The 56,191-nt window shown below is 71.2% G+C and carries 54 protein-coding genes (2 of these 54 only partly in view); 35 read left to right on the forward strand and 19 right to left on the reverse strand.

Annotated features, from left to right (window positions below):
* From MM440_RS13930 to MM440_RS13955, 6 genes are all read left to right on the forward strand, one after another.
* Positions 1-575: the end of a sodium-translocating pyrophosphatase gene (locus tag MM440_RS13930; protein ID WP_241444984.1), read on the forward strand. Its footprint begins 1,729 nt before the window's first position; only the last 575 of its 2,304 coding nucleotides appear in the window; the start codon falls outside the window, past its left edge; the stop codon is at positions 573-575.
* An 84-nt stretch (positions 576-659) separates the two neighbouring features.
* Complete coding sequence (locus tag MM440_RS13935) at positions 660-1,943, forward strand: acyltransferase family protein (protein WP_241444985.1); 1,284 nt, start codon at positions 660-662, stop codon at positions 1,941-1,943.
* Between the two features lie 65 nt (positions 1,944-2,008).
* A complete protein-coding gene (locus tag MM440_RS13940; protein WP_241444986.1) occupies positions 2,009-2,449 on the forward strand; it encodes a pyrimidine dimer DNA glycosylase/endonuclease V in 441 nt (146 codons plus the stop codon).
* Positions 2,450-2,597: 148 nt separating this feature from the next.
* The gene (gene hflX, locus MM440_RS13945; RefSeq protein WP_241444987.1) at positions 2,598-4,163 is read left to right on the forward strand and encodes a GTPase HflX; all 1,566 of its coding nucleotides are present in this window, start codon (positions 2,598-2,600) and stop codon (positions 4,161-4,163) included.
* 11 nt (positions 4,164-4,174) lie between these two features.
* Positions 4,175-5,077 (forward strand): EamA family transporter RarD, encoded by a 903-nt coding sequence (gene rarD / locus MM440_RS13950; RefSeq protein ID WP_241444988.1) that lies wholly within the window; start codon positions 4,175-4,177, stop codon positions 5,075-5,077.
* Positions 5,078-5,086: 9 nt separating this feature from the next.
* A complete protein-coding gene (locus MM440_RS13955; protein ID WP_241444990.1) occupies positions 5,087-7,330 on the forward strand; it encodes an ATP-dependent DNA helicase in 2,244 nt (747 codons plus the stop codon).
* 26 nt (positions 7,331-7,356) lie between these two features.
* Here the strand turns inward: MM440_RS13955 and MM440_RS13960 are convergent, their stop codons facing one another.
* Positions 7,357-8,067, reverse strand: a complete 711-nt coding sequence (locus MM440_RS13960; protein WP_241444992.1) for a winged helix-turn-helix transcriptional regulator — start codon at positions 8,065-8,067, stop codon at positions 7,357-7,359.
* Between MM440_RS13960 and MM440_RS13965 the strand changes: the two genes are divergently transcribed.
* From MM440_RS13965 to holA, 4 genes are all read left to right on the forward strand, one after another.
* Positions 8,066-8,452 (forward strand): nuclear transport factor 2-like protein, encoded by a 387-nt coding sequence (locus MM440_RS13965; RefSeq protein ID WP_241444994.1) that lies wholly within the window; start codon positions 8,066-8,068, stop codon positions 8,450-8,452. The genes MM440_RS13960 and MM440_RS13965 overlap by 2 nt on opposite strands.
* A gap of 68 nt (positions 8,453-8,520) precedes the next feature.
* The gene (locus MM440_RS13970) at positions 8,521-8,781 is read left to right on the forward strand and encodes a TfoX/Sxy family protein (protein ID WP_277626714.1); all 261 of its coding nucleotides are present in this window, start codon (positions 8,521-8,523) and stop codon (positions 8,779-8,781) included.
* 62 nt (positions 8,782-8,843) lie between these two features.
* On the forward strand, positions 8,844-9,830 hold the full coding sequence (locus MM440_RS13975) for an IS481 family transposase (RefSeq protein WP_241444996.1): 987 nt from the start codon (positions 8,844-8,846) through the stop codon (positions 9,828-9,830).
* Positions 9,831-9,867: 37 nt separating this feature from the next.
* Positions 9,868-10,836 carry a DNA polymerase III subunit delta gene (gene holA, locus MM440_RS13980; protein WP_241444998.1) on the forward strand — a complete coding sequence of 323 codons (969 nt, stop codon included), beginning with the start codon at positions 9,868-9,870 and terminating at the stop codon, positions 10,834-10,836.
* Here holA and MM440_RS13985 read toward each other — a convergent pair.
* Entirely contained in the window at positions 10,833-11,411 is a 579-nt protein-coding gene (locus tag MM440_RS13985) for a dienelactone hydrolase family protein (RefSeq protein ID WP_241444999.1), read from the reverse strand. The genes holA and MM440_RS13985 overlap by 4 nt on opposite strands.
* 210 nt (positions 11,412-11,621) lie before the next feature.
* Here MM440_RS13985 and rpsT point away from each other — a divergent pair, with 210 nt between their 5' ends.
* Positions 11,622-11,888, forward strand: a complete 267-nt coding sequence (rpsT, locus tag MM440_RS13990) for a 30S ribosomal protein S20 (RefSeq protein ID WP_241445000.1) — start codon at positions 11,622-11,624, stop codon at positions 11,886-11,888.
* 116 nt (positions 11,889-12,004) lie between these two features.
* Here the strand turns inward: rpsT and MM440_RS13995 are convergent, their stop codons facing one another.
* The 7 genes from MM440_RS13995 to paaA form a co-directional block, all read right to left on the reverse strand.
* The gene (locus MM440_RS13995) at positions 12,005-12,778 is read right to left on the reverse strand and encodes a B3/B4 domain-containing protein (RefSeq protein ID WP_241445001.1); all 774 of its coding nucleotides are present in this window, start codon (positions 12,776-12,778) and stop codon (positions 12,005-12,007) included.
* Positions 12,775-13,200 (reverse strand): type II toxin-antitoxin system PemK/MazF family toxin, encoded by a 426-nt coding sequence (locus MM440_RS14000; RefSeq protein ID WP_241445002.1) that lies wholly within the window; start codon positions 13,198-13,200, stop codon positions 12,775-12,777. The genes MM440_RS13995 and MM440_RS14000 overlap by 4 nt, the downstream gene beginning before the upstream one ends.
* A gap of 90 nt (positions 13,201-13,290) precedes the next feature.
* Positions 13,291-14,463, reverse strand: a complete 1,173-nt coding sequence (gene paaE / locus MM440_RS14005; RefSeq protein WP_241445003.1) for a 1,2-phenylacetyl-CoA epoxidase subunit PaaE — start codon at positions 14,461-14,463, stop codon at positions 13,291-13,293.
* Positions 14,463-14,990, reverse strand: a complete 528-nt coding sequence (gene paaD, locus MM440_RS14010; protein WP_241445004.1) for a 1,2-phenylacetyl-CoA epoxidase subunit PaaD — start codon at positions 14,988-14,990, stop codon at positions 14,463-14,465. Before paaD ends, paaE begins: the two co-directional genes overlap by 1 nt.
* 5 nt (positions 14,991-14,995) lie before the next feature.
* Complete coding sequence (paaC, locus tag MM440_RS14015) at positions 14,996-15,823, reverse strand: 1,2-phenylacetyl-CoA epoxidase subunit PaaC (RefSeq protein WP_241445005.1); 828 nt, start codon at positions 15,821-15,823, stop codon at positions 14,996-14,998.
* Entirely contained in the window at positions 15,820-16,152 is a 333-nt protein-coding gene (gene paaB, locus MM440_RS14020; RefSeq protein WP_241445006.1) for a 1,2-phenylacetyl-CoA epoxidase subunit PaaB, read from the reverse strand. The genes paaC and paaB overlap by 4 nt, the downstream gene beginning before the upstream one ends.
* A gap of 123 nt (positions 16,153-16,275) precedes the next feature.
* A complete protein-coding gene (gene paaA, locus MM440_RS14025; RefSeq protein WP_284284543.1) occupies positions 16,276-17,283 on the reverse strand; it encodes a 1,2-phenylacetyl-CoA epoxidase subunit PaaA in 1,008 nt (335 codons plus the stop codon).
* 274 nt (positions 17,284-17,557) lie between these two features.
* Here paaA and MM440_RS14030 point away from each other — a divergent pair, with 274 nt between their 5' ends.
* The 4 genes from MM440_RS14030 to MM440_RS17080 all read left to right on the forward strand — a co-directional run bounded on the left by MM440_RS14030 (position 17,558) and on the right by MM440_RS17080 (position 22,227).
* The gene (locus MM440_RS14030; protein ID WP_241445007.1) at positions 17,558-17,995 is read left to right on the forward strand and encodes a hotdog fold thioesterase; all 438 of its coding nucleotides are present in this window, start codon (positions 17,558-17,560) and stop codon (positions 17,993-17,995) included.
* A gap of 27 nt (positions 17,996-18,022) precedes the next feature.
* Positions 18,023-19,372: an AMP-binding protein gene (locus tag MM440_RS14035; protein WP_241445008.1), complete on the forward strand. Its 1,350-nt coding sequence runs from the start codon at positions 18,023-18,025 to the stop codon at positions 19,370-19,372.
* 4 nt (positions 19,373-19,376) lie between these two features.
* Positions 19,377-20,012 carry a TetR/AcrR family transcriptional regulator gene (locus MM440_RS14040; RefSeq protein ID WP_241445009.1) on the forward strand — a complete coding sequence of 212 codons (636 nt, stop codon included), beginning with the start codon at positions 19,377-19,379 and terminating at the stop codon, positions 20,010-20,012.
* Positions 20,013-20,649: 637 nt separating this feature from the next.
* On the forward strand, positions 20,650-22,227 hold the full coding sequence (locus MM440_RS17080; RefSeq protein WP_277626715.1) for an HNH endonuclease signature motif containing protein: 1,578 nt from the start codon (positions 20,650-20,652) through the stop codon (positions 22,225-22,227).
* A gap of 74 nt (positions 22,228-22,301) precedes the next feature.
* Here MM440_RS17080 and paaZ read toward each other — a convergent pair whose 3' ends face one another.
* The 3 genes from paaZ to MM440_RS14060 are packed head-to-tail and all read right to left on the reverse strand — an operon-like array spanning position 22,302 to position 26,478.
* The gene (paaZ, locus tag MM440_RS14050) at positions 22,302-24,377 is read right to left on the reverse strand and encodes a phenylacetic acid degradation bifunctional protein PaaZ (RefSeq protein ID WP_241445010.1); all 2,076 of its coding nucleotides are present in this window, start codon (positions 24,375-24,377) and stop codon (positions 22,302-22,304) included.
* Complete coding sequence (locus MM440_RS14055; RefSeq protein WP_241445011.1) at positions 24,374-25,267, reverse strand: 3-hydroxyacyl-CoA dehydrogenase family protein; 894 nt, start codon at positions 25,265-25,267, stop codon at positions 24,374-24,376. Before MM440_RS14055 ends, paaZ begins: the two co-directional genes overlap by 4 nt.
* Positions 25,267-26,478, reverse strand: a complete 1,212-nt coding sequence (locus MM440_RS14060; protein WP_241445012.1) for a thiolase family protein — start codon at positions 26,476-26,478, stop codon at positions 25,267-25,269. Before MM440_RS14060 ends, MM440_RS14055 begins: the two co-directional genes overlap by 1 nt.
* 245 nt (positions 26,479-26,723) lie before the next feature.
* On the opposite strand from MM440_RS14060, the gene MM440_RS14065 reads away from it, so the two are divergent.
* Positions 26,724-27,863 (forward strand): MFS transporter, encoded by a 1,140-nt coding sequence (locus MM440_RS14065; RefSeq protein ID WP_277626733.1) that lies wholly within the window; start codon positions 26,724-26,726, stop codon positions 27,861-27,863.
* Positions 27,864-27,930: 67 nt separating this feature from the next.
* Here the strand turns inward: MM440_RS14065 and acs are convergent, their stop codons facing one another.
* Positions 27,931-29,853, reverse strand: a complete 1,923-nt coding sequence (acs, locus tag MM440_RS14070; protein WP_241445013.1) for an acetate--CoA ligase — start codon at positions 29,851-29,853, stop codon at positions 27,931-27,933.
* A 280-nt stretch (positions 29,854-30,133) separates the two neighbouring features.
* Between acs and lepA the strand changes: the two genes are divergently transcribed.
* Together lepA and trmB are read left to right on the forward strand one after the other, a co-directional pair.
* Positions 30,134-31,996 (forward strand): translation elongation factor 4, encoded by a 1,863-nt coding sequence (lepA, locus tag MM440_RS14075; protein WP_241445014.1) that lies wholly within the window; start codon positions 30,134-30,136, stop codon positions 31,994-31,996.
* Positions 31,997-32,036: 40 nt separating this feature from the next.
* Positions 32,037-32,849 (forward strand): tRNA (guanosine(46)-N7)-methyltransferase TrmB, encoded by an 813-nt coding sequence (trmB, locus tag MM440_RS14080; protein WP_241445016.1) that lies wholly within the window; start codon positions 32,037-32,039, stop codon positions 32,847-32,849.
* Between the two features lie 9 nt (positions 32,850-32,858).
* Here the strand turns inward: trmB and MM440_RS14085 are convergent, their stop codons facing one another.
* Entirely contained in the window at positions 32,859-33,716 is an 858-nt protein-coding gene (locus MM440_RS14085; protein ID WP_241445018.1) for a GNAT family N-acetyltransferase, read from the reverse strand.
* Positions 33,717-33,772: 56 nt separating this feature from the next.
* Positions 33,773-34,753: a YeiH family protein gene (locus MM440_RS14090; protein ID WP_241445019.1), complete on the reverse strand. Its 981-nt coding sequence runs from the start codon at positions 34,751-34,753 to the stop codon at positions 33,773-33,775.
* Positions 34,754-34,841: 88 nt separating this feature from the next.
* On the opposite strand from MM440_RS14090, the gene MM440_RS14095 reads away from it, so the two are divergent.
* From MM440_RS14095 to MM440_RS14110, 4 genes are all read left to right on the forward strand, one after another.
* Entirely contained in the window at positions 34,842-35,783 is a 942-nt protein-coding gene (locus MM440_RS14095; protein WP_241445020.1) for a LysR family transcriptional regulator, read from the forward strand.
* A gap of 35 nt (positions 35,784-35,818) precedes the next feature.
* Positions 35,819-36,040 (forward strand): hypothetical protein, encoded by a 222-nt coding sequence (locus MM440_RS14100; protein ID WP_241445021.1) that lies wholly within the window; start codon positions 35,819-35,821, stop codon positions 36,038-36,040.
* A gap of 35 nt (positions 36,041-36,075) precedes the next feature.
* Entirely contained in the window at positions 36,076-37,302 is a 1,227-nt protein-coding gene (gene hemW, locus MM440_RS14105) for a radical SAM family heme chaperone HemW (protein WP_241445022.1), read from the forward strand.
* A gap of 159 nt (positions 37,303-37,461) precedes the next feature.
* Entirely contained in the window at positions 37,462-37,920 is a 459-nt protein-coding gene (locus MM440_RS14110) for a DUF4870 domain-containing protein (protein ID WP_241445023.1), read from the forward strand.
* Between the two features lie 46 nt (positions 37,921-37,966).
* On the opposite strand, the gene MM440_RS14115 is transcribed toward MM440_RS14110, so the two are convergent.
* The gene (locus MM440_RS14115; RefSeq protein ID WP_241445024.1) at positions 37,967-38,848 is read right to left on the reverse strand and encodes a DUF3097 domain-containing protein; all 882 of its coding nucleotides are present in this window, start codon (positions 38,846-38,848) and stop codon (positions 37,967-37,969) included.
* Between the two features lie 164 nt (positions 38,849-39,012).
* Here MM440_RS14115 and hrcA point away from each other — a divergent pair, with 164 nt between their 5' ends.
* From hrcA to MM440_RS14135, 4 genes are all read left to right on the forward strand, one after another.
* On the forward strand, positions 39,013-40,104 hold the full coding sequence (gene hrcA / locus MM440_RS14120; protein WP_241445026.1) for a heat-inducible transcriptional repressor HrcA: 1,092 nt from the start codon (positions 39,013-39,015) through the stop codon (positions 40,102-40,104).
* A 122-nt stretch (positions 40,105-40,226) separates the two neighbouring features.
* Positions 40,227-41,351 carry a molecular chaperone DnaJ gene (gene dnaJ / locus MM440_RS14125; RefSeq protein ID WP_241445028.1) on the forward strand — a complete coding sequence of 375 codons (1,125 nt, stop codon included), beginning with the start codon at positions 40,227-40,229 and terminating at the stop codon, positions 41,349-41,351.
* Positions 41,352-41,380: 29 nt separating this feature from the next.
* On the forward strand, positions 41,381-42,121 hold the full coding sequence (locus MM440_RS14130) for a 16S rRNA (uracil(1498)-N(3))-methyltransferase (protein WP_241445030.1): 741 nt from the start codon (positions 41,381-41,383) through the stop codon (positions 42,119-42,121).
* Positions 42,122-42,196: 75 nt separating this feature from the next.
* On the forward strand, positions 42,197-43,462 hold the full coding sequence (locus tag MM440_RS14135) for an AI-2E family transporter (RefSeq protein WP_241445032.1): 1,266 nt from the start codon (positions 42,197-42,199) through the stop codon (positions 43,460-43,462).
* Here the strand turns inward: MM440_RS14135 and MM440_RS14140 are convergent.
* Positions 43,449-44,498: a Gmad2 immunoglobulin-like domain-containing protein gene (locus MM440_RS14140; RefSeq protein ID WP_241445034.1), complete on the reverse strand. Its 1,050-nt coding sequence runs from the start codon at positions 44,496-44,498 to the stop codon at positions 43,449-43,451. The genes MM440_RS14135 and MM440_RS14140 overlap by 14 nt on opposite strands.
* Positions 44,499-44,657: 159 nt before the next feature.
* Between MM440_RS14140 and MM440_RS14145 the strand changes: the two genes are divergently transcribed.
* From MM440_RS14145 to era, 5 genes are read left to right on the forward strand one after another with little or no spacing between them, the layout of a single operon-like run.
* Positions 44,658-45,014: a histidine triad nucleotide-binding protein gene (locus tag MM440_RS14145; RefSeq protein WP_241445036.1), complete on the forward strand. Its 357-nt coding sequence runs from the start codon at positions 44,658-44,660 to the stop codon at positions 45,012-45,014.
* A gap of 30 nt (positions 45,015-45,044) precedes the next feature.
* A complete protein-coding gene (locus tag MM440_RS14150) occupies positions 45,045-46,082 on the forward strand; it encodes a PhoH family protein (protein WP_241445038.1) in 1,038 nt (345 codons plus the stop codon).
* 7 nt (positions 46,083-46,089) lie between these two features.
* A complete protein-coding gene (ybeY, locus tag MM440_RS14155) occupies positions 46,090-46,542 on the forward strand; it encodes an rRNA maturation RNase YbeY (RefSeq protein WP_241445040.1) in 453 nt (150 codons plus the stop codon).
* Positions 46,539-48,035 carry a hemolysin family protein gene (locus tag MM440_RS14160; RefSeq protein ID WP_338155663.1) on the forward strand — a complete coding sequence of 499 codons (1,497 nt, stop codon included), beginning with the start codon at positions 46,539-46,541 and terminating at the stop codon, positions 48,033-48,035. The genes ybeY and MM440_RS14160 overlap by 4 nt, the downstream gene beginning before the upstream one ends.
* Positions 48,032-48,994, forward strand: coding sequence for a GTPase Era (era, locus tag MM440_RS14165; protein WP_241445042.1), 963 nt, complete (start codon positions 48,032-48,034; stop codon positions 48,992-48,994). Before MM440_RS14160 ends, era begins: the two co-directional genes overlap by 4 nt.
* Positions 48,995-49,010: 16 nt before the next feature.
* On the opposite strand, the gene MM440_RS14170 is transcribed toward era, so the two are convergent.
* On the reverse strand, positions 49,011-50,219 hold the full coding sequence (locus tag MM440_RS14170) for a M4 family metallopeptidase (RefSeq protein ID WP_241445044.1): 1,209 nt from the start codon (positions 50,217-50,219) through the stop codon (positions 49,011-49,013).
* Positions 50,220-50,460: 241 nt separating this feature from the next.
* On the opposite strand from MM440_RS14170, the gene leuA reads away from it, so the two are divergent.
* Positions 50,461-52,197, forward strand: coding sequence for a 2-isopropylmalate synthase (gene leuA, locus MM440_RS14175; protein WP_241445046.1), 1,737 nt, complete (start codon positions 50,461-50,463; stop codon positions 52,195-52,197).
* Positions 52,198-52,439: 242 nt separating this feature from the next.
* The gene (locus tag MM440_RS14180) at positions 52,440-53,393 is read left to right on the forward strand and encodes an aldo/keto reductase (protein ID WP_241445048.1); all 954 of its coding nucleotides are present in this window, start codon (positions 52,440-52,442) and stop codon (positions 53,391-53,393) included.
* A 40-nt stretch (positions 53,394-53,433) separates the two neighbouring features.
* Here the strand turns inward: MM440_RS14180 and MM440_RS14185 are convergent, their stop codons facing one another.
* A complete protein-coding gene (locus MM440_RS14185) occupies positions 53,434-54,060 on the reverse strand; it encodes an alpha-ketoglutarate-dependent dioxygenase AlkB (protein WP_241445050.1) in 627 nt (208 codons plus the stop codon).
* Positions 54,061-54,164: 104 nt separating this feature from the next.
* On the opposite strand from MM440_RS14185, the gene MM440_RS14190 reads away from it, so the two are divergent.
* A complete protein-coding gene (locus tag MM440_RS14190) occupies positions 54,165-55,865 on the forward strand; it encodes an NAD(P)/FAD-dependent oxidoreductase (protein ID WP_241445052.1) in 1,701 nt (566 codons plus the stop codon).
* A 2-nt stretch (positions 55,866-55,867) separates the two neighbouring features.
* On the forward strand, positions 55,868-56,191 hold the 5' portion of the coding sequence (gene recO, locus MM440_RS14195; protein ID WP_241445054.1) for a DNA repair protein RecO. The gene runs 405 nt beyond the window's last position; the window shows 324 of its 729 coding nt (coding positions 1-324); its start codon is at positions 55,868-55,870; the stop codon falls past the right edge of the window.

Genomic DNA, 56,191 nt, shown 5'->3' on the forward strand with positions numbered 1-56,191 from the left:
TGGACGGCACCGAGAAGCCGGAGTACGGCCGGGTGGTCGACATCTGCACCCGCGACTCGCTGCGCGAGCTGGTCACGCCGGGCACGCTGGCGGCCATGGCGCCGATCGCCATCGGCTTCGGGCTCGGCTTCGAGGCGCTTGCCGGCTTCCTCGCCGGGGCCATCGGCACCGGTGTGCTCATGGCCGTCTTCCTCGCCAACGCCGGCGGCACGTGGGACAACGCCAAGAAGCTCGTCGAGGAGGGATCGCACGGCGGCAAGGGGTCCCCGGCCCACGAGGCCACCATCATCGGCGACACGATCGGTGACCCGTTCAAGGACACCGCCGGGCCGGCGATCAACCCGCTGCTCAAGGTGATGAACCTGGTCGCGGTCCTCATCGCGCCCGCCATCGTCATGCTCTCGGTCGGCCCGCAGGCCAACACCTGGATCCGGCTCGGCATAGCCGCCATCGCGGTCATCGCGATCGTCGTGTCGGTCGAGCGCAGCCGCAACCGGGCCACCAAGCTGCTGCCGAGCGTGGAGCACGAGGTCGACGGCAACGACATGGGCCCGGCCCACCGTCAGGTTCCGTAAGGGCGTCGTCACCCTACGTGTCAGTAGGTCGCTCGTCCGCCTAACGATCCCACGCGCAGCCGGGGCAACCCGCAGACTGGGTGCATGGGGGACTCCACCAACGACCTGACCGCCGCACGCCCGTTCGAGGGTCCGGCCGATCGCGCAGCTGACGGATCGGCCGGGTCCTCGGGCTCTCGCCCGCCGACCCTCGAGCGCTCGACCGAGGCGTCCCGACGGGCCGAGCGCGCCTTCCTGCCCGAGATCCAGGCCCTGCGCATGTGGGCCGTGGGTCTGGTGGTCGTCTTTCACCTGTGGCCGTTCCGGTACTTCACCGGTGGCTACATCGGTGTCGACGCGTTCTTCGTCATCTCGGGCTTCCTGATCACCGGCCACCTCGTGCGCGAGGTGGAGCGCACCGGGCGCGTCCGTCTTGGGGCGTTCTACGCCCGCCGCGTGCGGCGGCTGCTCCCGATGAGCCTGTCCCTGCTGCTCCTGCTGGTCCCCGTGTCGATGGCCATCTTGCCGCGCGAGGTCTGGGACGACGTCGCGCGCGAGATCGTCGCCAGCACGTTCTACGTCCAGAACATCTGGCTGGCCCACCTGGTGACCAGCCCGGACAACGTCGGTGACACGCTGGTCCAGCACTACTGGTCGCTCTCGACCGAGGAGCAGTTCTACCTCGTCTGGCCGGCGCTGGTCCTGCTCGGCGTAGCCCTCGCGAGCCGGCTGCGTCCCTTCCGCCCCGTGCGCACGATCGGGTTCGTGCTGCTCACGGTCACCGTGCTGTCCTTCGCGTTCTCGCTCTACGCGCAGGTGCGCTTCCCGGCCGAGCAGTACTTCCTCACGCCCACCCGTGCCTGGGAGTTCGCGAGCGGCGGCCTGCTGGTCCTCGGGCTGCGCCGGTTCGCCCCCGGTCCGCGGCTCTCGCTCGTGCTGCGCTGGGGCGGCCTGGCCCTGCTGCTCGTCGGCTCGTGGGTCCTCGTCCAGGGCGACCCGTTCCCCGGCTGGCGCGCGCTGGTGCCGGTCGTCGCGACGGGCGCCGTCATCGCCGCCGGCGACTGCCACGGCCGCGATCGGCTGGGCTACGCGTTCACCGCGCCGGTGGTGCAGTGGCTGGGCCGGATCTCGTACTCCATCTACCTGTGGCACTGGCCGATCATCTTCTTGCTGCCGTTCGTGCTCGGTCACGACCTGACCCTCGCGTGGAAGGCGATCTGCGTCGTGCTGATCCTCGTCCTCGCGCACCTGTCGCAGAAGTACGTGGAGGACGCCACCCGGTTCGTCCCGCGGCTGCGCGCCAGCACCCGGCTGACCCTGCTCTCGGCCCTCGGCGCGATGCTGGTCGTCTCCGCGGCGGCCGCCGTCGAGTTCCTGCTCGCCACCTGAGCCTCGCCACCTGAGCCTCGGCGGCCTGAGCCTCGGCGCCGCGCCGGCGCCGTAGGCTGCGCCCTATGCGTCTGTGGAGCATCGACCCCGCCCAGCTGGACCGCGCGGCGCTGATCGCCGGATGGCGGGAGGGGCTGCTCGCCCAGAAGGTGCTGCGGGGGGCCACCCGGGGCTACCGGAACCACCCGCAGCTGACCCGCTTCCGTGAGCTGGACGACCCGGTGCTCGGGGTCGCGACCTGGCTGCACGGACTCGCCGACGACGCCGATCGTCGCGGCTACCGGTTCGACCGCACCCGACTGGTCCGCACCGCCGAGGAGGCCAGCGCGGGCGGGCTGCGCCTCCCGGTGACCGACGGCCAGCTCGGCCACGAGTGGACCCACCTGCTGGCCAAGTGCGAGGCGCGCTCGCCGGACTGGCACGCCGCGCTGGTGCCGCAACGCCCGCGCGCCCACCCCATGCTCGACGTCGTCGCGGGCCCCGTCGCGGATTGGGAGCGTGCATAGGCGTCGGCACCATGTGTCGGCACGTTCTCGGCACCCTGCTTGTCCACCCTGCGGTCGCTGCACCGCCGGGGGAGTAGACCGGGCCGGTGAGACGTTGTGCCTAAAGGGTTCGCGACGGCGACAGGCGCCGTGGGATCCTAGAGGAGATATGACTTCACGAAACCACCACGTCTTCGACCAGCGCGCCGCCGCGCTCGCCGACGACGATCACGAGATCTACCTCGACGACTTCGACGACCTGGATGACCTCACCGACCTCGATGGCGAGGGGTCTGGCGACCGCCCGTCCTACGGCTCGCTCTACGCCGACGGGGAGCAGCTCGACCGTGAGGAGCGCGCCGCGCTCCGCCGCGTGGCGGGCCTGTCGACCGAGCTCGAGGACGTCACCGAGGTCGAGTACCGCCAGCTGCGCCTGGAGCGCGTCGTCCTCGCGTCGGTGTGGACCGAAGGCAGCCTGACCGACGCCGAGAACGGCCTGCGCGAGCTCGCCGCCCTCGCCGAGACCGCCGGGTCCACCGTGCTCGACGGGGTCCTGCAGCGGCGCCAGAAGCCCGACCCCGGCACCTTCCTCGGGCGCGGCAAGGCCCAGGAGCTCGCCGACATCGTCGCCGCCGAGGGCGCCGACACCGTCATCTGCGACGGCGAGCTGGCCCCCGGTCAGCGCCGTGCGCTGGAGGACATCGTCAAGGTCAAGGTCATCGACCGGACCGCGCTGATCCTCGACATCTTCGCCCAGCACGCCAAGTCTCGTGAGGGCAAGGCGCAGGTCGAGCTCGCTCAGCTGCAGTACCTCCTGCCGCGTCTGCGCGGCTGGGGCGAGTCGATGAGCCGCCAGGCCGGTGGCCGCGTCGCGGGCGGTGAGGGCATCGGCTCCCGTGGCCCCGGTGAGACCAAGATCGAGCTCGACCGGCGCCGCATCAACACCAAGATCGCCAAGCTCAAGCGCGAGATCAAGGAGATGAAGACCGGCCGCGACACCATGCGCGCCCACCGGCGTGCCGGTGACGTGCCGAGCGTCGCCATCGCCGGCTACACCAACGCCGGCAAGTCCTCGATCCTCAACCGGCTGACCGGCGCCGGCGTGCTGGTGCAGAACCAGCTGTTCGCCACCCTGGACCCCACGGTCCGCCGCGCCGAGACGCTCAGCGGTCGGATCTACACCCTCTCCGACACGGTCGGGTTCGTGCGCTCGCTGCCCCACCAGCTGGTCGAGGCGTTCCGCTCGACGCTGGAGGAGGTCGCCGGCAGCGACCTGTTGCTGCACGTCGTCGACGGCTCGCACCCCGACCCCGAGGGCCAGATCAGTGCGGTGCGCGAGGTCTTCGCCGAGGTCGGTGGCGACGCGATCAAGGAGATCATCGTCGTCAACAAGGCCGACGCGGCCGACCCCGAGGTCCTGGACCGGCTGCGCCGCCACGAGAAGCACTGCATCGTCGTCTCCGCCCGCACCGGTGCCGGCATCGACGAGCTGCGCGCCCTGGTGGAGGCCGAGCTGCCCCAGCCGGAGCAGCCCGTGACCGTGCTGCTGCCCTACGACCGGGGCGACCTGGTCAGCCGGCTGCACCGCGACGGCGAGGTCGTCTCCGAGGAACACACCGGCACGGGCACGCTCATCCACGCGCTCGTGCACCCCGCCCTGCAGGGCGAGCTGCAGGAGTTCGCGGTGCCGGCCGAGACCGCCGCGGCAACCGCGGCCACCTCGGCGCGAGCCTGACCGGCGCGGAGGTGACCAGCCCCGACGAGGACCGGCGCACCGGTGCGGTGCACGCCGTCGCGGCCTACGGGCTGTGGGGGATGCTCCCGCTCTACTTCGTCACGCTGGCGCCCGCCGGTTCGCTGGAGATCCTCGGCTGCCGCATCCTCTTCTCCGTCGTCGTCGCCGCCATCCTGATCCGGTGGCAGCACGGTTGGGGCCGGATGCGGACCGCTCTGCGCGACCGTCGCGTCATGCTCACGCTGGCCGCGGCGGCCGCGCTGATCTTCGTCAACTGGCTGACCTACATCACCGCGGCGACCAGTGGGCACGTCGTCGAGACCTCCCTCGGCTACTTCATCAACCCGATCGTCACGGTGCTGCTCGGCGTCGTGGTGCTGCGCGAGCGGCTGCGACCGCTGCAGTGGGCGGCGATCGGCGTCAGCGCCCTCGCCATCGTCGTGCTCGTGGTGGCCTACGGGCAGGTGCCGGTCATCGCCCTCACGCTGGCGTTCAGCTTCGGGCTCTACGGACTGCTCAAGCGGCAGGTGAGCGGGCGCGTGGACGGTCTCTCGGGCCTGGCCATCGAGACCATCCTGCTCATCCCCGCCGCCGGTCTGCTGATCGCGGTGGTGTCGAGCTGGGGCCAGCTCACCCTGCTCGACCACGGTCCGGTGCACTTCGCGCTGCTGGCGTTCTCCGGCATCGCCACCCTGGTGCCGCTGCTGTTCTTCGCCGGCGCGGCGAAGCGGTTGCCGCTGGCCCACCTCGGGCTGTTCCAGTACCTCGCGCCCATCCTGCAGCTGCTCACCGGCGTCCTGATCCTGCACGAGCCGATGCCCGCCACCCGCTGGATCGGCTTCGCCATCGTGTGGCTCGCCGTCTTCATGCTGGTTGCGGACGTGCTGATCGTCGGGCGCCGCGGGCGGGCATAAGGTTGACGCGTGCCCGATCTTGATGCCCTGCTCGATGCTGCCGTCGGTGGCATCGGCGGCTCGGCGCGCCCCGGCCAGGTGTCGATGGCGCAGGCCGTCAGCAAGGCCATCAGCAACCACACCCACCTGCTCGTCCAGGCCGGCACCGGCACCGGCAAGTCGCTCGCCTACCTCGTGCCGGCGCTTCAGCACGCCGTCGACTCCGACAAGCCGGTCATCATCGCCACCGCGACCCTCGCGCTGCAGGCGCAGATCGTCGACCGCGACCTGCCCCGGCTGGCCGAGTCGGTGCGCGCACTCCTCGGCCGCAAGCCGACCTACGCCCTGGTCAAGGGGCGGCGGAACTACGTGTGCCTGCACAAGATCGACGGCGGCTTCCCTGACGACGACGAGGACTCGCTGATGTCGGTCGGCACCGTCGACTCCGGTCTGGGTCGGCTCGGGGCCGAGGTCGTGCGGCTGCGCGCGTGGGCCGAGCACACCGTCTCCGGTGACCGCGACGAGCTCGTCCCGGGCGTGAGCGAGCGGGCCTGGCGCCAGGTCAGCGTGAGCGCGCACGAGTGCCTGGGCTCCAAGTGCCCCCAGGTCAACGACTGCTTCGTAGAGCGCTCGCGGGCCGCCGCCGGCGACGTCGACATCGTCGTCACGAACCACTCGTTCATGGCGATCGACAGCTTCGAGGGCCGCCAGATGCTGCCCGAGCACGACGTCCTGGTCGTCGACGAGGCGCACGAGCTGGTCGACCGGGTCACCTCGACGGTCACCGACGAGCTGTCCGCCGGCATGATCTCGGCCGCGGCCAAGCGCTCGGCCCGACTCGCGGACTCCGGGGCGCTGGGGGAGTCCGGCGACATCCTCGCCGAGGTCCTGGAGAACGCCCCCGAGGGGCGCATCACCGCGTTGCCCGAGATGCTCGTCCTCGCGCTCACGCGCGTGCGCGACGCCGCCCGCGCCGTCCAGTCCGAGCTCAAGCCCGAAAAGGGCGCCCAGGAGGGCGGCGACGCCGGCCCCCGCCAGGTCGCCCGCGCCGCGGTCGACGAAGTCTTCGACAACGCCGAGCGGATGCTCGAGGGGCGCGAGCTCGACGTGATCTGGCTGAGCCAGGACCCGCGCCGCGGCCCCGTGCTACGCGTGGCGCCGATGTCGGTGGCGATGCTGCTGCGCGACAAGATCTTCAACCAGCGCACCGTCGTGCTCACCTCCGCGACGCTCGAGCTCGGGGGGTCGTTCAACGCGGTCGCGGGAACCATCGGCCTGCGCGGCGACGGCGCCCCGGCCTGGGAGGGGCTCGACGTCGGCAGCCCCTTCGACTACCCGAAGCAGGCCATCGCCTACGTCGCGAACCACCTGCCGCCGCCCGGCCGCGACGGCATGGCCGACGCGACGCTCGACGAGATCGAGGCGCTGGTGCGGGCCAGCGGGGGTCGGGCGCTCGGCCTGTTCTCCTCCCGCCGGGCCGCCGAGGCGGCGACCGAGGCGTTGCGCGAGCGGTTCGCGGCCGACGGCACCGACATCGAGGTGCTCTGCCAGGGTGAGGACCAGATCACCACGCTGGTGCGGCAGTTCGCCCGCAGTCCCAAGGTGGCGCTCTTCGGCACCCTCACCCTCTGGCAGGGCGTGGACGTGCCCGGCTCGGCCTGCCAGCTCGTCATCATCGACCGCATCCCGTTCCCGCGCCCCGACGACCCGCTCGCCAGCGCCCGCACCCAGGCGATCTCGCGGATGGGCGGCAACGGCTTCATGGCGGTGTCCGCCACGCACGCCGCGCTCCGCCTGGCCCAGGGTGCAGGACGGCTCATCCGCCGCGCGGACGACCGTGGCGTGGTGGCCTTCCTGGACTCGCGGATGATGAGCGCGCGCTACGCGCCGTTCCTGCAGAGCTCGCTGCCGCCCTTCTGGCCGACGACCGACCGCGCCCTGGTGCTGCAGGCGCTCGAGCGGCTCGACGAGAACGCCGAGCCCATCACGCCCGTCCACGAGCCCGCGCTGCGCGGACTCACCGGTGCGGCCACCGAGACGACCGACGACGAGGGCGACCCTGTGCCCGCACCGCCGCAACCGGTCTCGTCCAGATCCGCTGTGACCCAAGGACATTCGTGGACCGCCGAGGATGACACCGAGCTGCGCGAAGGCGTCGACTCCGGCCTGGACCTCGACGAGCTGGCTGACCACTTCGAGCTCGACCCCGAGGTCGTCCAGGCCCGGCTCACCGCCCTCAAGATCACCCTGCTCGACCAGACGCCGCTGCCCTAGCTGTACTGACCGGGGACGTTGATTGATCAGCGCGTGGGTGGCAGGACTCGGTCAAGTGCACTGGCGTCTCCTTCGACGCGAACACCATTTGCGACGGCGAGAGCTAGGGGCATGGCTCCCTGCAGCAGCGCGACCAGGACAGGTCCTGGACCCGTGACGCTGGCGCTGGGGCTCGCGTCGAGCTTGCAGGGCTGGACTGCCACGACTCCCCTCGCTGCGGTGAGGTCGAAGCCGTCATCGAGGGTGCCGAAGCGGATGACGACGGCCGGCTCGGTCGGCCGGTGGTCCTGGAGCAGGAAGCGCGCTGGCTGGCTGAGCCAGTGCATCTGGAAGATCGCGTCGCGCGGCGCGTCTGGAACCGTGGGCGCGCCCCACTTCAAGAGCTCACGCAACACTCCGTCCAGGGCCGTGCCACGGTCGGTGAGCCGGTATGTCGGGACGCCCGTCGCTCCGGGGGATGACTCGCGGGTGACGACCCCGTTCGCCTCGAGGTCGCGCAAGCGCTGGGTGAGCAGGTTTGTCGCGATGCCGGGCAGGCCGCGTTGCACTTCCCCGAACCGCGACGGCCCCTGGATCAGGAGCTCGCGCACGATCAGAAGAGTCCAGCGGTCGCCGACCGCATCTAGGGCGCGGGCGATCGAGCACAGCTGTCCGTAGGACTTCACCCAACACTCCTTGACTTTCTCAAGTGCCTGCTTGAAAGTGTCAAGCATCATTCTCACACCAAGGAGAGCCATGCCCGCCACCCTGTCCTCCACTGCCCCGCAGGTCCTCAAGGACTACTACCGGATCCTCGAGTCCGGCTCCGACAACTACGAGGACGGGGCCGCCCTGCGGCCCCTGCTCGGCGACCATCTCGACTTCACCGGGCCCCTCGCCGGCCACCGCCCCGATGCCACTGAGGGCTTCCTGCGAGGCGTCTCAGGCTTCATCGCGACGGTCAAGCAGATCGAGATCATCCACGACGTGACCGGCCCCACCGGCTCGGCCGTGCTGTACACGGCGACCATGCCCGGCGGCCCCATGACCTTTGCCGAGTTCTTCACCCTCGACGGCGACCTCATCACGTCCCTGAACCTGCACTACAACGGCCCCGAGTACATCGAGAAGGGCGGCCGATGACGGCCCAGCGGAGCCTCGTTGAACGCGTTCGCCACGCACTGCGGGACAGTAGCCCCCGCGAGGTACCGATGTTCGGGGGCGTGTCCTTCATGGTGGAGGGCCGCATGGTCGTCGCCGCGCGCCGCGAAGGGGCGCTCCTGCTGCGCATCGACCCCAGCACGGCGGCGGAACTGCTCGCCCGCCCGGGCGCCCGCCCCGCGCTCATGGGGACAGACCGACCCATGGGTGACGGCTGGATCAGCGTCGAGCCGGCCGCGCTCGAAGGGACCGGACTCGACAGCTGGCTCGCGCCCGCGCTGTCCTTCCACGCAGCGCAGGGCACCAAGTAGAACGTCGCCCACGGTGGCCGGTCGCTGACGCAGTCGGCCACCGACCCATGTCAGGAGGAGTTTTGAGCCACCCCAACGCCGCACTGACCCCGCGCTATCGCCTGAAAGTCGCTCGCCTCGTCGTCGAGGACGGGTGGCCTATCAGCGAGATCGCCGCCCGGTTCCAGGTCTCCTGGCCGACCGTGAAGCGGTGGGTCGACCGCTACCTCGCCGGCGAGCCGATGCAGGATCGTTCGTCGCGCCCGAGGACGTCGCCCAAGAAGACGTCGAAGTCGGTGACAAAGCGCTGCGTCAGCCTGCGAATGCGGTTGCGGGAAGGGCCAGTTCAGCTCGCCGCCCGGCTCGGCATCGCCCCGTCGACAGTCCACCGCATCCTCACGACGGCCCGCCTCAACCGGCTGTCGTACGTCGACCGGGCCACCGGTGAGCTGATCCGCCGGTACGAGCACCCCCACCCCGGGTCCTTGGTGCACGTGGACGTGAAGAAGCTCGGGAACATCCCCGACGGCGGCGGGTGGCGCTTTGTCGGACGGCCGCAGGGAGAACGGAACCGCGCGGCGACCCCTGGGAAACCAAAGAGCAAGTGGCACAACCCGAAGCTCGGGTACGCGTTCGTGCACACCGTCATCGACGACTACTCCCGCGTCGCATACACCGAGGTCCACGACGACGAAACCGCCGCCACAGCAGTTGCCGTCCTGCACCGCGCCGTGGAGTGGTACGCGGACCGCGGCGTCACCATCGAACGTGTCCTGTCGGACAACGGCGGCGCGTACCGGTCGCACCTGTGGAGCGACACCTGCGAAGCCCTGTCGATCACTCCGAAGCGGACACGTCCGTACCGGCCGCAGACCAACGGGAAGGTGGAGCGCTTCCATCGCACCATGGCCGACGGGTGGGCCTACGCCCGCTGCTACACCAGCGAGCAAGAACGACGCGACGCCCTGGGTGCTTGGCTGCATCAGTACAACCACCACAGGCCCCACACCGCGTGCGGCAACCAGCCGCCCTTCTCACGATTGATCAACGTGTCCGGTCAGTACACCTAGCGGGGGTGTGTCGGTCCCGCCCACTACGGTGTAGACCGTGAGCTCACCATCCGTGCCGCCGCTCGTCCTCGTCTCCGGACCCGAGGGCGTCCTCGCCGAGCGCGCCGTGACCGCGACCCTGGACGACGTCCGGGTGAGCCGGCCCGACCTGGAGGTGGTGCGCCTCTACGCAGCGGGCTATGAGTCAGGCACGCTCGGGGTGCACACGAGCCCCAGCCTGTTCGGCAACGCGACGGCCGTCGTCGTGCACGACCTGGACGAGGCCCCGGACGACCTGCAGGCCGAGCTGCTGGCCTACCTCGCCTCGCCGGCCGACGACGTCTGGCTCGTGGTCCTGCACAAGAGCGGCAACCGCGGCAAAAAGGTGCTGGACACGCTCAAGAAGGCCAAGGCCAGAGTGATCGAGTGCCCCGCCATCAAGTCCGACGGCGACAAGGCGGCGTTCGTCCAGCAGGAGTTCCGCAAGGCAGGCCGACGGGTGGCCCCGGACGGCGTGCGGGCGCTCGTCGAGGCGGTCGGCAAGGACATCCGCGAGCTCGCCGCGGCGTGCGCGCAGCTGGTCGCCGACACGACCGGCGTCGTCGACGAGCAGGTCGTCGCGACCTACTACTCGGGCAAGGTCGAGGCCACCGGCTTCCGGGTCGCCGACGCCGCCATCGCCGGGCACCCCGACGAGGCGCTGCGGCTCTACCGGCACGCGATCGCGGGGGGCGAGAGCCCCGTGCCCATGGTCGCCGTCCTCGCCCTCAAGCTGCGCCAGCTGGTCCGGGTGGGCAACGCCGGTCGTGGGCCCTCCACCACCGTCGCCAAGGCGCTCGGGATGGCGCCCTGGCAGGTCGACCGGGCCCGCAAGGACCTCGTCGGTTGGGAGCCCGAGGCGCTCGCCCGGTGCATCCAGTCGGTCGCGCAGGCCGACTTCGACATCAAGGGCGGCTCACGGGACGCCGACTTCGCGATGGAGCGCACCCTGCTCACGCTGGCCCGCGAGCGTCGCGGCGATCGCTAGTCGATCGTCTCCACGAACTCGAGCACGCGGCTCATCATCTCGTCGGTGGCCTGGCGGTCGTAGTCCTGGGGCAGGGTGCGGTCGAAGAACAGGTGCCCGCCGCCGGAGTAGTGGAAGACCTCGGCGGGGGAACCGGCCGAGCGGATGGCGACGGCCTCACGTTCTACGGCGCTCGGGTCGACGTAGGGGTCGTCGGCCATCAGGTGGTACTGCACCGGGGTGTCGGCCGGCCAGTCCTTGCCGAACTCGCTCAGCTGCCCTCCGCCGACGACGGCGATCATGCCGCGGACCGGGCGGCTGAGCGCCAGCCCCTGGGCGGCACCGACGCCGGACGAGAAGCCTGCGGGGATGAAGCCGTCGGGGATGTCCTTGGCCAGCTCGCGGGCCCGAGCCATCAAGGTGGCGGCACCCACCTCGTCGCGGTGGGCGCGCGCCGTCTCGATCGAGTCGAACGTCTGGCCGTCCAGGTAGTCGACGAAGCGCACGTCGTGGCCGGCCGAGCGGATCCGATCGGCGAAGTCGAGCACGCCGGTGCGCATGCCGAGCAGGGACGGGAGGACCGTGATGATGGCCATGCTCCGAGGTTAGTCCGCCCTCACCGCGTGCGCCGCGAATTGGTCTGTGCGAAGTGCACCCGGTATCGTGGTGTGTTGCGTGCGCGCCTAGGTCGTGCGCGCACGAGAGCTTGACCCAGACCGTCTCAACCACGGGTGCCCCACGCCCGGTCCCGAGGCGGCCTGCCGCCCTCAAACGGCAATCACCGACCTGACACCAGAAGGAAGAACGTGGCGAACATCAAGTCCCAGATCAAGCGGATCAAGACCAACGAGAAGCGCACCGAGCGCAACAAGGCGGTCAAGTCCGAGCTGAAGACCTACGTCCGTCGGTTCCGCGAGGCTACGGCCGCCGGGGACGCCGAGAAGGCTGGCGACGCGCTCAAGGCGGCGTCGCGCAAGCTCGACAAGGCTGTCTCCAAGGGCGTCATCCACAAGAACCAGGCTGCCAACAAGAAGTCGGCCATGGCGAAGGCTGCGGCGTCGCTCGCCAAGTGAGTCGCTGACTGATCTGTAGAACGGGCCGTCACCCTCCGGGGTGGCGGCCCGTTCTGCGTGCCGGTCGTCACGTCGGCGTCGGGACCTATTCGAGCCACGGTCAACCGAGCCGCGGCCTACCGAGCCACCGCGGAGTCGGCGCGCAGCACCCGGCTCTGCAGGCGCACGCCGGGGCTCACCTGCCGCAGGGCGTCGACAAGGGCGGCCAGCACCTCGCTCGCGCGGGCGTCGGAGTCACCGGGCGCGACTTCCAGGACGTCGGCGATGAAGACCGCGTCGGTCGTCTCGTCGGTGAGGCGGGTGCGGTGGCACTGGCGCCAGTTCCAGCGCCGGCAGGTGACGCCGGCGTCGTCGCGCCACACGACCTCGCCGGGCTCGGGGTGCTCTACGGCCTCGGCGCCGGACGCCAGGGTCGGGAAGTCCTCGGTGCCGTCCGCGCGCACCAGCTGCAGCGGGCCGACGTAGGCCGTGACGTCCTCGCCGCCGAGCGGGGTCGCGGTGGCGATGGAGACCGCGTTGTAGGCATCGGCGAGCCGGTTGATCCGTGGCAGCCCGTCGGGCACCCGTCGAAGCAGGGCCTCCGCGGAGCTGCGCGTGCGCTGAGGCTTGGCACCGAATGCCCGGAACGCCTCGCGCCAGCTCTGCAGGTGCGGCAGCTCCTCGGCGGGGCGGCCGTCCAGCTGCTCGCGAGCGGACTGCTCGGCCTGCGCCAGCAGTCGCTCGCTGGTCTCGTCGGACGGCCCGGGCGTGAGCCCCTCCGCGACCACCAGCACGCATCGGTAGTCCGGTCTCAGCGCTGCCACGGCCGGGTCGATGCGCGCGCCGGCGAGCCAGTCGGCATGACGGGTGCGGTCCTGCGCCGCCGCATCGGCGGAGCTCTCCGCCGTCATCGCCGGTGCTCCCGCACGGCCGCCACCACCAGCTCGAACCGCTCCCGCCCGATGGCACCGCCCTCGCGCCGCACGCGGGAGGGGTCGAGCTGCAGGATCCGGTCGACACGCGCCTCGCTCGGTCGCCCCTTGCGGTCCCAGGGTCCCGAGCCGACGTCGACCCAGTAGCGTCCCTCGGCCTCCTCCTGCTCCTTGTCCCGGTCGTGGTCCTTGCTGGTCAACGGCACCGCGAGCAGGTAGACCGTGACGCGGCCGATCACGAGCACGGGCCGGTCCTTGCCCTGGCTGGGGTCCTCCTCGTAGGGCACCCAGGTCCACACCACCTCGCCGGGGTCGGGGAGGCCGTCCGCCACGGCGGCATAGTCTAGGCTGGGCAGCTCGCCGGCGAAATCACCGGGGACCCGGGCGATCGATGTGGCCATGGCCAGAGCCTAGGTCACACCCTGCGGCGATGCGGCGACTTCGTCGCGGCCGGCTCACCCTCTCCGCCCTCGAGGTCCGGCCCCTGCCGGTCACGCGTCGAAGTCGACGCTGACCGTGTCGGTGGTGGGGTGCGACTGGCAGGTGAGCACGTAGCCGCGCTCCAGCTCGTCGGGCTCGAGGGCGTAGTTCTCGTCCATCGTGACCTCGCCGTCGGTGACCTTCGCCCGGCAGGTGCCGCACACGCCACCCGCGCAGGCGAAGGGGACGTCGCTGCGGACCCGCAGGGCCGCGTTGAGGATGGACTCGCGCGCGCTCTTGGGGCTGAGCACCTGACCCTCGAGGCCGTCGAGGTTGAAGGTGATCTCCCAGTTCTCGCCCGCCGGGTCCGCGACGACCGGGCGGCCGGCGTTGCCGTCGCTCGGGCTCTCGGGCCGACCGGTCGTGAACAGCTCGTAGCGCACCCGGTCGGCCGGCACGTCACGCGCCGCCAGCTCGTCGCGGATCAGCTGCACCATCTCGAACGGCCCGCAGAGGAACCACTCGTCGACGACCTCGGGCCGAAACACGTTGCCGAGCAACGACTTCAGCTTGTCGGCATCGAGGCGACCGGTGTGGGTGGGGGAGAGGCGCTGCTCGCGGGAGAGCAGGTGGTGGATCGCCAGCCTGGTCGGGTAGCGGTCCTTGAGGTCGGCCAGCTCCTCCACGAACATCACGTCCATCGCGGCGCGGTTGCTGTAGACCAGGTTGAGGTAGGCGTGCGGGTTGCGCGCGAGCAGCGCCTTGGCGATCGCGAGGACCGGGGTGATGCCCGAGCCGGCGGCGAACGCGACGTAGCGCGACAGGCCGGAGTCGATCGACTCCTGCGCCATGGCCTCGGGGTCGTTGAGGGCGGTCATGGCGTGCTGGGAGATGAACGCGCCGGTCGGGCTCATCACGTCGATGACGTGCCCGGCCTGCAGGTTGTCGTTGGCCCAGTTGGAGAACAGACCACCCACGTCGCGCTTGATCGCGATGCGCAGCTCACCGGGGGTGGGCTCGGCGCAGATCGAGTAGGACCGGCGAACTTCCTTGCCCTCCAGCTCGGTTCGCAGCGCGACGTACTGCCCGGACACGTAGTTGAAGTCGTCGGTCAGCTCGTCCGGGATCGCGAAGGTCACCTCGACGGCGTTGTCGGTGAGCGGCCGCACCTCGCGGATCGTCAGCGGGCGGAAGGACGCGCGGCGACGCGGCGACGTTGCCGCCTCGGTCGTGGTGGTCGTCATCAGTGCACCTTGAAGTAGTCGAAGGGTTCGAGGCAGTCGGCACAGGTGTAGAGCGCCTTGCAGGCGGTGGAGCCGAAGCGGGACAGCTCGCTCGTGCGCAGCGACCCGCACTGCGGGCAGCGCACCGACAGCTGCAGGCGGACCGGGCCGCTCTGGGCGCCGACCCGCGCCGTGCCGGTCGGCGGCGCGATGCCGTAGTCCTCAAGCTTGGCCTTGCCGGCCTCCGTCATCCAGTCGGTCGTCCAGGCAGGGGAGAGCACAAGCACGACCTCGGCGTCGGCGTAGCCGGCGGCCAGCAGCGCCGCGGTGACCTCGTCGCGCAGCACGCCCATCGCCGGGCACCCGGAGTAGGTCGGGGTCAGCGTCACGACGGCCTTGTCACCCTCGCGGCGCGCGGACCGCAGGATGCCGAGGTCCTCGATCGTCAGCACGGGCACCTCCGGGTCGCACACGGTGGCGGCGATCGCCCACACGCGCTCGTCGTGGTCGGTGTCGTGCTTGGTGCCGTGCTGCACGTCGTCGAGCATGGCGGTCACCACGATGCGCCCGGGTGCATGCGGGCGAGCGACTGCATCTCGGCCAGCACGAAGCCGAGGCTCTCGCGGTGCTCGCCGCGGCGTCCGCCGGTGCGGGCCTGGGGCACCGACGGGAGCTCGAGGGTGGACTCGGCGAGGACTCTACGGATGGCGTCGTCGAAGGCCGGTCGCAGCGAGCTGGGTTGCACCGCAACGCCCTTCAGCCGGTCGGTGAGATCGTCGTCCTCGAACAGCTCGTCGACGAACGGCCACACCTGGTCGAGCCCCGCCTGCATCCGGCGGTGCGACTCCTCGGTGCCGTCGCCGAGCCGCATGGCCCACTGCCAGGCGTGGTCGACGTGGTACTCGACCTCCTTGACGGCCTTCTGCGCGATCGCCGCGAGCGTGGGGTCATCCGAGTGCGACAGCGCGGTGTAGAGCTCGTAGGCATAGAGGCTGTAGACCAGCTGGCGGGCGATCGTGTGCCCGAAGTCGCCCGGGTCGAGCTGGACGAGGTGCACGCAGGTGAAGTCGTCCTCGTCGCGGAAGTAGGCGAGGTCGTCCTCGGTCTTGCCCCCCGCGGTGCCGGCGTAGGTGAGCAGCGAGCGCGCGTGGCCGAGGAGGTCCAGCGCGATGTTGCCGAGGGCGATGTCCTCCTCGAGCTCCGGCGCCCGGGAGATCCACCAGCTGAGCCGCTGCGACAGGATCAGGGCGTCGTCGCCGAGCCGGGTGGCGTAGCGCGCGACGTCCTCGTCGGCGTGCAGGCCGGCGGCCGCGATGTCCTCGGCGGTGAGCGCCTGACCGACGCTGATGCGGGTGGCACTGTCGAATCCTCCTGCGGTCACAGGTGCTTCACCCCTTCGCTCTTGGTGTAGTAGGTCGCGTGACGATAGGTCTTGCCCTTCGGCGACTCGAAGAAGGCGCCCTTGGCGTCGGGGTCCGACGTGGTGATGGCGTCGGCGGGGACCACCCACACCGAGACTCCCTCGTTGCGGCGGGTGTAGAGGTCGCGCGCGTTGCGGACGGCCATCGTGGCGTCCGGGGCGTGCAGGGACCCGGCGTGGACGTGGGACAGGCCGCGCGAGGCGCGGACGAAGACCTCCCACAGGGGCCACAGCTCCTGAGGGGCATCGCCCTGCTGGGGCGACGGTGCTGCCGGCGTGGTGTCGGTCATCGAATGGCTCCTTGGGTCAACGGAACTCGCGACGCACGGGGTGCGGTCGAAGCAGGTGGGGTGCAGGGGTGCGGGTGAGGGCTGCAGGAGTGCAGGGCTGCGCGAGCGGCAGATGCGCAGCGGTCACGCGTGCCGCAGCAGCGTGGACTCCTTCGTCTCGACGTCGGCCTGCTTGCGCGCGTGCGCAGCGGCGGCCTCGCGCACCCAGGCGCCCTCCTCGTGCGCACGGATGCGGTGGGCCATCCGCTGGGCGTTGCACGGGCCGTTGCCGGACAGCACGGCCTTGAACTCGTCCCAGTCCAGGTCGCCGTAGTCGTAGTGCCCACGCTCCTCGTTCCAGCGCAGGTCGGGGTCGGGCAGGGTGAGCCCGAGCGCCTCGGCCTGCGGGACGATCATGTCGACGAAGCGCTGGCGCAGCTCGTCGTTGGAGAAGCGCTTGATCTTCCACTGCATCGACTGCTGGCTGTTGGGGGAGTCGCCGTCCGGCGGGCCGAACATCTGCAGCGCCGGGCCGTAGAACCGGTTGACGGCGTCCTGGGCCATCTGCTTCTGCGCGGGCGTGCCGTTGGCGAGCGAGTGGAGGATCTCCCAGCCCTGGCGCTGGTGGAACGACTCCTCCTTGCACACCCGCACCATGGCCCGCCCGTAGGGACCGTAGGAGCAGCGGCAGAGGGGCACCTGGTTCTGGATCGCGGCGCCGTCGACCAGCCAGCCGATGGCGCCCACGTCGGCCCAGGACCGGGCCGGGTAGTTGAAGATCGACGAGTACTTCGCCTTGCCGGTGAGCAGCTGGTCGTTGAGGACGCTGCGCGGCGTGCCGAGGGTCTCGGCGGCCGAATAGAGGTAGAGCCCGTGGCCGGCCTCGTCCTGCACCTTGGCGATCAGGATGGCCTTGCGCTTGAGGCTCGGGGCGCGCGAGATCCAGTTGCCCTCGGGCTGCATGCCGATGATCTCGGAGTGCGCGTGCTGGCTGATCTGGCGGGTCAGCGCCTTGCGGTAGGCGTCCGGCATCCAGTCGCGCGGCTCGATGCGGGAGTCCTGCTCGATGATCCGGTCGAACTGCTCCTGCTCGGGCGAGCTGGTCGCGGTCGTGCCGGGGTCGGTCGAAGCCTGCGGGGAGCTGTCAGCCACGTGGGGTCACCTCGTCGTGTCGGGTCTGGCAGGACGGTCGGGATCGCCGGGCCTCTCGCGGGGGGCTCGACAAATACTGACCGCTCGGTCAGTATTGATCCAGGGCGCCGCTGCTGTCAAGGGTGGCGACCCCGTCTCGGGCGGTCGCCAACCGTCGCTGACTGCTGCTGACTGTGGCTGCTGACTGTTGCTGAGTGCCGCTGACCGAGGCTGACTGATGCCGACCCGATGCTGACCCGATGCTGACGACGACGATGTCGAAGGAGCCCACCGCGTGAACCCCTCCGTCACCCATCCGCTGCTGCGCGACGATCACACCTCTGCCTGGCTCGGCCTCGAGGTCGTGCGGGCCGACTACGGCGACGTCGTCGTGCGGGCCGAGCTGCGGGAGGAGATGCTCAACGGCCACGGCATCGCTCACGGCGGCATGCTCTTCGCGATCGCCGACAGCGCCTTCGCGCTCGCGTGCAACGACCCGGCCGGCGACGGTTCCACCCTCACCGTCGCCTCGGGGGTCGACGTCAACTTCCTGCGGCCGGCCCATCGTGGGGAGGTGATCGAGGCGAGCGCCCGCGCGGTCTCCGTGGGCCGCAGCGGGGTCTACGACGTGACGGTGACGGCGCAGGGCGCGGACGATCCCGAGCCCGTCGTCGTCGCCCTGTTCCGCGGCCGCAGCCGCACCATCCCCGCCAAGGCCCCCGCGGCCTCCTGACCTGCACCCACCTCGAGAGGCATCCCGATGACGACCACCACCCCGGCCGTGCCCCGCCTCGACCACAGCGTCGCCGAGGACCGCTCGGCCCCGGACCGTGAAGAGCTGATGAGCCGTGACGAGGTCGAGGCGCTGCAGCTGGAGCGGCTGCAGTGGACGCTGCGGCACGCCTACGAGAACGTCCCGATGTACACCCGCAAGTTCGACGAGGCGGGCGTGCACCCGGACGACCTCAAGGAGCTGGACGACCTCGCGAAGTTCCCCTACACCGACAAGTCCGACCTGCGTGACAACTACCCGTTCGACACGTTCGCCGTGCCGATGTCGCAGGTGCGTCGCGTGCACGCCTCGTCCGGCACGACCGGCAAGCCGACCGTGGTGGGCTACACGGAGGGCGACCTCGCGAGCTGGGCGACGCTCGTGGCCCGGTGCCTGCGCCTGTCCGGCGTGCGCCCGGGAGACCTGCTGCAGAACTCTTACGGCTACGGCCTGTTCACCGGCGGGCTGGGCGCGCACTACGGCGCGGAGCGGCTCGGCTGCACGGTGGTGCCGATGTCCGGCGGCCAGACGGAGACGCAGATCCAGCTGATCCACGACTTCGAGCCCGCCGCCATCCTCTGCACCCCGACCTACCTGCTGGCGATCATGGACGCGATGCGGGGTCTCGGCATCGACCCGCGTGGCACCTCGCTGCGCACCGCGGTGCTGGGTGCGGAGCCGTGGACCTACAAGATGCGGCAGGAGCTCGAGGACGGCATGGGCGTGAACGCCCTTGACATCTATGGTCTTTCGGAGGTGATGGGGCCGGGCGTCGCGGGGGAGTCGTGCGAGACCAAGGATGGCAGCCACATCTGGGAGGACCACTTCCGGCCTGAGATCATCGACCCGCTGGAGCCCACCCGGACCCGTGCGGACGGGGAGGACGGCGAGCTCGTCTTCACCTCGCTGACCAAGGTGGCGATGCCGGTCATCCGCTACCGGACGCACGACCTCACGCACCTCATGCCGGGCACCGCGCGGCCGGGTCACCGCCGCATGGGCGCGCTCACCGTGCGCAACGACGACATGATCATCCTGCGCGGGGTCAACCTCTTCCCGACGCAGATCGAGGAGATCGCGCTGACCGTCCCGGGTCTGTCCCCGCACTTCCAGCTCGAGCTGACGCGCCCGGGCCGGATGGACGAGCTGACGGTCAAGATCGAGCGCCGGCAGGACGCGACCGCCGAGGACGGCGCGGCGGCAGCTCGGTTGCTGCAGAAGGAGATCAAGACCAAGATCGGCTCCTCGGTCCGGGTCGACGTGCTCGAGCCGCACGCTCTGCCGCGGTCCGTCGGCAAGCTGCGTCGGATCTACGACAACCGCCAGGTGCGAGACTGATCCGGTGACCACGAGCACATCCGCCGCCAGCGCGACCACCCGTCGAGGACGGCCTGGCTACGACCAGCAGGCCGTCCTGCGGGCCGCGGTCGAGGTCTTCAACCGGCACGGCTACGACTCCACCTCGATGGGGATGCTGGCGAGCGAGCTCGGCCTGACGAAGTCGGCCATCTACCACCACGTCGAGAGCAAGGAAGAGCTGTTGAGCCTGGCGCTCGACGAGGCCCTCACCGCTCTCGAGGAGGTGCTCGACCAGTCCGCTGCGCGCGGTGGCGAGCCGATGGACCGGCTGGAGCGGGGGATTCGCGCGACCGTCCTGGTCCTCACCGACAAGCTGCCGTTCGTCACCTTGCTGCTGCGGCTGCGCGGGAACTCACCCGTCGAGGTGGCCGCCCTGGAGCGGCGTCGAATCTTCGACCAGCGCATGGTCGAGCGCATCGTGGCCGCTCGCGAGGCGGGTGGCCTGCGCGCCGACATCGACCCGGCCACGTCGGCCCGGCTGATCTTCGGCACCATCAACTCGATCGTCGAGTGGTGGCAGCCCGGCGGCCGGCTCTCGCCCGACGAGCTCGCCGACGACGTGGTCAAGATGGTCTTCCAGGGTCTGGCCGCCGGCCCGGGTCACCCTGGCGTGCGGTAGCTTCGGGCGCTTCGTAGGCCCTCTCGTGGCACGACTCCTCACCCATGTCGTGGCTCTGCTCCGGGCTGGCCGCTTCACCGCCACCAGGAACACCATGGCGAGGGTGCCGAACGACTCGTAGCCCTCGTCGCGGCCAGGGGGTCTGTCAGACCCTCCCGGCACACTGCAGCTCAGAAGGTGGCAACGACGCCGCCGCAGAGCTCGGAGGTCACTGACATGACTGTCGTGCAACGTAGTTCGAACCGTCGTCGAGGATTCACCACGGCGGTCACGCAGGGCCACAGTCGGCTGTGCGAGGAGATCAGGCAGCCCCTGACCGTGCTCGCTGCTGGTGTGCAGGCCGTGAGCCAGGCGCCGGGTTGACCCTCGCTCGGCCACTGGGCTGGTGGGCCACGTGACGTGCTGCCACAGAGGTGGCCCGGTAGAGACGGGATGCTGCAGATGCGCTGTGGCACAAACCGATCCGTTCGCCGGTAGCGATCACCACCGGCGGACAGGGCTGATGACTCACCCTCCCAGGCATGCCACGACAACAACGAACAAGTGTTCGATTAGGGTTCGAATCCCGTTCACCGGCAACGTGATTCACCCGAATGCACGATAACGACAGAAGCACCCGAAACGGTAGGATCTGGACATGGGACGACTCGAGGTGACCGACGCAGCGACCACTGTCGCGGCCGTCATCGACGCCGTCTGCGTGCTGCGTGAGGGGCTGGACTTCCTCGGCGACGACGAGCTCGCCGCGCTGACCTGTGACCTCGCCGTCGCTGCCACCACCGCGGGTGGTGCGCTGATCGCGTGTGCCCAGCAGGCGGTGACCCGGGGACTGCCCGCAGCGTCCGGGTCCGGTGGGTTGACCAGCTGGCTGGTCGAGACCACGAACCCCGACCCCACCCCGCAGGTCGACCACGTCGACTCCACCACGGGTGCGCGCACCGGCGCGGCCTGCGTCGGCGACCGCGACTGGGGCGCCTGGCCCGCCCTCCCCGACACCAACCACCCCGACCCGAACGCCGCCGACACGAACAACCCCGAGGCCGGCCACCGCAACACCAGGACCGGCACCGGGGACGACGGTGACGCCGATGGCAACGGTGGCACCGACGGCAGCCCGGGCGACGGCAGCGGCGGGTCTGAGGGTCCGGAGGGTCCGGATGCGTGGTGGGGCCGGCTCGGTGACCGGCCGGTGGGGTTGACGATCCCGGACGCGGCCGCGGTAGCCAAGCTGGTGCTGCGCTGCCCCGCCATCCCGCTGAAACCGTTGGTGCGCGACGCGATCGTCGGGGCGATCACCGTCAAGGACGCGCTGACCTGCCGGGACGTGTTCTACCGCGTCGACGGCGCGCTTCCCGTGGACGAGCACGACGCTGTCGTGACCGGGCTGCGGCACCTGGCCCGCGGCAAGCTGTCCAAACCCGTGCTCAAAGCGTTCGAGCAAGCCATGCTGCTACGCGCCGGCAGCCCCGGACCCGACCTGGAAGACCGCCAGCACACCACCCGACGGAGCCTGACCAAGGCCCACCAGCGCGCCGACGGCATGTGGGAGTCCACCCTGCTGCTCGACCCCGAGAGCCACGCCACCCTCGAAGCCGCCATCGACGCCCTGTCCGCCCCCGCACCCGCCGCCGGGGACAGTGGCCAGCGTGACGAGCGCACCCCCGCCCAACGCCGCGCCGACGCCCTGGTCACCCTGGCCCGCCTCGCCGCCGACGCCGACACCCGCGGCCCGATGGGCGCCAGCTGCCGGGTCGTGGTCACCATCGACTGGGACACCCTCAAGACCGCCCTCGGTGGCCACGGCCAAGCCCACGACGGCACCATCCTCACCCCCAGCCAAGCCCGCCGGATGGCCTGCGACGCCGAGCTGCTCCCCACCGTCCTCGGCGGACAGTCCGTGCCCCTGGACGTCGGCCGCAGACGCCTCGCCACCGCCGTTCAACGCGCCGCGCTGGCCATGCGCGACAAAGGCTGCTCCTTCCCACGGTGCACCGCCCCACCGGGCTGGACGCGGGCCCACCACGTCACCCACTGGGCCAACGGCGGCCCCACCAGCCTGGACAACCTCGCCCTGCTCTGCGACCACCACCACCGCCTGGTCCACCAACGCGGCATCACCGCCACCATCACCCCCGACGGTGTCACCTGGCACACCACCCGCACCCTGACCGGCTGGCAACCCACCACACCCCCCACCACCACGACAGCCGCATGACCCCGCCCCGAGACGGCCAGACCCCGCCAGCGCGCGACGCGCGTGGTGAGGCAGCAAGCGACATAGGCAGCGACCTACGAGGACTGCTCCTTGTCGACCAAGGTGAGCACGTCGTAGGTCGCCACGACCTCGCCGTGCTGGTTGTGGATGACGGCGTCCCAGCACACCTCGCCGTACTCGTCGGTGACGCGCGGCGTGATCCGCTTTGCGGTGAGCGTGACCCGGATGGAGTCGCCGGCGGGCACCGGGGTGATGAACCGGAGGTTCTCGAGGCCGTAGTTGGCGAGGACCGGTCCGGGGTCGGGCGAGACGAACAGGCCTGCGGCCCAGGACACCAACAGATAACCGTGGGCCACGCGCCCGGGGAAGAACGGGTTGGCTGCAGCGGCCTCCTCGTCCATGTGCGCGTAGAACGTGTCGCCCGTCTCGTGCGCGAACGCCTCGATGTCGCCGAGGGTCACCATCCGCAACGGCGACGCGTAGCCGTCACCGATCCGCAGCTCTGCCAACGACTTTCGGAACGGGTGGAGCTCGTGCGGGGAGCCGCCGAACTCAGGGTCACCCGCGAGCCGCTGCGGGGCACCGGTGTGCCACACGCCCGTGACGGCGGTGACCATGCCGGGGGAGCCCTGCAGGGCGGTGCGCTGCATGTGGTGCTTGATCGAGCGCACACCGCCGAGCTCCTCGCTGCCGCCGGCGCGGCCGGGGCCGCCGTGGATCAGCTGGGGCATGGGGGAGCCGTGGCCGGTGGAGGTGCGGGCGTCGTCGCGGTTAAGGACCAGCACGCGGCCGTGATGCGCGCCGATGCCCTGCACCAGGGTGGCCGCGACCTCGGGGTCGTTGGTGCAGACCGTGGCGACCAGCGAGCCAAGTCCCTTGGCGGCCAGGCGGATCGCGTCGTCCAGGTCGCGGTAGGGGAGGATGGACGCGACCGGGCCGAAGGCCTCTACGGTGTGCACGGCCTCGGTGTCGGCGTCGTCGAAGCGCAGCAGCACCGGGTCCATCAGCGCGCCGCTGCGCTCGTCCTGAGCGGAGCCGATGACGATCTCGCCACCGGCGTCGATGAGCCGCTGGACGGCGTCGTGCACGGCCTGCTTCTGCTCGACGGACACGAGCGCACCCATCGTGACGCCCTCGTCGCGCGGGTCGCCGACGACGGTGCGAGACTCGAGCCGCTCGGCGATGGCCGCGATGACCTCGTCGATCTGGTTCTCGGGCACCAGAACTCGCCGAATGGACGTGCACTTCTGCCCGGCCTTGGTGGTCATCTCGGTGACGACCGAGCGCACGAACGCATCGCGCTCGGGCGTGCCGGCGACGGCGTCGGGACCGAGGATCGCCGCGTTGAGCGAGTCGGCCTCGGAGGCGAAGCGGACGCCGCCGTGCACGACGTTGGGGTGCTGGCGCAGCGTGTTGGCGGTGCGCGCCGAGCCGGTGAAGGCGACCAGGTCGCGGTAGTCGAGGTGGTCGAGCAGCCCGTGTCCGTGCCCGGACACCAGCTGGATGGATCCCGTTGGCAGCAGACCGGACTCGGTCATCAGGCGCACGCACTCGGCGGCGACGTAGCCCGTCTGCGGTGCCGGCTTGACCAGGGTCGGGACACCGGCGACGAAGGCGGGCGCGAACTTCTCGAGCATCCCCCAGACGGGGAAGTTGAAGGCGTTGATCTGCACTGCGACACCGGGCAGCCGGGTGTAGACGTGGGTGCCGATGAACGAGCCGTCCTTGGACATCACCTCGGTCGGGCCGTCCAGCACCACCTGGGAGTTCGGAAGCTCGCGGCGACCCTTGGACGACATCGTGAAGAGCACCCCGATGCCACCCTCGATGTCGACCCACGAGTCGGCCTTGGTGGCGCCGGTGGCGTAGGAGATGGCGTAGAGCTCGTCCTTGCGCTCCATGAGGTACTGCGCGAGCTGCTTGAGCAGCAGCGCCCGCTCGTGGATCGTCAGCCTGCCGAGCTCGCGCTGACCAACAGTGCGGGCGAAGTCCACGGCGCCGGCCACGTCGACGCCGTCGGAGCTGGTGCGTGCGACGACCTCACCGGTGCACGCGTCGAGGACGTCCGCCAGCTCGGCGTCGTCGGACGGGGGCCACCACTCGTCGTGGACATAGCTGGGGACGAGGAGCGGGAGCGGTGCGGTGGTCATGATCCGTCCTTCCAGTCGTAGAACCCTCGGCCGGTCTTGCGGCCGTGGTCACCGCGAGCGACCTTGTCGCGCAAGATCTTTGGCGGGGCGAAGCGTGGACCGAGCGTGGACTCGAGATACTCGGCGATGCCGAGACGGACGTCCAGCCCGACGATGTCGGTGGTCTTCAGCGGGCCGGAGGGGTGCTTGTAGCCGAGCTCCATGGCGAGGTCGATGTCCTGCGCTGAGGCGACCCCCTCCTCGACCATCCGCATGGCCTCGAGCGCGATGGCCACCCCGAGGCGCGAGGACGCGAAGCCGGGGGAGTCGACGACGCTGATCCCGGTCTTGCCGAGCGCTTCGACCCACCCGAGGGCCTGCGCGGTCAGCTCGGAGGAGGTCGTGGCGGCGCTGACGATCTCGACGAGCGTCGAGGCCGGCACCGGGTTGAAGAAGTGCATCCCGATGAACTCGCTCGGCCGCTCGAGCTGCGCGGCGATGGTGTCCAGGGACAGGGAGGAGGTGTTGGACGCGAGGGCGGACCCGGGGGCGAGGACCTGCTCCGCGGAGCGCAGCGCCGCGACCTTGAGGTCCAGGTCCTCCGGCACGGCCTCGACGACCAGGCCGCACCCGGCGAACGAGCCGACGTCGGTGCTGAAGGTGCACCGGGCCAGCACCGACTCCGCGTCGGGCACGAGGCCGCGCGAGACCGACTGGTGCACAGCCTTCTCCACGCGCTGGCGAGCGCCGTCGATCGACGGGTCGTCCCGGTCGACGACGACCACCGACGAGCCGTTGACGGCGAAGGCGTGGGCGATGCCGGCCCCCATGCGGCCCCCGCCGAGTACCCCGACCTGGGACGGCAGCGTGCTGGTGCTCCTGCTGCTGCTGTCGCTGGGTGCAGTGGTCATCAGACCTTCTCCGCCAGCAGGGCGGCACCCTGACCGACGCCGATGCACATCGTGGCGAGGCCACGCTCGACGCCCTCGGCCTCCATGCGGCGCAGCAGCGTCACCACGAGGCGGGAGCCGGAGGAGCCGAGCGGGTGGCCGAGGGCGATCGCCCCGCCGTCGTTGTTGACGATCTCGGGGTCGAGGTGGAGGCGACGCAGGCAGGCCAGGGCCTGCGGCGCGAAGGCTTCGTTGAGCTCTACGGCACCAAGGTCGTCGACCGACCAACCGGCGCGAGCGAGCGCCTTCTCGGTGGCGGGGACGGGACCGATGCCCATGATCTCGGGCGGGACCCCCGCCGAGGCGCCCTCGACGATCCGGGCGCGCGGGGTGAGGCCGAGCCGCTCGACGGCTGCGTCGGACGCGACCACGACGGCGGAGGCGCCGTCGTTGAGCGAGGAGGAGTTGCCGGCCGTGATGACGCCGTCGGGGCGCACGATCGAGCGCAACCGGGCCAGCACCTCGAGCGTCGTCCCCTCGCGGGGGCCCTCATCGGTGTCGACCACAGTGTCGCCCTTGCGACCCGGGACGGTGACCGGCACGATCTCCTCGGCCAGCCGGCCGGCGGCGATCGCGGCGAGGGCCCGCTCGTGCGAGCGCACGGCGAAGGCGTCGGAGTCCTCGCGGCTGACCCCGTCGACCCGCGCGAGCTCCTCGGCGGTCTCGGGCATCGAGTAGGTCATCTTGCCGTCGCGCGCGAGGTCGCCGGTCGCGAACCGCTCGTTGACGAACCGCCAGCCGATGGAGGTGTCGAACGCCTCGCCCGGCTTGGCAAAAGCCTTGTCCGGCTTGGCCATCACCCAGGGCGCGCGCGACATCGACTCGACCCCGCCGGCTACGACCACGTCCGCCGCGCCGGCCTTGATCATGTGCGAGGCCATCGTGATCGCCGAGAGGCCGGAGGCGCAGAGCCGGTTGACGGTGATGCCGGGCACCTCGACGGGGTAGCCCGCGAGCAGCCACGCCATCCGGGCGACGTTGCGGTTCTCCTCGCCGGCGCCGTTGGCGTTGCCGAGGATCACCTCGTCGACGGCGGCCGGGTCCAGCCCGGCCCGCTGGACCGCCTCCCGCACCACGAGGGCTGCGAGGTCGTCGGGTCGCACCGCGGACAGCGCCCCTGCGTAGCGTCCGACCGGCGTCCGGACGCCCCCTACGAGCAGCGCCTCAGGCATGGCGGTCCCTTCGTCGTTCTTCGTCGTTGAATTACTGACCGATCGGTCATTAATTCTGTCACGGGCGGGGAGAGGGGTCAAGCCTCGCCTCTAGAGTTCAGGGTGTGCCTGACGCCTCACGCCCGCCCTCGTCCACACCCTCGTCGACGCCCTCGGCCACGCCCGCTCCTCGAGCTGCTGACCGGACCGCGCACCCCGGCGACCCGGCCTCGCCTTCGCCTGCGGCCGGCCGCGCCATCTTCGCCCTGGGGGTAGGTGGATTCGCCATCGGGACAACGGAGTTCGTCACGATGGGGTTGCTGCCCGAGATCGCCGATGGCGTCGGTGTCGACATCCCGACGGCGGGTCACATCGTCTCGGCCTACGCCCTCGGCGTGGTGGTCGGGGCGCCGACGCTCGCGGTCCTCGGGGCGCGGCTGCCGCGCAAGGGCCTGCTGGTAGCCCTCATGACCCTCTTCGCGGTGGCGCACGTCGCGCTGATGTTCATGCACACCTACGGCGGGGTGATGGCGCTGCGCTTCGTCTGCGGGCTGCCGCACGGCGCGTTCTTCGGCATCGCCTCGCTGGTCGCCGCCTCGCTCGTGGCGCCCCAGCGGCGCACCCAGGCGGTCGCCAACGTCCTGCTCGGCCTCACGGTCTCCAACATCGTCGGCGTGCCGGTCGCCACCATGCTCGGCCAGCGGTTCGGGTGGCAGGCGGCCTACGTCGTGACCGGCGTGATCGGGGTGCTCTGCGTGCTGGCCATGCTGGCCTGGGTGCCGGTCCAGCGCGCCAGCACCGACGGTTCGGTGCTGCGCGAGTTCTCGGCGCTGCGTCGGCCCCAGGTGTGGCTGGCCCTCGGCATCGGCACGGTGGGCTTCGGCGGGATGTTCTCGACGTACTCCTACATCAGCCCGACGATGCAGACGCTCGGTGGCTGGAGCGCCGCGGCCATCCCGTTCATCCTCTCGCTCTACGGCACCGGCTCCACCGTCGGTGCCCTGCTGGCGGGGCGGGTGGCGTCCCGGGGCGTCCTGCGCGGCATCTTCGTGCTGCTCGGCGCCATCGCCGTGGCCCTCGCGCTGTTCGGGCCGGCCGCGCACTCCAAGCCGCTCGGGCTGGTGATGACCTTCGTCATCGGAGCCCTGCCCAGCATGCTCGTCCCGATGCTGCAGACCCGGCTGATGGACGTCGCCCACGAGGGCCAGTCCCTCGCGGCGGCGCTCAACCACTCGACGCTCAACCTCGCGAACGCGCTGGGCGCCTGGCTCGGCTCGCTCGTGCTCGCGGCCGGGCTGGGCTACGAGTGGCCGTCGCGCATCGGCGTCGTCCTCGCGCTCCTCGGCATGGGCGTGGCCGCCTGGTCGGCCGCCCTGGGGCGGCGCCAGACGGCCACGGCGCACTAGTGCGCGAGACGAGCAGGGCGCACTAGTGCGCGAGACGAGCAGGACGCACTAACGCTGCGCGAACGCGCTACTGGCTCATGCCCTTCGAGATGGTGCTCATCACGGTGGAGTCGGCGAGCGTGGTGACGTCGCCGACCTCGCGGCCCTCGGCGATGTCCTTGAGCAGGCGCCGCATGATCTTGCCGGAGCGCGTCTTGGGCAGCTCGGTGACGACCATGATGGAGCGCGGCTTGGCGATCGGGCCGATCTCCTTGCCGACGTGGTTGCGCAGCTCGTTGACGATGTCGGAGTCGTCCACCTCGCCCTCGGCCTCGCGCAGGATGACGAACGCGCACACGGCCTGACCCGTCGTCTCGTCCGCCGCACCCACGACCGCGGCCTCGGCGACCCGGTCGTGCGAGACCAGCGCCGACTCGATCTCGGCGGTGGAGAGGCGGTGGCCCGAGACGTTCATGACGTCGTCCACCCGGCCGAGCAGCCAGATGTTGCCCCGCTCGTCGTACTTCGCGCCGTCGCCGGCGAAGTAGTACTTGTCGCCGAACCGGCTCCAGTAGGTCTCCTGGTAGCGCTGCGGGTCGCCCCAGATGCCCCGCAGCATCGCCGGCCACGGCTTGGTGAGCACGAGGTAGCCCACCTTCTCGGGCTCGGTGAACGGCTCGCCCATGTCGTCGAGGATCTCGGCGCTGATGCCGGGGATGGGCTTCTGGGCCGAGCCGGGCTCGAGGGCCGTGACGCCGGGCAGCGGGCTGATCATGATGGCGCCCGTCTCGGTCTGCCACCAGGTGTCGACGATCGGGGCGGAGCCGCCGCCGATGTGCTCGCGGTACCAGCGCCACGCCTCGGGGTTGATCGGCTCGCCGACCGAGCCGAGGATGCGGATCGAGGACAGGTCGAACTTCGCCGGGATGTCGGCGCCCCACTTCATGCAGGTGCGGATCGCCGTCGGCGCCGTGTAGAAGATCGAGACCTTGTAGTCCTGGATGATCTCCCACCAGCGGCCCTGGTGCGGGGTGTCCGGCGTGCCCTCGTAGACCACCTGGGTGGCTCCGTTGGCCAGCGGGCCGTAGACCATGTAGGAGTGCCCGGTGACCCAGCCGATGTCGGCCGTGCACCAGTAGACGTCGGTCTCGGGGTGCACGTCGTGGACGATCGCGTTGGTGTAGGCGGCCTGGGTGAGGTAGCCGCCGGAGGTGTGCAGGATGCCCTTGGGCTTCCCGGTGGTGCCCGAGGTGTAGAGGATGAACAGCGGGTGCTCGGCGTCCATCGGCTCGGGCGTGTGGTCGGGGGAGGCCCTGGCCATCAGCTCGTCCCACCAGACGTCCTTGTCGGTCCACTCGACGTCGCCGCCGGTGCGCTTGACGACCACGACGTGCTCGACGGGGGAGTCCGCGCCCTTCACGGCCTCGTCGACAGCGGGCTTGAGCGCCATCGGCTTGCCGCGGCGGTTCTGCCCGTCGGCGGTGATCACCACACGGGCCTCGGCGTCGGCGATGCGGCTGCGCAACGCGTCGGCCGAGAAGCCGCCGAAGACGACCGAGTGGGGGGCGCCGAGGCGCGCGCAGGCGAGCATGGCGACGATCGCCTCGGGGATCATCGGCAGGTAGATCGCGACCCGGTCGCCCTTGCCGACGCCCAGGTCGGCGAGCATGCTGGCCGCCTTGCTGACCTCGGTCTGCAGGTCGGCGTAGGTCAGGTCGCGGGTGTCGCCGCCCTCACCCACGAAGTGGATCGCGACGCGGTCGCCGTTGCCCGCCTCGACGTGCCGGTCCACGCAGTTGTAGGCGACGTTGAGCTCCCCGCCGACGAACCACTTGGCGACGGGGGCGCCGCTCCAGTCCAGGACCTGGTCGAAGTCCTTGCTCCAGGTGACGTACTGGCGGGCCTGGTCGGCCCAGAAGCCCTCGAAGTCGGCGTCGGCCGCGTCGAAGAGCTCGGCCTTGCCGTTGGCCTCGGCGGTCAGCTCCGCCGAGGGGGTGTAGTCGCTGGTCATGTGCCGCTCCTTTGCCGCAAGAATCAGTGGGTCGCACCCAACCTCGGTCCTACTCAACAAGGATTCCTCGTCCAGGGCAACGCGGCACCCGGGTGCTGAGCCGGACGGGCACCCCGGCGCGCTGGGCGGCGGGGCGGGAGAGGCGCGGGCGGCGGGGCGGGAGCGGAGTGGGCGGCGGGGCGACGTGTGGGACACTGGGGGACTGAGATCACCGCCCGACAGAGCGCCCGACGTCACCAAGACAGCACCCGACAGATGAGGTTTGCCCGACGTGTCACCCATGGCCCGCACCGCACTGCAGCCCCACGCGACGCCGCCGCACCTCATCCGCAACTTCTGCATCATCGCGCACATCGACCACGGCAAGTCCACCCTCGCCGACCGGATGCTGCAGAAGACCGGCGTCGTCGAGGAGCGGCAGATGCGCGCGCAGTACCTCGACCGCATGGACATCGAGCGCGAGCGCGGCATCACCATCAAGTCCCAGGCCGTGCGCATGCCGTGGGAGGCGCCGGACGCCGAGGGTGACCCAGAGGTCTACTGCCTCAACATGATCGACACCCCGGGGCACGTCGACTTCACCTACGAGGTCTCGCGCAGCCTCGCCGCGTGCGAGGGAGCCGTCCTGCTCGTCGACGCGGCGCAGGGCATCGAGGCGCAGACCCTCGCGAACCTCTACCTGGCGATGGAGAACGACCTCACGATCATCCCGGTCCTCAACAAGATCGACCTGCCCGCGGCGCAGCCGGAGAAGTACGCCGAGGAGCTCGCCCGGCTGATCGGCTGCGAGCCCGAGGACTGCCTGCGCGTCTCCGGCAAGACCGGCGAGGGCGTCGAGGAGCTGCTCGACCAGATCGTCGCCCAGATCCCGCCGCCCGTGGGCGATGCCGACGCACCGGCCCGCGCGATGATCTTCGACTCGGTCTACGACACCTACCGCGGGGTGGTCACCTACGTGCGGGTGATCGACGGCAACCTCAACCCCCGCGAGCGCATCGTCATGATGTCGACCAAGGCCCAGCACGAGCTGCTCGAGATCGGCGTCATCTCGCCGGAGCCGACACCGGGCAAGGGGCTCGGCGTGGGCGAGGTGGGCTACCTCATCACCGGTGTGAAGGACGTGCGCCAGTCGCGGGTCGGCGACACCGTGACCAACGCGGGCAAGCCGGCGAGCGAGGCGCTGGGCGGCTACCGCGACCCGCGCCCGATGGTCTTCTCCGGGCTCTACCCGATCGACGGCTCGGACTACCCCGACCTGCGCGACGCCCTCGACAAGCTCAAGCTCAACGACGCGGCCCTGGTCTACGAGCCGGAGACGTCCGCGGCGCTCGGGTTCGGCTTCCGCGTCGGCTTCCTCGGCATGCTGCACCTCGAGATCGTCCGCGAGCGGCTGGAGCGCGAGTTCGGCCTGGACCTCATCTCGACGATGCCCAACGTCGAGTACGAAGTGGTCATGGACGACAAGAAGGTCGTCGAGGTCACCAACCCCAGCGAGTTCCCCGGCGGCAAGATCTCCCAGGTCAGCGAGCCCGTCGTGCGCGCCACGATCCTCGCGCCGAGCGAGTACGTCGGCGCGATCATGGAGCTGTGCCAGCAGCGCCGCGGCTCGCTGCGCGGCATGGACTACCTGTCCGAGGACCGCGTCGAGATGCGCTACACGCTGCCGCTCGCCGAGATCGTCTTCGACTTCTTCGACCAGCTGAAGTCCCGGACCCGCGGCTACGCCTCCCTCGACTACGAGCCCGACGGCGAGCAGACCGCCGACCTGGTCAAGGTCGACATCCTGCTGCAGGGCGAGCAGGTCGACGCGTTCAGCGCGATCGTGCACAAGGACAAGGCCTACGCCTACGGCGTGCAGATGGCCTCCAAGCTGCGCGAGCTCATCCCGCGCCAGCAGTTCGAGGTGCCGATCCAGGCCGCCATCGGCTCGAGAGTCATTGCGCGAGAGACGATCCGGGCGATCCGCAAGGACGTCCTCGCCAAGTGCTACGGCGGCGACATCAGCCGCAAGCGCAAGCTGCTCGAGAAGCAGAAGGAGGGCAAGAAGCGGATGAAGATGGTCGGCCGCGTCGAGGTCCCCCAAGAGGCCTTCATCGCCGCGTTGTCCAACGAGGCCGGGTTCTCCGACAAGGCCAAGAAGTGAAGGGTCGTGCGAGCGAGGGCCGAGCAGTGAGGGCCGAGCAGTGACCGAGCCCGGCGGGCGCTCGGTGGGGTTGGACGCGCAGGAGCGCTCGGTGGGCGTGGCCGAGCCGCTGCCGGGTGGTCGCGGCCGGCGGATCGTGTCGTTCGCGCGCACCGATGCTCGGTTGCAGCCCAAGGACGCGCGCGCCATCGAGCGCTACGGCTCCGCCCACCTGCTCGACGTAGACCGTGCCGAGGCCCGCACCTCCGTCGCCCCGTCGGCGCGGCTCGACGCGGGTGCCGTCTTCGGCCGCGTGGCGCCGCTGGTGGTCGAGATCGGTTGCGGCAGTGGGGATGCCGTGGTGGCGGCCGCCGAGGCGCACCCCGACTGGAACGTCCTCGGCGTCGAGGTCTATCGCCCGGGGCTGTGGGACATGCTGCGCAAGGTCGGCAGTCGCGGCCTCGACAACGTGCGCCTGCTCGAGGCCGACGCGGTGCCGGTGTGTGAGACCTGGCTGCCCGAGGGATCGGTGCGCGAGCTGTGGACCTTCTTCCCCGACCCGTGGCCCAAGAAGCGGCACCACAAGCGCCGGCTCGTGTCACCGGCGTTCGCGCGCCTGGCGGCTCGGGTGATCGAGCCCGGCGGGCTCTGGCGACTCGCCACCGACTGGTCGGACTACGGCGAGCAGATGCGCGAGGTCCTCGACGGCAGCAGCGAGTTCGTGAACGTGCACGGTGGCTCTGGCGGCTCCGGCTATGACGCTGTGGGCGCTGGGGCTGCGCCGCGCTTCGAGGGGCGCCCGCTCACCCGGTTCGAGCGGCGCGGCATCGCCGAGGGCCGCGAGATCCTCGACCTGACCTATCGGCGCGTCTAGCGCGGCGGCTCAGGGGACCATCCGCAGCACCGCGGAGTCGGCGAGGCGGCGATAGCCGATGCGCTGGTAGAGCTTGGTGGAGGGCGTGTTGTCGAGGTCGGTGTAGAGCAGGCAGCGACGGCCGGCGTGCCGCTGGATGGCGCTCACTCCAGCCACGCACGCCGACGCAAACCCGTTGCCGCGCAGCGAGTCCGGCGTGTAGACCCACGAGAGCCGGCTGACCCCGCCGTGTGGCCTGGACGCGTAGGTCATGGTGGCCGGCTCGCCGTCGGCCTCCCAGACGTACAACCCACCCTTGGCCAGCCACCGGCGCATGGGGTCGGGCCCTGGCGTGGGCTCGCGCTGCTCCCGGGCGTAGCCGACCGCCCAGTGGTTGAGCAGCTCCAGGTCGTCGTCGTGCGCCGGTCGGAGGTGGCCACGAACTCCCTTGGGCTTCTCGGGCATTCCCGGCAGATCGTGCATGCCCTCCCGCTTGTCGACGGTGATGGAGCCGTGCCCCCTCAGGTCGGTCCAGGTCTCGGCGAAGGCCAGAGCGCCCTTGACGACCCCGCTGACGGCGTCGAGCTCGACGTCCTGACGGTGCAGCCGGAACGCGAACTGGCGCGCGAGGAAGGGGTCGGCCGTCGCCAGGTGGAACGGCCGCGGCGGCGTGTGCATCGCCAGGGCGAGCCAGTTGCGATCACCGCGGGTCGCCCAGTACCACCGCGCGCCGGCGTATGCGCGAGGCGTCTCGATGGCGTGGTCCAAGGTGGTCGCGAGGACGCTGTGGGGGATGGGCTGGCGCATGACGAGGCGCGCTGCGCCGTCCCGGAAGGACTCGGCGCTGACGGTGCTCCGCACACCGATCGACAGATCGCTCACCCGCATGGGTCCGACTGTGCCACGAAGGGGCTGAGCGCGGCCAGCAGTGGCGGCCACACGGTCTACAGCAGGCCGGAGACCTTCTGCAGGACAAGGCTGCTCACCGCGACCAGCACCCAGAGACTCCCGCCGAGGGCGAGCGGGCGTATGCCCGCCCGGCGGATCTCCTGCAGCGGGGTGGCGAGGCCGATCGCGCCCATGGCGAGGGTGGTGCACAGGAGCGCGGCCGACTTCAGCTCGCCGGTGACGGCGTGCGGCACCACGCCGATCGTGCCGAGGCCGGCGGCGACCAGGAAGAGCACGAGGAACGGCGGCACCAGGCGCGTCGGGCGGATGGCTCCCCGCTGCCGCAGGACCGCCTGGCCGATGGCGACGGGGACGATCATCACGGTGCGGGTGAGCTTGACGATGACGGCGTACGAGGCGGCGGCCGCGCCGTAGGTGGTGCCGGCGGCCACGACCGAGGAGGTGTCGTTGATCGCCGTGCCGGCCCACAGACCGAACGACTGCGGCGAGAGCGCCAGCAGGTGTCCCACGAGCGGAAACGTCAGTGCCGCAAGGATGTTGAAGACGAAGATGACGGTGACGGAGTAGGCGACGGCGGCCCGCTTCGCCCCGATGACCGCGCTGATCGTCGCGATGGCGGACGCCCCGCAGATCGCCGTCCCGCAGGTGATCAGCGTCCGGATGTCGGGGTCGATGCCGAGCCGCCGACCGAGCAGCGATCCGGCGAGCAGGCAGACGACCAGGGTGCCGAGCAGGACGGGCAGCGAGCTCAGCCCGGTGCGCCACACCTCACCGAGGGACAGCGTCGCGCCGAGCAGCACGACGGCTGCCTGCAGCACGGTCTGGCTGGTGAAGCGGATGACCGGCGCCCATCCCGGCCGCGACCCGGCCAGGCGGCGGACCACCAGACCGAGGAGGATGCCGAGGACCGGCCCGCCGATGACGGGGACCGCGAGGCCACCGAGGGTGGCGACGATCCCGATCGCGAGCACCACGAGGCCGCCCGTCCAGAGGCGGGGGGCGGGGGTCGAGGACATCAGCACCCGTCCAGCATGCTCCGGGCGCCCGGCACCCGACAGACCTCAACGCGGCATCCCGGCCATATCGATCTGATATGCATGGGGCATGCACGATCAACCTGACCTGCCGGCGCTCGAGCTGCTGGTGGCCGTCGAGGACGAGGGGTCGCTCGGTGCCGCCGCCCGTCGCGTGGGCCTGGCCCAGCCCAACGCGTCGCGCACCCTCGCTCGACTCGAGCGACGCTGTGGGGTGCCGCTGGTCGTGCGACGCAGCGGGGGGTCTACCCTCACCGCCGAAGGCGCGCTCGTCGCGGGCTGGGCCCGGCCGGTCCTCGCGGAGGCCGCCCGGCTGACCACCGCGCTGGCATCCCTGCGCACCGGCGACGTCCAGCCGCTGCGGATCGCGGCCTCGCAGACCGTGGCCGAGCACCTGGCTCCCGCATGGCTCGTCGAGCTGCGCAGTCGGCTGCCCGACCAGCCGGTCGCGATGGCGGTCATCAACTCCACCGCCGTCGTAGACCAGGTGCGGGCGGGCGCGGTGGCGCTGGGCTTCGTGGAGGGGCCCGTCGTGCCGGGGGACCTGCACCAGGTGGTGGTCGGCTCCGACGAGCTGGTGGTGGTCGTCGGACGGGAGCACCCGTGGGCCCGGCGGACCGACCCGCTGACCGCGCGCGAGCTGTCGATGGTGCCGCTGATCACGAGGGAGCGGGGGAGCGGCACGCGCGAGGCCCTCGAGGTCGCGCTGCGCCCGCACCGCTCCACCGATGCAGCGTTGGCGCTGTCGAGCAACGCCGCCGTGCGAGCCGGTGCCGAGGCCGGCGCAGCTCCCGCCGTGCTCGGGCACCTCGCCGTCGCCGAGGCGCTCGCCGCCGGGCGGCTCGTGGCCGTGCCGACCACCGGCATGACCCTCGGGCGCCCGCTGCGTGCCGTCTGGTCCGGCCCGCGCCGCCTCGACGGTGCGGCCGGCGAGCTGGTCCGGGTGGCCCGAGCCGGCACCGCGTCGGTCGGGTCGCCCGCTGCGGTGTCGCCGCGTGGCAGGGAGTTGTAGCGTGGCTGATGACCACGTGAGCAAGGAGGCAAGACATGTCCCAGAACGACCAGAGCCCTGACGCCACGAAGGACGTCCAGAATGACGACGTCAAGAACAACGCCACCGACCCGGACGCCGACGCCGGCACCTGGGACGCGGCGGACAGCGTCTCTGGCGAGCTGCACGAGTCCAGCGACATCCCGGAGCAGGGCGTCGCCGGGTCCTTCGACGAGGGCGTGGCGGTCGATCCGGTCGACGAGGTCGGCCAGGGCTGACGACCCAGCCCCGCCGGGGTGACACAATCGGCGCCATGCCGAGCGCCCTTCCTGACGGAGCCCCTGCACCCACGGACGGGTCGTTGCCCGAGTCGGCGCTGCGACACCTCGGTCTCGACACGTTCGGTGTCTACGTGCACGTGCCGTTCTGCCGGGTGCGGTGCGGCTACTGCGACTTCAACACCTACACGCTGACCGAGCTCGGCGTGCCGGGAGCGAGCCTGCGGGAGTACTCCGACACCGCCCTGCGCGAGCTCGACCTCGCGGTCGAGGTCCTCGGGGAGGACGCGCCCGCCGTCGACACCATCTTCTTCGGCGGTGGCACGCCGACGATGCTCGACCCCAAGGACCTGGGACGCATCGTGCAGGGGATCGGCGAACGCTTCGGTCTCGCAGGGGATCTCGAGATCACCACCGAGGCCAACCCCGACTCCGTCTCGGCCAAGGACCTGGAGGTGCTGTCCGAATCCGGTTTCACGAGAGTCAGCTTCGGCATGCAGTCGGCGGTTCCGCACGTGCTCCGCACGCTGGAACGCACCCACGACCCGGCCCGGCTCCCCGACGTGACACGCGCCGCGCGAGCGGTAGACCTCGACTACAGTCTCGACCTGATCTACGGCACGCCGGGGGAGAGCCTGGAGGACTGGAAGGTCAGCCTCGAGACCGCGATCTCCCTTGAGCCACAACACCTCTCGGCCTACGCGCTGACCGTTGAGGAGGGCACCAAGCTCGCCGCTCAGGTCCGCCGCGGAGAGGTCCCGTCGCCCGAGGACGACGACGAGGCCGCCAAGTACGAGCTGGCCGACGCGACCCTGCACGCCGCCGGCTACGACTGGTACGAGATCTCGAACTGGGCGACCAGCGACACCAAGCGCTGCCGCCACAACGAGGGCTACTGGCGCGAGGGCGACTGGTGGGGCGTCGGCCCCGGTGCGCACAGCCACGTCGGTGGTGTGCGCTGGTGGAACGTCAAGCACCCGAGCGCGTACGCATCACGCATCAACGGTGGTCTGTCGCCGGCAGCCGCGCGCGAGGTGCTGACGGCCGAGCAGCGCTACGACGAGCGGGTGATGCTGGGCATCCGGCTCGTCGACGGCCTGCCGATCGACGAGCTCGACGACGCCGGGGGCCGCGCCGTCGCCCAGCTGATCGCCGACGGGCTCGTCGAGGGCGACAGGGCGCTGCTGGAGGAGCACCTGGTCCTCACCCTGCGCGGCCGTCTGCTCGCCGACACCGTGGTGGCCCGGCTCCTCGGGCTCTGAGCGGTCGGGGTCGGTGAGGGTCCGCCCAGGGGCGTCCCTCATGGCCACAGCGGAACCGGCGCCTGCAGACTGGAGTCAGACCGACGGCACGGTGACAGCCCGCCACCCCACCCCGGACGCATCCGGTGGACCCGCCCAGGAGCACGTCAAGGAGACGCCATGAGCGACCAGCAGCAGCCCTACCAGCAGGCGCCGCAACAGCCCTACCAGCAGCAGCCCTACAAGCAGTCGCCGCAACAGCAGCAGAACCAGCTCTCGCCCAACGCCGAGCTCAACTGGGCCGCCGCGGCGCACTGGAGCGGCGCGGTGAGCGCGCTGCTCGGGTTCATGACCTTCATCGGACCGGTCCTGGTGTTCTTCCTCGCCGGCGGCCGCAGCCGGGTCGTGCGGGCGCACGCGGTCGACGCGATCAACTTCGAGATCTCGATGTGGCTGACCGCCATCGGCATCGTGCTCGGCAGCGTCGTGCTGATGTTCGTCGGGATCGGCTTCCTGACGATCTGGCTGGCCCCGCTGGTCGGCATCTTCGTGATCGTCTGCCACTTCCTCGGCGCGGTCCGCACCATCAACGGACAGCCCTGGCGCTACCCGCTGACCTACCCCTTCATCAAGGGCTGACCTGACGGCACCGGCGCCGAACCCGCACCACCGCCACCACCTCGCCTCAGCCGAGCGGCTGGTCGCCGACCGTGACGAAGTCGATCAGCTCCTCGACCGAGGCCAGCAGGGTCGGCTCCAGGTCGGCGTAGGTGCGCACCGTCCCGAGAATGCGCTTCCAGGCATGCGCGATGTCGGCCTGGGAGGCGTGCGGCCAGCCGAGCTCCGCGCAGATGCCGTGCTTCCACGAGGTGCCGCGAGGGATGACCGGCCACCGCTCCCAGCCGAGCCGGGCCGGCTTCACCGACTGCCACACGTCGACGTAGGGGTGGCCGAGGATGCGCACGTGCTGCGGGGCCACCCGCGAGGCGGCGTCCACGATCCGCGCCTCCTTGGTCCCCGGGACCAGGTGGTCGACGAGAACCCCCATCCGACGGTCGGCGGTGGGAGCGAAGTCACGGATGACCGCGGCCAGGTCGTCCACCCCGTCGAGCAGCTCGACGACGACCCCCTCGACCCGCAGGTCGTCACCCCAGACCTTCTCGACCAGCTCGGCGTCGTGCCGGCCCTCGACGAACAGCCGCGACCCGGTCGCCACCCGCGCCGGAGCACCCGCGACGGCGACCGACCCCGACGCCGTGCGCGAGGCCGCGGCGCGCGCCGCAGCGACCGACGCGTTGGCTGCAGAGCGGTCCGGCACCAACGTGACCGGTCGACCGTCGACCCAGAACCCCGGCCCGAGTTCGAAGCCCCTCGTGCGGCCGCGCCGGTCCTCCAGGTGCACGACGTGGACACCACCGGCCTTCTCGACCCGCACCACGGCGCCGACCCAGCCCGACTCGACCTCCTCGACGACCAGGCCGAAGGTGGCCGCGAGCTCTACCGAGCGCCCCCGCCGGGGGACCTTCCAGTCGCCGGAGAGCACGTCGGAGCCGTATCGATCGGTCATGAACGGCGAGGGTAGACCAGGGCTCGCCGTGCGCCGTGCCGACGCTCCGCGCTCGGGGCCGAGTCCGAGGCGGTCCCACGCGCGGTAGGATTGGCACTCGGCCCCGGAGAGTGCCAGGAGGTCCAGAGCGCGCACGTGAGACCACGACGAGAGGAGCAGCACCCATGAGCGACCGCCGTCGCCTGCAGGTCCTGCAGGCCATCGTCCAGGACTACGTCGCCACCTCCGAGCCGGTGGGCTCCAAGGCGCTGCTCGACCGCCACCAGCTCGGCGTGTCCGCTGCCACGGTGCGCAACGACATGGCGGCGCTGGAGGACGAGGGCCTCATCGCCGCGCCGCACACGAGCGCCGGGCGGGTGCCGACCGACGCGGGCTACCGCGTGTTCGTCGACCAGCTGAGCGAGATCAAGCCGCTGTCGCCGCCCGAGCGGCGGGCGATCCGCGAGTTCCTCGCCGGCGCCGTGGACCTCGACGACGTCGTGGAGCGCACCGTCCGCCTGCTCGCCGGCCTCACCCAGCAGGTCGCCGTGATGCAGTACCCCTCGCTCACCCGTTCGGCCGTGCGCCACGTCGGGCTGGTCGCCCTCGGCGGCTCCCGCGTGATGATCGTGCTCATCGTCAACACCGGCCGGGTCGAGCAGCGGGTCGTCGACGTGGGCCGCGAACTCACCTCGCCAGAGGGCGAGCGACTGCTCGTCGACCTGCGCGGACGGCTGAACGCGCTCGGCGCGGGCCGCCCGTTCGCCGACGTGGCGGCCGCGCTGCCGCTGCTCTCCGGCGAGTTCGAGGCCGCCGACCGCCCGGTCGTAGACCTCGTCACGACCTGCCTGGCCGAGGTGGTCGTCGAGGAGCGCGAGGAGCGGGTGGTCGTCGCCGGCACCTCCAACCTCGCCCGGTTCCGCGGGGACTTCCCGATGACCATCGGCCCGGTCTTGGAGGCGCTCGAGGAGCACGTCGTGCTGCTCAACCTGATCAACGCGCTCTCCACCGACCTGCGGGCTCGGGCACTCTCCACCGACCCGCGCACGCGCGCGCTGGAGGGCCCCGAGCCGTCGAGCGACGGCGTGCTGGTGCGGATCGGTCAGGAGCACGAGCACAGCGGCCTGTTCTCGACCTCCATGGTCAGCACGGGCTACGGTGCCGGGTCGGACCTCGTCGCGGGCCTGGGCGTGCTCGGCCCGACCCGGATGGACTATCCGACCACCATGGCAGCGGTCCGCGCCGTGGCCACCTACGTCTCCCGCACGCTGGGCTGACGTGCGCCGGCACCAGCGCGAGCCCGACCCCACCCCCGAGAGCCCGTAGAGCCCGCAGAATCTGCACGACCACCTGCACGACCACGATCAACACCTTTCCCCCACGGACACCGAGGAAGCCAGTGAACGACTACTACGCCCAGCTCGGCGTCGCCAAGGACGCCTCGCCCGAGGAGATCAAGCGTGCCTACCGCAAGCTGGCGCGTCAGCTGCACCCCGACGTCAACGCCGGGCCGGAGGCGGAGGACCAGTTCAAGAAGGTCTCCCAGGCCTACGACGTGCTCGGCGACCCCGACAAGCGTCGCTCCTACGACATGGGCGCCGACCCCTACGGCGGCAACGCGGCGGGCTTCGGTCAGGGCTTCACGTTCAGCGACATCATGGACCAGTTCTTCGGCGCCGGGGCCGCGCAGGCCGGCCGTGGTCCGCGCCCGCGTCGCCGTCGTGGCCAGGACGCGCTCGTGCGCGCCGAGGTCGACCTGCGCACCGCCGTGTTCGGCGGCGAGAAGGAGCTGCACATCGACACGGCGGTCGAGTGCTCGACCTGCCACGGCGACGGCACCCAGCCGGGCACCTCGCCGAAGACCTGCGACGCGTGCAACGGCCGCGGCGAGATCCAGCAGATCCAGCGCTCCTTCCTCGGCCAGATCATGACGGCGCGCCCCTGCGGCGTCTGCCACGGCTACGGCACCGTGCTGCCCAACCCCTGCTTCGAGTGCTCCGGCGACGGCCGCGTCCGCACCCGCCGCACGCTCACCATCAAGGTGCCCGCGGGCGTCGACACCGGCACCCGCATCCAGCTGCGCGGCGAGGGCGAGGTGGGGCCTGGCGGGGGCGAGACCGCGGACCTCTACGTCGAGATCGGCGTCGCCCCCGACCCGGTCTTCCAGCGTCAAGGCGACGACCTGCACTGCACGATCAACGTCCCGATGACCGCGGCCGCCCTCGGCACCAGCATCACGCTGGACACCTTCGACGGGCCGACCCGGGTCGAGGTGCGCCAGGGCGCGCAGCCCGCCGACAAGGTGACCTTGCGCGACCAGGGCGTCACCCACCTGCGCGGCAACGGCCGCGGTGACCTGCTCGTGCACCTCGACGTGCAGACCCCGACGCGGCTCGACCACCGCCAGGAGGAGCTGCTGCGCGAGCTGGCCGACCTGCGCGGCGAGGCGTCCGTGCAGGCCGACCTGCAGCCCGCCAACAAGGGCCTGTTCGGCAAGCTCCGCGACGCCTTCATGGGTCAGTAGCCCGTGAGCAACCCCGTGAGCACCCGCGCATGACTGCGCCCCTGTTCCTGGTCGCACCGGGCACGCTCGACGACGCCCGCGACGGCTCGGTCGTCGTGCTGGACGGGGCCGAGGGGCGGCACGCCCAGGCGGCGAAGCGGATGGCGCCGGGGGAGCAGCTGCTGGTCTCGGACGGCACCGGCGTCCACGGCGTGGGCACGGTCGAGTCCGTCGAGCCGGGCCGGGTCGCCGTGCGCCTGCTCGAGGTGCACCACGAGCCGGTCCCGGAGCCGCGCCTCGTCCTCGTCCAGGCCCTCGCGAAGGAGGGCCGCGACGAGCAGGCCGTCGAGGCGGCCACCGAGCTCGGCGTCGACGCCGTGGTGCCGTGGGCCAGCCGCCGGGCCATCGTGCAGTGGCGCGGCGACAAGCTTGTCAAGGGCCGGCGCAAGTGGACCTCGGTCGTCACCGCGGCGACGAAGCAGTCCCGCCGCTTCCGCGCACCGGAGGTCGAGGATCTCGTGGACCTGCGCGGTCTCGTCGCGCGGGTGGAGGAGGCCGCGCTCGCCGTGGTGCTGCACGAGGAGGCGAGCGAGTCCGTCAACGAGCTGGACCTGCCGTCCGACGGCGACATCCTGGTCGTCGTCGGCCCCGAGGGCGGGATCGCCCCCGAGGAGATCGACGCCCTGGTCGCCGCCGGCGCCGTGCCGGTGCGGCTCGGGCCGCACGTGCTGCGCTCCAGCTCGGCCGGCCCCGCCGCGCTGGCCGTGCTCGCCGGCCGGTTGCGCTGGTAGCCGGGCTCCTCGGGCAGGCCTTTCTGCACGGGTCTGTCGGTGCACCCGCTTAGGGTGGCCGCTTAGGGTGGGGTCGTGGCCAGCTCTTCTCGACCTGACAACCTGCCGGACGGGCGCCGTCGCCTGCGCGAGCGTGACGCGACCGCGGTGATGCCCGAGCACCTGCCCTACCCACTCGTGCTCGTGGGCGCGTGGTCCTGGCGGATCATCGGCGGGGTCGTCGCGGCCGCGCTCCTGGTGGTCGCGCTGCGGACACTGAGCCAGGTGGTGGTCCCGCTCGCGGTGGCCCTGCTGCTCACCGTGCTGCTCCAGCCGGGCGTGCGGTGGCTGGTCCGTCGCACCCCCCTGAAGCTGGGCGTGGCTGCCCTCATCGGCGTTCTGGGCATGATCGTCGTGGTGGTGGGGCTGTTCGGCTTCGCCGGGTCGCAGCTCGCCTCCGGTGCCACGGGCATGCGCGACAGCGCCATGCAGGGTGTGCAGAAGGTCCAGGACTGGCTGGCGACGAACCCGTTCGGGCTGACCTCCTCGCAGCTGCAGGGCTACCTCGACCAGGCCATGTCCAGCCTGCGCACCAACTCCAGCTCCATCACGTCGGGCGCGATGCAGGTCGGCACCACCACCGGCCACTTCCTCGTCGGCATGATCATCGCCCTCATCGCGACCTACTTCTTCCTGGCCCAGGGCGGACCGATCACCCGCTACTTCGTGCGCTGGTTGCCGCGTCCGGCGCAGGCGCCGACGTTCGAGGCGTTGCGCCGCGGCTGGATCTCGCTCGGCGCCTACGCCCGCACCCAGGTGCTGGTGGCCGGGGTGGACGCCATCGGCATCGCGCTCGGTGCGCTGATCCTCGGGCTGCCCTTCGTGGTGCCGCTGTTCGTCCTCGTCTTCTTGTCCTCGTTCATCCCGATCCTCGGTGCCATCGTGTCCGGCGCGGTCGCGGTGCTGATCGCCCTGGTCGTCAAGGGTCCGATCATGGCGCTGGTCATGCTCGGCATCGTGCTGCTCGTGCAGCAGCTCGAGTCGCACGTGCTGCAGCCGTTCCTCATGGGCAAGGCCGTGTCGCTGCACCCGCTCGCCGTGATCATCGCGGTGGCGGTCGGCTCGTTCCTGCTCGGCATCGTGGGTGCGCTGTTCGCCGTGCCGGTGCTCGCCGTGGCCAACACGGTGATCCGCTACCTCGTGAGCGACGACCCGTTCCCGGCGCTCGGGGAGACCTGGGACCAGGAGAATGCGCGGGACCGGGCGGTCGCCGCTGAGGACGCCACCGACGAGGACCAGCCGCGGGTCGGGGACCGTCAGGACGAGCAGCCGGACGACGAGGAGCGGCTCAGCGCACGGTGAAGGTCGTGCGCGCCTCGCCCTGCAGGCCGGCGGAGCCCTCCATCGAGCCGGCGTAGACCCGGAGCTGGTAGGTGCCCGCGGCGAGCCGGCCCAGCGGCACCGACCAGGTGCCCCGCTCGGGGCAGCCGGACGTCGCCTGGGCGTGGCCCGAGCGGACGGTGGCTCCGGCCTTGGTGAGGGTCCACGCGAACGCCCCCTCGAAGACGCAGGCCTGACCGGTCGCCGTCAGCGGGCCGGCGCCCACCGTGGCCCCGGCCCCGGGCTGGTCGATCCAGAAGGTGGCGAGCTCGGTCGTCGCGGCGACCCCCGACGCCCGGCGCCAGGTGCCGCCGGACTTGAGCGTGCCGAGCACCCGGCCACCGGAGCCGCCGGTGATCGTCACCGGCACGTTGCTCTTGGCCGCGGCCGTCGCGGTCCACACCAGCGACGCCACGCCGAGCCGGGACTCCTCGGCCGACACCTGGCGCACCGGGCCGTCATCGAGGGTGATGCTGATCCGAGTCGGCGTCACCCTCACGTCGGTGACGTGCCGCTCACCCCAGACGTTGGTCCAGCCGGGGCGGCCGGTCATCGCCGTGGCGACGGCGGCCTCCGCGGTCGCTGCCGCGCCGGTCGAGCCGGACGCGATGGTGGCCGGGAGGTACTGCCGGAACAGTCGCAGCCGGGGCGGCGTCCCGGGTCGGTCGGCCGCGACAAGGTAGACCGGCACGGTCGCCCGCCCGCTGCTCGCCGGGGTCTGGGCGGTCTTGGCGCCCGTGGCGACCACGGAGGGCGAGGGCGTGCCGCCACCCGTCGGCGCGGGGCTCTGCGCCCCCGCGCTCGATGTCGCAGCCGCGGTCGAGGCGGACGTGCTCGCGCTCGGAGTGGTGGTGGTCGACGCGGTGGCGGGCGCCGTCGCCGTGGGGGCCGTGGCGGGGGAGCCGCCGCACCCGCTCAGCCCCAGGGCGGCGCCGAGCGCCAGCGCCAGCGCGAGGTGGGGGCGGGACGTCGCGGTGCACGTCGGGGTGGGCTGGGCGGCAGGCATCGTGACCTCCATCGGGCGATCCTAAGAACGCTCACAGTATCGCCTGCTACCGACCGTGCTGGGAACGTGCGCGGCGCGATCCGTCGCGTCGCCCCGAGCGCAGCATGCCCAACCGGTCGCCGGACCGTCGCCCGCCGCTCGCGACGCCACCATTCGGGCTACAGTCGCGCCATGGCCAGCACCGACCCCACCTGCCTGTTCTGCCGCATCGTGGCGCGCGAGATCCCTGCCGACGTGGTCGCCGAGTCCGAGACCGCTCTGGCCTTTCGCGACCTCGAGCCGCAGGCGCCCACCCATGTCCTCGTGGTCCCCAAGGTGCACCACCCCAACGCCGTCGCCACCGGCGCGGCCGACCCGGCGCTGCTCGCCGGCGTGGTCGCCCTCGCCGGTGAGGTGGCGGCCGGCGAGGGCGTCGCCGACTCGGGCTACCGCCTGGTCGCCAACACCGGCAAGGACGCCCAGCAGAGCGTCGACCACTTCCACCTGCACGTCCTCGGGGGCCGGGCCTTCGGGTGGCCGCCCGGCTGACGCTCTGCTCCGCGTACCATGGGGAGCACGATGACCGATCGCCCTACCGACTCCCCAGACCCCCGTTCCGCGCTGTCCTACCCGGACGCCGTCGCGCTGCGCACCCCGTCCACCACGCACACCATCGTCGTCCCGCCCGAGGTGTCGATGGTGACGCTGCTCGGTGCGCACGACGAGCTGTTGCGCACCATGGAGCGCGCCTTCCCCCGCCTCGACCTGCACGTGCGCGGCAACGAGCTGCACCTGAGCGGCCCGACGTCCGAGGCCGCCCTGGTCGAGGAGCTGGTCGGCGAGCTGCTGACCGTCGTGGTGGCCGGGCAGCCGCTCAACCGGGACTCCGTCGAGCGCTCGATCGCCATGCTGCGCAACCGGACCGCCGAGCGACCGGCCGACGTGCTCACGACCAACATCGTCTCCAGCCGGGGGCGCACCATCCGGCCGAAGACGCTGAACCAGAAGCGCTACGTCGACGCGATCGACCAGCACACGATCGTCTTCGGCATCGGTCCGGCGGGCACCGGCAAGACCTACCTCGCGATGGCCAAGGCGGTGCAGGCGCTGCAGGCCAAGGAGGTCACCCGGATCATCCTGACCCGGCCCGCCGTCGAGGCCGGCGAGAAGCTCGGCTTCCTGCCCGGCACGCTGACCGACAAGATCGACCCCTATCTGCGGCCGCTCTACGACGCCCTGCACGACATGCTCGACGCCGACTCGATCCCGCGCCTGATGGCCGCCGGCACGATCGAGGTCGCGCCGCTCGCCTACATGCGTGGCCGCACCCTCAACGACGCGTTCATCATCCTCGACGAGGCCCAGAACACCTCGCCGGAGCAGATGAAGATGTTCCTCACCCGGCTCGGCTTCGGGTCCAAGATCGTCGTGACCGGCGACATCACCCAGGTAGACCTCCCGGGCGGCACCCGCTCCGGGCTGCGGGTCGTGCGCGACATCCTCGCGGACGTCGACGACATCCACTTCGCCGAGCTGACCGCCCACGACGTCGTGCGCCACCGCCTGGTGGGCGACATCGTCGAGGCCTACGCCCACTTCGACGAGCGGAAGTCGTGACCCAGTCATGAGCATCGACGTCCACAACGAGACGAGCACCCGCATCGACCCGGTCGAGCTGGTGGCCCTGTCCGAGTTCGTCTACGCCCAGATGCGCGTGCACTCCGGGGCCGACCTCGCGATCACCCTGGTCGACGAGGCCGCGATGGAGACCCTCCACGTCAAGTGGATGGACCTGCCGGGACCGACCGACGTGATGAGCTTCCCGATGGACGAGCTGCGGCCGGGCCGGGAGGGTGAGCGGTTGCAGCACGGCGTCCTCGGCGACATCGTGCTGTGCCCGAGCGTCGCCGCCGCCCAGGCGAGCGCGGCGGGGCACACCCTCGAGGAGGAGCTGCTGCTGCTCACCACGCACGGCATCTTGCACCTGCTCGGCTACGACCACGCCGAACCCGAGGAAGAGCGTGCGATGTTCGACCTGCAGCGTCAGCTGCTGCTGACCTTCCTCGCCGGTCGATGACCACACGACTCATCGTCGGCGCCGTGCTCGCCATCGTCGTCGCCTACCTGCTCGCGCTCGGCGAGTCCGCCGTGTCGCGGATGTCCCGCCACCACGCCGGCGAGCTCGCCGAGACGGGGCGGCGCGGCTCCGCGGCGCTGGTCAAGGTCGCCAGCGACCCGGCGGGCTACGTGTCGACGACCACCTTCCTGCGGGTCGCCGCCGAGTCGCTCGCGGCCGTGCTGGTCACGATCGCGGTGACCGAGCACGTCGACGGGTTGTGGCGACCCCTCGCCATCAGCGCGGCGATCATGCTGGTCGTCTCGTTCACCCTGGTCGGGGTGTCTCCGCGCACCCTCGGCGTGCAGCACTCCGAGGCCGTGAGCCTGCTGGTGGCGCCCGGCATGGTGTGGCTGCGCCGCATCCTCGGACCGGTCGCCCGGCTGCTCGTGGCCCTCGGCAACGCGTTCACCCCCGGCAAGGGGTATGTCGACGGGCCGTTCGAGACCGAGGCCGAGCTGCGGGATCTCGTGGACATGGCCGAGGAGAGCGACGTCATCGAGGACGACGAGCGCGAGATGATCCACTCGGTCTTCGAGCTCGGTGACACGCTGGCGCGCGAGGTGATGGTGCCGCGCACCGACATGATCACGCTCGACCAGGACAAGCCGCTGCGCAAGGGGATGTCGCTGTTCCTGCGCTCCGGCTTCTCCCGGATCCCGGTCATCGGCGAGGACAACGACGACGTCGTGGGGCTGCTCTACCTCAAGGACGTCGCGCGCTGGCTGCTGGACGACCCCGAGGACCAGGCGCTGCCGGTCCAGCGCTGCATGCGCCCGATCCACTTCGTGCCGGACAGCAAGCCGATCGACGACCTGCTGCGCGAGATGCAGCAGGACCAGACCCACCTCGCGATCGTCGTGGACGAGTACGGCGGCACCGCGGGCCTGATCACGATGGAGGACATCGTCGAGGAGATCGTCGGCGAGATCGACGACGAGTACGACAAGGAGTCCCAGGGCGTCGAGGAGCTGGGGGAGGACCGCTACCGGATCCCGGCCACCCTGCACGTCGACGACTTCGCCGACGAGTTCGACCTCGACCTGGACGAGGAGGACGTCGACACCGTGGGCGGTCTGCTCGCCAAGGCTCTCGGGCGGGTCCCGATCGTCGGGTCGACCGCCGAGGTTCTCGGCCACCGCCTCACGGCCGAGCGGCCCGCCGGGCGGCGGCACCGGATCGCGACCATCATCGTCGAGCGGGTGGCCGAGGCCGAGCCGGTCGACGAGGACGAGCAGCTGCTGCAGGACGCCTTGCGTCGCCGCGACCGTGCGCGTGAGGAGCACCGCGAGCGAAGGCGTGAAGACGACAGCGCGAGTGCGGGGGGCGCCACCGCCAGCCGCGAGCTCGACCACGACACCGACGACCGCGAGCTCGACCACGACACTGACGACCGCACCGACGCCGAGCGCGTGGCCGTGCGGACCGGGCAGGACGACCAGGAGGATCGATGAGTCCGACCAGTGCGACGAGTCCGACGTCGTCAGCAGGAGACGAGGGCGACGACACCTTCCGCGCCGGCTTCGCCTGCCTGGTCGGGCGCCCGAACGCCGGCAAGTCCACGCTGACCAACGCGCTGGTGGGCTCCAAGGTGGCCATCACGTCGAGCAAGCCGCAGACGACCCGGCACACCATCCGCGGGATCGCGAACCGCCCGAAGGGTCAGCTGATCCTCGTGGACACCCCCGGCCTGCACAAGCCGCGCACCCTGCTCGGCCAGCGCCTCAACGACCTGGTCCGCGAGACCCTGCTGGACGTCGACGTGGTCGGGTTCTGCCTGCCCGCCGACCAGCGCGTCGGGCCGGGCGACCAGTTCATCGCCGCGGAGCTGAAGGAGCTGCAGCAGGTGCGCCGCACCCCGGTTGTCGCGATCGTCACCAAGTCCGACCGGGTGGACAAGCGGCGCCTGGCCGAGCAGCTCATCGCCGTCGACCAGCTCGGCCAGTGGGCCGCCATCGTGCCCTGCTCGGCCACCCACGGCGACCAGGTCGACGAGGTCGCGTCCGTGCTGACCGGCTTCCTGCCGCCCTCGCCGCAGCTGTATCCCGACGACGTCCTCACCGACGAGTCCGACGTCGTGATGATCGCCGAGCTGGTCCGTGAGGCCGCCCTGGAGGGCGTCCGCGACGAGCTGCCGCACTCGCTCGCCGTCGTCGTCGAGGAGATGGTGCCGCGCGAGGACCGGCCGGACGACAAGCCGCTGCTCGACGTGCGCGTCAACGTGTTCGTCGAGCGGGACTCGCAGAAGGCCATCATCATCGGCCGCGGCGGCTCGCGACTGCGTGAGGTCGGGACCACCGCCCGACAGGGCATCGAGGAGCTCCTCGGCCAGAAGGTCTACCTCGACCTGCACGTGAAGGTCGCGAAGGACTGGCAGCGCGACCCCAAGCAGCTGCGCCGGCTCGGCTTCTGAGCCGGAGCAGCGCTGACTAGCCGAGCACCTTGACGGTCGTCCACGCCTGCTGGACCGCCTCGGACTCCGCGCCGCTGCCGTAGCGCTTCTCGGCGGCGGCCACCGTGGCGGTCGCGAAGGTGGCGAAGTCGCAGTCCTTGGGCAGCGAGCCCTCCGTGACGGTGTCGTACCAGATCTGGCCGGGCTTCTCCCAGGCGTTGCCCCCGATGCCCGTGGCCGCGAGGTAGAACGCCCGGTTGGGGATGCCGGAGTTGATGTGCACGCCACCGTTGTCGTGGTCGGCGTCGTGCGGCAGATCGTCGTAGTGATCCATGTCGGCCGGCTGCGGGTCCTTGCCGAGCTGGTCGTCGTCGTAGGCGGTGCCCGGCGCCTTCATCGAGCGCAGCGCGACCCCCTCGACCTTGGCGGTGAACAGGCCCTCGCCGATCAGCCAGTCGGCCTCGTCGGCGGTCTGCTTCAGCGTGCGCTGCTTGACCAGCGAGCCGAACACGTCCGAGATCGACTCGTTGAGGGCCCCGGACTGCGCGAGGTAGATCAGCCCCGCGGTGTACTGCGTGAAGCCGTGCGACAGCTCGTGCCCGATGACGTCGACGCTCGCGGTGAAGCGGTTGAAGATCACGCCGTCGCCGTCACCGAAGACCATCTGCGCGCCGTCCCAGAACGCGTTGTCGTAGCGCTGCCCGTAGTGCACGGAGGCGACGAGCGGCAGTCCGTGGCCGTCGAGGGAGTCGCGCCCGAAGCACCGGTAGTAGAGCGACCAGGTGTCACCGAGCCCGGTGTAGGCCTCGTTGATCGAGACGTCGGTGACCTTGCGACCACCCTCCTTGCGCTTGAGGGTGCCCGGCAGCGACGTCCCACCCGCAGCGTCGTAGACCGATCGCTGGGCCTTGGCGCGACCGGCGGCGGCGCGCGGGGCGGTGGCCGTGGGCGGCACCGGCTGGGTGCGCGCCTGCAGGTGAGGCGGGATCAGGCCGCCCTGGGTGACCGGCCCACCCGGCCGGTCGGCCCGGGCCGCGCGCACGTCCCGCGTGCCGCGCAGGTCGGTGTCGACCCGCAGGGAGGCGGCCGCGGCGGCGGCGATCCTGGGATCGTCGTTCTGCGCGAGCCGTTGGAGCAGGTAGGGCGGCAGGATGCCGCAGCCCCGCAGCATGGGGATCGGCACCCTGGTCGGCATGGTGGTCGGCACGGTCATCGTCGGCTGAGTCCTCGTCTGCTGTGTCCTCATGCCCTCAGTGTGCTCCGCACCACTGACAGACCCCCACCCCAGACCGATCCGGGCTGTCCCACATCGTGGGATCGCGTCGCGGCGGGCGGAGCGCGAGCGCGACGAACGGCCTAGGGTGGTGCTCGTGAGCTCCTGGCGACTCCTCCTTGGCCGCCGCGACGAGGCCTGACCCACGGCCTTCCTCGTCGCGGAGTCCGTCACGCCCGGTCGTGCCCCCCACGAGTTGCGAGAGAGTCTCCCCATGATCGCCCCCCAGCAGCCCAGCGGTATGCCCGCGAGCAAGTACGTCGCCTTCCAGGACCAGATCACGATCGACCTGCCGGACCGCACCTGGCCGAGCAAGGTCATCACCAAGGCCCCGCGCTGGTGCGCGGTCGACCTGCGTGACGGCAACCAGGCGCTGATCGACCCGATGTCTCCCGAGCGCAAGATGCGCATGTTCAACCTCCTGGTGGCCATGGGCTACAAGGAGATCGAGGTCGGCTTCCCGTCGGCGAGCCAGACCGACTTCGACTTCGTCCGTCAGCTCATCGAGGGTGGCCACATCCCCGACGACGTCACCATCCAGGTCCTCACCCAGGCGCGGGACCACCTGATCGAGCGCACCTACGACGCCATCCGCGGCGCCAGGAGCGCGATCGTCCACTTCTACAACTCGACGTCGATCCTGCAGCGGCGGGTCGTCTTCGGCCTGGACCACGACGGCATCACCGACATCGCCGTGCAGGCCGCCCGGCTGTGCAAGAAGCTCGAGGAGACGGTCCCCGAGACCACCGTCTACTACGAGTACTCGCCGGAGTCCTACACCGGCACCGAGGTCGAGTTCGCGGTGCGGGTCTGCAACGAGGTGATCGAGGTCATCGACCCGACCCCCGACCACAAGATGATCATCAACCTGCCGGCGACGGTCGAGATGATCACCCCCAACGTCTACGCCGACTCGATCGAGTGGATGCACCGGAACCTGGACCGGCGCGACTCGATCGTGCTGTCGCTGCACCCGCACAACGACCGCGGCACCGGTGTCGCCGCCGCCGAGCTGGGCTACCTGGCCGGCGCCGACCGGATCGAGGGCTGCCTGTTCGGCAACGGCGAGCGCACCGGCAACGTCTGCCTGGTGACGCTGGGCATGAACCTCTACACCCAGGGTGTCGACCCGCAGATCGACTTCTCCAACATCGCCGAGATCCGCGCGACCGTTGAGCACTGCAACCAGCTGCCGGTCCACGAGCGCCACCCCTACGGCGGCGACCTGGTGTTCACCGCCTTCTCGGGGTCCCACCAGGACGCCATCAAGAAGGGCTTCGAGTGGATGGACCGCGACGCCAAGGAGGCGGGCACCACGGTCGACGAGATCACCTGGGGCGTGCCCTACCTGCCCGTGGACCCGCACGACGTGGGCCGCAGCTACGAGGCGGTCGTGCGTGTCAACAGCCAGTCCGGCAAGGGCGGTGTCGCCTACATCATCAAGTCCGAGCACCAGCTGGACCTGCCGCGCCGCCTGCAGGTGGAGTTCAGCGGGGTCATCCAGCGGCTGACCGACAGCGAGGGCGGCGAGGTGTCGCCGAGCCGGCTGTGGCAGGTCTTCACCGACGAGTACCTCCCGAGCGACGACCACTGGGCCCGGCTGCAGCTGACCAAGTTCGCGACGACCGAGTCGGTCGACGGCCAGGAGGCCTGGCAGTTCGAGCTGGCCGACCGCGGTGAGCCGGTGTCGCTGACCGGCGTCGGCAACGGCCCGATCGCCGCGTTCGTGGACGCGCTGCACGCGCTCGACATCGACGTCCGGGTCCTCGACTACGCCGAGCACGCCCTGTCGGCCGGCGGTGACGCGCGCGCCGCGTCCTACGTCGAGTGCGCCGTCGGCGAGCGGATCCTCTGGGGGGTCGGCCTCAACGGCAACATCGTCCGTGCCTCCATCGAGGCCGTCCTGTCGGCGGTCAACCGCGCGGACCGCGACGCCTCCGTCTCGGCCTGATCGGCCGTCCCACGCCCCGGTCCACGACGATCTCGTAGACCGGCCCACGGGCCCGTGGCCACCGCACCCCGGTGGGCCACGGGCCCGTTCTCTGATGCACTCAGAGATATAAAGCGTCAATTCTGAGTAGAAAACTTGAGTATCCGTCAAACATGACACGTCACGCCGGTCTCTCGACCGCCGAGCAGCGCCGGATGGCCTCCGCGTTCGCGGCCGCCGAGCGGGCGCCGTAGCCTGACGGCATGCAGACTCGAACGCTGGGAACAGGCGGTCCGGACGTCTCCGTGGTGGGGCTGGGCTGCAACAACTTCGGCCGGCCGGGCACCGCGACCGAGCACGACGCGAGCGCCGTGGTGGACGCGGCGATCGAGGCGGGCGTGACCCTGTTCGACACCGCCGACATCTACAACGTCGGCCGCTCCGAGGAGCTGCTCGGTCAGGCGCTCGCGGACCGGCGTGGCCAGGTCGTCATCGCGACCAAGTGGGGTCACCAGTCCGCGACCGCACCGGGAGCCGACGACTGGGGTGCCAAGGGCTCGCGCGGCTACATCCGGCGCGCCATCGAGGCCTCCCTGACGCGCCTTGGCACGGACTACATCGACGTCTATCAGCTGCACACGCCCGACCCGGGCACGCCGATCGAGCAGACGCTCGAGGCGCTGGACGAGCTGGTGCAGGAGGGGCTGGTGCGTCACCTGGGCCACTCCAACTTCGACGCCGCCCAGATGCGCGAGGCCGACGCCGTCGCACGCGAGCGGGGGCTGACCCGGTTCGTCAGCGCCCAGAACGAGTACTCCCTGCTGCGCCGCCAGATCGAGGAGCAGGACCTGGCCGTCGCCCGCGAGCTGGGCCTCGGCGTGCTGCCGTTCTTCCCGCTCGCGTCCGGGCTGCTGACCGGCAAGTACCGCAAGGACCAGATCCCCGAGGGCGCACGCCTCGCCAGCCGTCGCGACCAGCTGACCGACCTGCTGGGCGAGGCGGGCTGGGACGGGCTGGAGCGCTACCTCGCGGTCTGCGCCGAGGCCGGCATCACGCCGCTCGAGGGGGCGGTGGGCTGGCTGCTCGCGCAGGACGGCGTCACCTCGGTCATCTCCGGTGCGACCAGCGCCGAGCAGGTGCGCGCCAACGCCGCCGCCGGTGCCGTGGACCTCTCGCGGGACACGGTGACCCGGCTCGCCGGAGCGTTCGACGCCTGAGCGACGTCAGGGCTGACCCACGGCCGACCCAACCCCGAGCTCAGCGAACTCCCTTGGGCCGGAACTGGATCGAGATGCGCGGCCCGACGTGCTGGGCCGTCTTGGGGATGGCGTGCTCCCAGGTGCGCTGGCACGAGCCGCCCATCACGACGAGGTCGCCGTGGCCGAGGGCGAAGCGGTGCGCCGTCGACCCTCCGCGCGGCCGCAGCGCCAGCGTGCGCGCATCACCGATCGACACGATCGCGACCATGGTGTCCTCGGTGGAGCCACGCCCGATGGTGTCGCCGTGCCACGCCACCGAGTCCGCCCCGCTGCGATACAGGCACAGCCCCGCGCTCGTGAGCGGCTCGCCGAGCTCGCCCTGGTAGTGCGCGTTGAGCCGGTCGCGGGCCTCGTCCAGCATGGGGTGGGGCAGCTGCTCGCTGCTCCCGTAGAACTTGGTGAGCCGGGGCACGTCGACCTCGCGGTCGTACATCTGGCGTCGCTCGGCGTGCCAGGGGACACCCTCGACCAGCTCGTCGAACAGGGCGTCCGACCCGGCGAGCCAACCCGGCCGGTGGTCGACCCAGGCACCGAGGGTCAGGCTGGTGCGCTGCACCGTGTCACCGAGCCGGCCGAAGCGGGGCGCCTCGGCCAGGTCGAGCAGCGATCCCTGCAAGGACATCATGGCACTAGCGTAGCAATTCTCGAACATAGGAGCGAGTGCGGCTCACCCTCGTTCGTCGCGCGCCAACGGGTGGGGACGTGCCTGATCGGCGATATCGTGGGGGCATGCACGAGGTCACCTTCGTCGGCCAGCCGATCATCCTGGTCGTGGCACCGGTCGAGCAGCGCGACGATCTGGTCGAGGAGCTGGCGTCGCGCTACGGCCGCGACTACGACCTGCGCTCCGCGGTGACCTTCGCCGAGGCGCTGAGCGTCGTCACCCGTGCGCTGAGCGAGGAGCGCACGATCGCCCTGCTCGTCGTCGGCCCCGACGTCGGCGGCACGTCCGGCATCGACGTCTCGACGGCCGTCCACGCGTTGTCGCCGACCACGCGCCGCATTGTGGCCCTCCCGCGCGGCTGGGACTGGTCGACGGCCGGGACCGAGCAGATCCGCGAGGCCAACACGGCCGGACGCATCGACACCTACCTCGGCACCCCGCAGGCCGAGCGCGACGAGGAGTTCCACGCCGCCATCACCGAGATCCTCTCGGACTGGGCGTGGACGTCCAGCGCGGTGGTCGTCGAGGGCATGCAGATCGTCAGCGACGGCCACTCGGCCGAGCTGTCCGCGCTGGTCGACTTCTGCCAGCGCATGGGGATGCCCTACCGGCGCCACCACACGAGCTCGGAGGTGGGCCGGCAGATCGTCGACGGGTGCCCGGGCGAGGTGGCGTTCCCGCTGGTGCGGCTGCCGTCCGGCGACTATCTCGTGCGGCCGACGCTGGCCGAGATCGGGAGCCTGCTCTACGGCCGGCCGAGCGAGCTGCCCCAGGACCTCCTGGCCGACCTCCTCGTCGTCGGCGCCGGACCGGCGGGCCTCGCGGCCGCGGTCTACGGCGCGTCCGAGGGGCTGTCGACCGTCGTGGTCGAGTCCGAGGCCATCGGTGGTCAGGCGGGCACCAGCTCGATGATCCGCAACTACCTCGGGTTCCCGCGCGGCATCTCCGGGATGCGCCTGTCGCAGCGGGCCCGGGTGCAGGCGCTGCGCTTCGGCGCACGCTTCCTCGTCGGCTTCCCGGTCAGCGGGCTGAGCGTGGCCCCCGAGCCGGGCGCGCCGCACGTGGTCGAGTTCGAGGACGGCACGCGGGTCGGGGCCCGGACGGTGCTGATCGCGACCGGCTCGAGCTATCGGCGTCTCGGCGTCGAGCCCGTCGAGGAGCTCGTGGGCCGCGGCGTGCACTACGGGGCGGCCATGAGCGTGGCGCGTGACGCCACCGGTGCCGACGCCTACATCGTCGGCGGGGGCAACTCCGCCGGGCAGGCGGCGCTGCACCTGGCCCGCTTCGCCCGTCGGGTGACGATCCTCGTGCGCCGGCCCGACCTGAGCGCGACCATGTCGGACTACCTCGTCCGCGAGATCCAGGACAACCCGCGCATCGCGGTGCGCGGTTGCACCGAGGTCGTCGATGCCCGCGGGATCGATCGGCTCGAGGGGCTCACCCTTCGCGACACGACCACCGGCGCGGAGGAGCACGTCGCCGCCGGGCTGCTCCTGCTGCTGCTCGGCGCAAAGCCGTGCACGACCTGGCTGCCGGGCGAGATCGCTACGGACGAGCGGGGATTCGTCCTCACGGGCCGCGACGTGCCGCAGGACCGGTGGCACGGCGAACGACCGCCGGAGGCGAGCGCGACGAGCATCCCGGGGATCTACGCCGCCGGTGACGTGCGCAGCGGCTCCATGAAGCGGGTCGCCAGCGCCAGCGGCGAGGGCGCCGGTGTCGTGCCCCTCGTCCACGCCCATCTCGACGACCTCGCGAGCGCCTGACCTTGGCGCTCTACCGCGACGAGGCAATCGTGCTCCGCACCCACAAGCTGGGCGAGGCCGACCGCATCGTCACCCTCTTCGCGCGCCGCACCGGCAAGGTGCGCGCGGTCGCGAAGGGGGTCCGACGCACGAAGTCGCGCTTCGGGGCGCGGCTCGAGCCGTTCATGCTCGTCGACGTCATGCTCTACGAGGGCCGCACCCTGGACACGATCACCCAGGTGGAGACCAAGGGTGCCTACGGCGAGCCGATCGCCGCGCACTACGACCGCTACACCGCGGCGTGCGCGATGCTCGAGACCGCCGATCAGCTGACCCAGGAGCGCGAG

It is taken from the genome of Arsenicicoccus piscis (assembly GCF_022568835.1).
Lineage (GTDB): Bacteria > Actinomycetota > Actinomycetes > Actinomycetales > Dermatophilaceae > Arsenicicoccus > Arsenicicoccus piscis.

What these genes read in the sequence shown, in the direction of transcription:
- MM440_RS14145 (WP_241445036.1), top strand. Translation starts at nt 44,658, where the DNA reads ATGGCCAGCACCGACCCCACCTGCCTGTTCTGCCGCATCGTGGCGCGC.
- MM440_RS14160 (WP_338155663.1), top strand. Translation starts at nt 46,539, where the DNA reads ATGACCACACGACTCATCGTCGGCGCCGTGCTCGCCATCGTCGTCGCC.
- MM440_RS13940 (WP_241444986.1), top strand. Translation starts at nt 2,009, where the DNA reads ATGCGTCTGTGGAGCATCGACCCCGCCCAGCTGGACCGCGCGGCGCTG.
- MM440_RS14180 (WP_241445048.1), top strand. Translation starts at nt 52,440, where the DNA reads ATGCAGACTCGAACGCTGGGAACAGGCGGTCCGGACGTCTCCGTGGTG.
- MM440_RS14055 (WP_241445011.1), bottom strand. Translation starts at nt 25,267, where the DNA reads ATGACCACTGCACCCAGCGACAGCAGCAGCAGGAGCACCAGCACGCTG.
- MM440_RS13960 (WP_241444992.1), bottom strand. Translation starts at nt 8,067, where the DNA reads ATGGCTCTCCTTGGTGTGAGAATGATGCTTGACACTTTCAAGCAGGCA.
- ybeY (WP_241445040.1), top strand. Translation starts at nt 46,090, where the DNA reads ATGAGCATCGACGTCCACAACGAGACGAGCACCCGCATCGACCCGGTC.
- acs (WP_241445013.1), bottom strand. Translation starts at nt 29,853, where the DNA reads ATGACCAGCGACTACACCCCCTCGGCGGAGCTGACCGCCGAGGCCAAC.
- MM440_RS14150 (WP_241445038.1), top strand. Translation starts at nt 45,045, where the DNA reads ATGACCGATCGCCCTACCGACTCCCCAGACCCCCGTTCCGCGCTGTCC.
- MM440_RS14115 (WP_241445024.1), bottom strand. Translation starts at nt 38,848, where the DNA reads ATGACCGATCGATACGGCTCCGACGTGCTCTCCGGCGACTGGAAGGTC.
- leuA (WP_241445046.1), top strand. Translation starts at nt 50,461, where the DNA reads ATGATCGCCCCCCAGCAGCCCAGCGGTATGCCCGCGAGCAAGTACGTC.
- MM440_RS13965 (WP_241444994.1), top strand. Translation starts at nt 8,066, where the DNA reads ATGCCCGCCACCCTGTCCTCCACTGCCCCGCAGGTCCTCAAGGACTAC.
- MM440_RS14140 (WP_241445034.1), bottom strand. Translation starts at nt 44,498, where the DNA reads ATGGAGGTCACGATGCCTGCCGCCCAGCCCACCCCGACGTGCACCGCG.
- MM440_RS13995 (WP_241445001.1), bottom strand. Translation starts at nt 12,778, where the DNA reads ATGACGGCGGAGAGCTCCGCCGATGCGGCGGCGCAGGACCGCACCCGT.
- MM440_RS14085 (WP_241445018.1), bottom strand. Translation starts at nt 33,716, where the DNA reads ATGCGGGTGAGCGATCTGTCGATCGGTGTGCGGAGCACCGTCAGCGCC.
- hemW (WP_241445022.1), top strand. Translation starts at nt 36,076, where the DNA reads ATGCCGAGCGCCCTTCCTGACGGAGCCCCTGCACCCACGGACGGGTCG.
- lepA (WP_241445014.1), top strand. Translation starts at nt 30,134, where the DNA reads ATGGCCCGCACCGCACTGCAGCCCCACGCGACGCCGCCGCACCTCATC.
- MM440_RS14060 (WP_241445012.1), bottom strand. Translation starts at nt 26,478, where the DNA reads ATGCCTGAGGCGCTGCTCGTAGGGGGCGTCCGGACGCCGGTCGGACGC.
- MM440_RS14170 (WP_241445044.1), bottom strand. Translation starts at nt 50,219, where the DNA reads ATGAGGACACAGCAGACGAGGACTCAGCCGACGATGACCGTGCCGACC.
- MM440_RS13935 (WP_241444985.1), top strand. Translation starts at nt 660, where the DNA reads ATGGGGGACTCCACCAACGACCTGACCGCCGCACGCCCGTTCGAGGGT.
- paaZ (WP_241445010.1), bottom strand. Translation starts at nt 24,377, where the DNA reads ATGACCACCGCACCGCTCCCGCTCCTCGTCCCCAGCTATGTCCACGAC.
- MM440_RS14095 (WP_241445020.1), top strand. Translation starts at nt 34,842, where the DNA reads ATGCACGATCAACCTGACCTGCCGGCGCTCGAGCTGCTGGTGGCCGTC.
- paaD (WP_241445004.1), bottom strand. Translation starts at nt 14,990, where the DNA reads ATGCTCGACGACGTGCAGCACGGCACCAAGCACGACACCGACCACGAC.
- MM440_RS14110 (WP_241445023.1), top strand. Translation starts at nt 37,462, where the DNA reads ATGAGCGACCAGCAGCAGCCCTACCAGCAGGCGCCGCAACAGCCCTAC.
- MM440_RS14100 (WP_241445021.1), top strand. Translation starts at nt 35,819, where the DNA reads ATGTCCCAGAACGACCAGAGCCCTGACGCCACGAAGGACGTCCAGAAT.
- MM440_RS14035 (WP_241445008.1), top strand. Translation starts at nt 18,023, where the DNA reads ATGACGACCACCACCCCGGCCGTGCCCCGCCTCGACCACAGCGTCGCC.
- MM440_RS17080 (WP_277626715.1), top strand. Translation starts at nt 20,650, where the DNA reads ATGGGACGACTCGAGGTGACCGACGCAGCGACCACTGTCGCGGCCGTC.
- MM440_RS14000 (WP_241445002.1), bottom strand. Translation starts at nt 13,200, where the DNA reads ATGGCCACATCGATCGCCCGGGTCCCCGGTGATTTCGCCGGCGAGCTG.
- MM440_RS14190 (WP_241445052.1), top strand. Translation starts at nt 54,165, where the DNA reads ATGCACGAGGTCACCTTCGTCGGCCAGCCGATCATCCTGGTCGTGGCA.
- paaE (WP_241445003.1), bottom strand. Translation starts at nt 14,463, where the DNA reads ATGACGACCACCACGACCGAGGCGGCAACGTCGCCGCGTCGCCGCGCG.
- era (WP_241445042.1), top strand. Translation starts at nt 48,032, where the DNA reads ATGAGTCCGACCAGTGCGACGAGTCCGACGTCGTCAGCAGGAGACGAG.
- hflX (WP_241444987.1), top strand. Translation starts at nt 2,598, where the DNA reads ATGACTTCACGAAACCACCACGTCTTCGACCAGCGCGCCGCCGCGCTC.
- MM440_RS13970 (WP_277626714.1), top strand. Translation starts at nt 8,521, where the DNA reads ATGTTCGGGGGCGTGTCCTTCATGGTGGAGGGCCGCATGGTCGTCGCC.
- MM440_RS14185 (WP_241445050.1), bottom strand. Translation starts at nt 54,060, where the DNA reads ATGATGTCCTTGCAGGGATCGCTGCTCGACCTGGCCGAGGCGCCCCGC.
- paaB (WP_241445006.1), bottom strand. Translation starts at nt 16,152, where the DNA reads ATGACCGACACCACGCCGGCAGCACCGTCGCCCCAGCAGGGCGATGCC.
- MM440_RS13985 (WP_241444999.1), bottom strand. Translation starts at nt 11,411, where the DNA reads ATGGCCATCATCACGGTCCTCCCGTCCCTGCTCGGCATGCGCACCGGC.
- hrcA (WP_241445026.1), top strand. Translation starts at nt 39,013, where the DNA reads ATGAGCGACCGCCGTCGCCTGCAGGTCCTGCAGGCCATCGTCCAGGAC.
- MM440_RS14130 (WP_241445030.1), top strand. Translation starts at nt 41,381, where the DNA reads ATGACTGCGCCCCTGTTCCTGGTCGCACCGGGCACGCTCGACGACGCC.
- MM440_RS14090 (WP_241445019.1), bottom strand. Translation starts at nt 34,753, where the DNA reads ATGTCCTCGACCCCCGCCCCCCGCCTCTGGACGGGCGGCCTCGTGGTG.